The sequence below is a fragment of the Mesorhizobium sp. M1D.F.Ca.ET.043.01.1.1 genome (genome assembly GCF_003952385.1).
Classification (GTDB): Bacteria; Pseudomonadota; Alphaproteobacteria; order Rhizobiales; family Rhizobiaceae; genus Mesorhizobium.
In genome coordinates, this window is the sequence record NZ_CP034444.1 from 3895423 (window position 1) to 3953093 (window position 57671).

41 protein-coding genes and 5 pseudogenes (1 of these 46 running past the window's edge) are annotated in these 57671 nt (G+C 57.5%); 32 read left to right on the forward strand and 14 right to left on the reverse strand.

What is annotated here, in order from left to right:
- Both EJ067_RS19045 and EJ067_RS34640 read left to right on the forward strand, forming a co-directional pair.
- Nucleotides 1-412 (forward strand): annotated as a pseudogene (locus EJ067_RS19045) (transposase) (its annotated part extends 31 nt beyond the left edge of the window); the annotation flags it as partial.
- Nucleotides 407-797 (forward strand): annotated as a pseudogene (locus tag EJ067_RS34640) (ATP-binding protein); the annotation flags it as partial. The pseudogenes EJ067_RS19045 and EJ067_RS34640, both read left to right, overlap by 6 nt.
- Before the next feature lie 169 nt (nucleotides 798-966).
- On the opposite strand, the gene EJ067_RS19050 reads toward EJ067_RS34640, so the two are convergent.
- The 6 genes from EJ067_RS19050 to EJ067_RS19075 form a co-directional block, all read right to left on the reverse strand.
- Nucleotides 967-1518: an SET domain-containing protein-lysine N-methyltransferase gene (locus tag EJ067_RS19050; protein ID WP_126080611.1), complete on the reverse strand. Its 552-nt coding sequence runs from the start codon at nucleotides 1516-1518 to the stop codon at nucleotides 967-969.
- Between the two features lie 592 nt (nucleotides 1519-2110).
- Nucleotides 2111-3106, reverse strand: coding sequence for a 2-oxoglutarate and iron-dependent oxygenase domain-containing protein (locus EJ067_RS19055; protein WP_126080612.1), 996 nt, complete (start codon nucleotides 3104-3106; stop codon nucleotides 2111-2113).
- Between the two features lie 161 nt (nucleotides 3107-3267).
- Nucleotides 3268-3975 (reverse strand): class I SAM-dependent methyltransferase, encoded by a 708-nt coding sequence (locus EJ067_RS19060; protein ID WP_126080613.1) that lies wholly within the window; start codon nucleotides 3973-3975, stop codon nucleotides 3268-3270.
- A 702-nt stretch (nucleotides 3976-4677) separates the two neighbouring features.
- A complete protein-coding gene (locus tag EJ067_RS19065) occupies nucleotides 4678-5709 on the reverse strand; it encodes a GlxA family transcriptional regulator (RefSeq protein ID WP_164762826.1) in 1032 nt (343 codons plus the stop codon).
- 84 nt (nucleotides 5710-5793) lie between these two features.
- Nucleotides 5794-6486, reverse strand: a complete 693-nt coding sequence (locus EJ067_RS19070) for a B12-binding domain-containing protein (RefSeq protein ID WP_126080615.1) — start codon at nucleotides 6484-6486, stop codon at nucleotides 5794-5796.
- 381 nt (nucleotides 6487-6867) lie between these two features.
- Nucleotides 6868-7776, reverse strand: coding sequence for a LysR substrate-binding domain-containing protein (locus tag EJ067_RS19075; protein ID WP_126080616.1), 909 nt, complete (start codon nucleotides 7774-7776; stop codon nucleotides 6868-6870).
- A gap of 240 nt (nucleotides 7777-8016) precedes the next feature.
- On the opposite strand from EJ067_RS19075, the gene EJ067_RS19080 reads away from it, so the two are divergent.
- The 4 genes from EJ067_RS19080 to EJ067_RS19100 all read left to right on the forward strand — a co-directional run bounded on the left by EJ067_RS19080 (nucleotide 8017) and on the right by EJ067_RS19100 (nucleotide 13621).
- On the forward strand, nucleotides 8017-9261 hold the full coding sequence (locus EJ067_RS19080) for an FAD-binding oxidoreductase (RefSeq protein WP_245459658.1): 1245 nt from the start codon (nucleotides 8017-8019) through the stop codon (nucleotides 9259-9261).
- Nucleotides 9262-9278: 17 nt separating this feature from the next.
- A complete protein-coding gene (locus EJ067_RS19085) occupies nucleotides 9279-10160 on the forward strand; it encodes a dihydrodipicolinate synthase family protein (RefSeq protein WP_126080618.1) in 882 nt (293 codons plus the stop codon).
- A gap of 26 nt (nucleotides 10161-10186) precedes the next feature.
- On the forward strand, nucleotides 10187-10801 hold the full coding sequence (locus tag EJ067_RS19090) for a short chain dehydrogenase (protein ID WP_126080619.1): 615 nt from the start codon (nucleotides 10187-10189) through the stop codon (nucleotides 10799-10801).
- Nucleotides 10802-11170: 369 nt separating this feature from the next.
- On the forward strand, nucleotides 11171-13621 hold the full coding sequence (locus EJ067_RS19100) for an FAD-dependent oxidoreductase (protein WP_126080621.1): 2451 nt from the start codon (nucleotides 11171-11173) through the stop codon (nucleotides 13619-13621).
- A gap of 502 nt (nucleotides 13622-14123) precedes the next feature.
- On the opposite strand, the gene EJ067_RS19105 is transcribed toward EJ067_RS19100, so the two are convergent.
- The 5 genes from EJ067_RS19105 to EJ067_RS19125 all read right to left on the reverse strand — a co-directional run bounded on the left by EJ067_RS19105 (nucleotide 14124) and on the right by EJ067_RS19125 (nucleotide 20890).
- Nucleotides 14124-15317, reverse strand: a complete 1194-nt coding sequence (locus EJ067_RS19105) for a betaine/proline/choline family ABC transporter ATP-binding protein (protein WP_126087042.1) — start codon at nucleotides 15315-15317, stop codon at nucleotides 14124-14126.
- Nucleotides 15318-15403: 86 nt separating this feature from the next.
- The gene (proX, locus tag EJ067_RS19110) at nucleotides 15404-16375 is read right to left on the reverse strand and encodes a glycine betaine/L-proline ABC transporter substrate-binding protein ProX (protein ID WP_126080623.1); all 972 of its coding nucleotides are present in this window, start codon (nucleotides 16373-16375) and stop codon (nucleotides 15404-15406) included.
- A 27-nt stretch (nucleotides 16376-16402) separates the two neighbouring features.
- A complete protein-coding gene (locus tag EJ067_RS19115) occupies nucleotides 16403-17275 on the reverse strand; it encodes an ABC transporter permease subunit (RefSeq protein WP_245466464.1) in 873 nt (290 codons plus the stop codon).
- Between the two features lie 367 nt (nucleotides 17276-17642).
- On the reverse strand, nucleotides 17643-19292 hold the full coding sequence (locus EJ067_RS19120) for an ABC transporter substrate-binding protein (protein ID WP_126080625.1): 1650 nt from the start codon (nucleotides 19290-19292) through the stop codon (nucleotides 17643-17645).
- 59 nt (nucleotides 19293-19351) lie between these two features.
- Nucleotides 19352-20890: a trimethylamine methyltransferase family protein gene (locus EJ067_RS19125; RefSeq protein ID WP_126080626.1), complete on the reverse strand. Its 1539-nt coding sequence runs from the start codon at nucleotides 20888-20890 to the stop codon at nucleotides 19352-19354.
- A 293-nt stretch (nucleotides 20891-21183) separates the two neighbouring features.
- Here EJ067_RS19125 and EJ067_RS19130 point away from each other — a divergent pair.
- From EJ067_RS19130 to EJ067_RS19195, 13 genes and pseudogenes are all read left to right on the forward strand, one after another.
- Nucleotides 21184-22110 (forward strand): annotated as a pseudogene (locus tag EJ067_RS19130) (IS630 family transposase).
- Nucleotides 22111-23761: 1651 nt separating this feature from the next.
- Nucleotides 23762-24796: a thiamine pyrophosphate-dependent dehydrogenase E1 component subunit alpha gene (locus tag EJ067_RS19140; RefSeq protein ID WP_206516851.1), complete on the forward strand. Its 1035-nt coding sequence runs from the start codon at nucleotides 23762-23764 to the stop codon at nucleotides 24794-24796.
- Between the two features lie 23 nt (nucleotides 24797-24819).
- Nucleotides 24820-25776, forward strand: a complete 957-nt coding sequence (locus tag EJ067_RS19145; protein WP_206516850.1) for a transketolase C-terminal domain-containing protein — start codon at nucleotides 24820-24822, stop codon at nucleotides 25774-25776.
- Nucleotides 25769-26008, forward strand: a complete 240-nt coding sequence (locus tag EJ067_RS19150) for a biotin/lipoyl-containing protein (protein ID WP_164762741.1) — start codon at nucleotides 25769-25771, stop codon at nucleotides 26006-26008. The genes EJ067_RS19145 and EJ067_RS19150 overlap by 8 nt, the downstream gene beginning before the upstream one ends.
- 135 nt (nucleotides 26009-26143) lie before the next feature.
- Nucleotides 26144-26887 carry an SDR family oxidoreductase gene (locus EJ067_RS19155; protein ID WP_126080629.1) on the forward strand — a complete coding sequence of 248 codons (744 nt, stop codon included), beginning with the start codon at nucleotides 26144-26146 and terminating at the stop codon, nucleotides 26885-26887.
- 128 nt (nucleotides 26888-27015) lie between these two features.
- Nucleotides 27016-28086 carry a 2-oxo acid dehydrogenase subunit E2 gene (locus EJ067_RS19160; RefSeq protein ID WP_126080630.1) on the forward strand — a complete coding sequence of 357 codons (1071 nt, stop codon included), beginning with the start codon at nucleotides 27016-27018 and terminating at the stop codon, nucleotides 28084-28086.
- A gap of 391 nt (nucleotides 28087-28477) precedes the next feature.
- Nucleotides 28478-29251 carry an SDR family oxidoreductase gene (locus tag EJ067_RS19165; RefSeq protein WP_126080631.1) on the forward strand — a complete coding sequence of 258 codons (774 nt, stop codon included), beginning with the start codon at nucleotides 28478-28480 and terminating at the stop codon, nucleotides 29249-29251.
- Nucleotides 29252-30069: 818 nt separating this feature from the next.
- Nucleotides 30070-32097 carry a CocE/NonD family hydrolase gene (locus EJ067_RS19170; protein ID WP_126080632.1) on the forward strand — a complete coding sequence of 676 codons (2028 nt, stop codon included), beginning with the start codon at nucleotides 30070-30072 and terminating at the stop codon, nucleotides 32095-32097.
- Between the two features lie 306 nt (nucleotides 32098-32403).
- Nucleotides 32404-33987 (forward strand): ABC transporter substrate-binding protein, encoded by a 1584-nt coding sequence (locus EJ067_RS19175; RefSeq protein WP_126080633.1) that lies wholly within the window; start codon nucleotides 32404-32406, stop codon nucleotides 33985-33987.
- 15 nt (nucleotides 33988-34002) lie between these two features.
- Nucleotides 34003-34941: an ABC transporter permease gene (locus EJ067_RS19180; RefSeq protein ID WP_126080634.1), complete on the forward strand. Its 939-nt coding sequence runs from the start codon at nucleotides 34003-34005 to the stop codon at nucleotides 34939-34941.
- A 1-nt stretch (nucleotide 34942) separates the two neighbouring features.
- Complete coding sequence (locus EJ067_RS19185; RefSeq protein ID WP_126080635.1) at nucleotides 34943-35836, forward strand: ABC transporter permease; 894 nt, start codon at nucleotides 34943-34945, stop codon at nucleotides 35834-35836.
- Nucleotides 35833-36846 (forward strand): ABC transporter ATP-binding protein, encoded by a 1014-nt coding sequence (locus tag EJ067_RS19190; protein ID WP_126080636.1) that lies wholly within the window; start codon nucleotides 35833-35835, stop codon nucleotides 36844-36846. Before EJ067_RS19185 ends, EJ067_RS19190 begins: the two co-directional genes overlap by 4 nt.
- On the forward strand, nucleotides 36843-37847 hold the full coding sequence (locus tag EJ067_RS19195) for an ABC transporter ATP-binding protein (protein WP_126080637.1): 1005 nt from the start codon (nucleotides 36843-36845) through the stop codon (nucleotides 37845-37847). Before EJ067_RS19190 ends, EJ067_RS19195 begins: the two co-directional genes overlap by 4 nt.
- A gap of 1227 nt (nucleotides 37848-39074) precedes the next feature.
- On the opposite strand, the pseudogene EJ067_RS19200 reads toward EJ067_RS19195, so the two are convergent.
- A pseudogene (locus EJ067_RS19200) lies at nucleotides 39075-39686 on the reverse strand (hypothetical protein); the annotation flags it as partial.
- Between the two features lie 283 nt (nucleotides 39687-39969).
- Here EJ067_RS19200 and dddP point away from each other — a divergent pair.
- The 5 genes from dddP (at nucleotide 39970) to EJ067_RS19215 (ending at nucleotide 43628) form a co-directional block, all read left to right on the forward strand.
- Nucleotides 39970-41301: a dimethylsulfonioproprionate lyase DddP gene (gene dddP / locus EJ067_RS19205; RefSeq protein ID WP_126080638.1), complete on the forward strand. Its 1332-nt coding sequence runs from the start codon at nucleotides 39970-39972 to the stop codon at nucleotides 41299-41301.
- 1114 nt (nucleotides 41302-42415) lie between these two features.
- Nucleotides 42416-42619 carry a hypothetical protein gene (locus EJ067_RS35415; protein ID WP_245466463.1) on the forward strand — a complete coding sequence of 68 codons (204 nt, stop codon included), beginning with the start codon at nucleotides 42416-42418 and terminating at the stop codon, nucleotides 42617-42619.
- Nucleotides 42607-42804, forward strand: coding sequence for a hypothetical protein (locus EJ067_RS35420; protein WP_245466462.1), 198 nt, complete (start codon nucleotides 42607-42609; stop codon nucleotides 42802-42804). The genes EJ067_RS35415 and EJ067_RS35420 overlap by 13 nt, the downstream gene beginning before the upstream one ends.
- A 16-nt stretch (nucleotides 42805-42820) precedes the next feature.
- A complete protein-coding gene (locus EJ067_RS35425) occupies nucleotides 42821-43045 on the forward strand; it encodes a tyrosine-type recombinase/integrase (protein WP_245466461.1) in 225 nt (74 codons plus the stop codon).
- Between the two features lie 364 nt (nucleotides 43046-43409).
- Nucleotides 43410-43628, forward strand: a complete 219-nt coding sequence (locus EJ067_RS19215; RefSeq protein WP_245466460.1) for a transposase zinc-binding domain-containing protein — start codon at nucleotides 43410-43412, stop codon at nucleotides 43626-43628.
- A 154-nt stretch (nucleotides 43629-43782) separates the two neighbouring features.
- Here EJ067_RS19215 and EJ067_RS35430 read toward each other — a convergent pair.
- Nucleotides 43783-44410, reverse strand: a pseudogene (locus tag EJ067_RS35430) (transposase); the annotation flags it as partial.
- 224 nt (nucleotides 44411-44634) lie between these two features.
- Between EJ067_RS35430 and EJ067_RS34645 the strand changes: the two are divergent.
- From EJ067_RS34645 to EJ067_RS19245, 6 genes are all read left to right on the forward strand, one after another.
- Nucleotides 44635-44808: a hypothetical protein gene (locus EJ067_RS34645; RefSeq protein WP_189343319.1), complete on the forward strand. Its 174-nt coding sequence runs from the start codon at nucleotides 44635-44637 to the stop codon at nucleotides 44806-44808.
- Nucleotides 44799-45782, forward strand: coding sequence for a thiamine pyrophosphate-dependent dehydrogenase E1 component subunit alpha (locus EJ067_RS19225; RefSeq protein ID WP_126080640.1), 984 nt, complete (start codon nucleotides 44799-44801; stop codon nucleotides 45780-45782). The genes EJ067_RS34645 and EJ067_RS19225 overlap by 10 nt, the downstream gene beginning before the upstream one ends.
- 19 nt (nucleotides 45783-45801) lie before the next feature.
- Nucleotides 45802-46809, forward strand: a complete 1008-nt coding sequence (locus tag EJ067_RS19230; RefSeq protein WP_126080641.1) for a pyruvate dehydrogenase complex E1 component subunit beta — start codon at nucleotides 45802-45804, stop codon at nucleotides 46807-46809.
- Nucleotides 46810-46950: 141 nt separating this feature from the next.
- Complete coding sequence (locus EJ067_RS19235; protein WP_245466459.1) at nucleotides 46951-47712, forward strand: SDR family oxidoreductase; 762 nt, start codon at nucleotides 46951-46953, stop codon at nucleotides 47710-47712.
- A 591-nt stretch (nucleotides 47713-48303) separates the two neighbouring features.
- On the forward strand, nucleotides 48304-49512 hold the full coding sequence (locus EJ067_RS19240; protein WP_126080642.1) for an acetyl-CoA carboxylase biotin carboxylase subunit family protein: 1209 nt from the start codon (nucleotides 48304-48306) through the stop codon (nucleotides 49510-49512).
- 1604 nt (nucleotides 49513-51116) lie between these two features.
- Entirely contained in the window at nucleotides 51117-51824 is a 708-nt protein-coding gene (locus tag EJ067_RS19245; RefSeq protein WP_245468328.1) for an SDR family oxidoreductase, read from the forward strand.
- A 387-nt stretch (nucleotides 51825-52211) separates the two neighbouring features.
- Here the strand turns inward: EJ067_RS19245 and EJ067_RS19250 are convergent, their stop codons facing one another.
- A complete protein-coding gene (locus tag EJ067_RS19250; protein ID WP_126080644.1) occupies nucleotides 52212-54014 on the reverse strand; it encodes an ABC transporter ATP-binding protein in 1803 nt (600 codons plus the stop codon).
- Nucleotides 54015-54690: 676 nt separating this feature from the next.
- On the opposite strand from EJ067_RS19250, the gene EJ067_RS19255 reads away from it, so the two are divergent.
- Nucleotides 54691-55434: a LuxR family transcriptional regulator gene (locus EJ067_RS19255; RefSeq protein ID WP_126080645.1), complete on the forward strand. Its 744-nt coding sequence runs from the start codon at nucleotides 54691-54693 to the stop codon at nucleotides 55432-55434.
- 969 nt (nucleotides 55435-56403) lie between these two features.
- On the forward strand, nucleotides 56404-57285 hold the full coding sequence (locus EJ067_RS19260) for an SPASM domain-containing protein (protein WP_245466457.1): 882 nt from the start codon (nucleotides 56404-56406) through the stop codon (nucleotides 57283-57285).
- Nucleotides 57286-57671 lie beyond the last annotated feature (386 nt).

Consider the following 57671-nt stretch of genomic DNA (forward strand, 5'->3'; position numbering starts at 1 on the left):
TCATCGCGGTTATGCGCGAGCATGAAGAGGGTGCGAAGGCTGGCGATCTTGCCCGCAAGCACGGGATCTCCGAGGCGACGCTGTATAGCTGGAAGGCCAAGTATGGCGGGATGGACGTCTCCGACGCCAAGCGCCTGAGGCCTTGGAAGACGAGAACGCCAAGCTAAAGAAGCTGCTCGCCGACGCTCGAAGCCTCGGCAGTGCGCGAGCTTCTGTCGAAAAAAGTTAGGACCCGCCGCCAAGCGCGAATCCGTAGCGCATCTGCAGGCCGTCATGGGCCTATCGGAGCGTCGGGCCTGTCCTTCGTCGGCGCCGATCGCAAGATGATTGATACCAGTCTGGCCGACCGCCAGAGACACAGCTGCGTGGTCGGCTGCGCGACCTCACGCACGAGCGTCGACGCTTCGGTTACCTGCCCGTCGTCCACGGTGGCGGCAATCTGTTCTTCCAACTCGCAAACGCCCGCTACGAGAAGGGCGCAATGATTGTTACCTCAAATCGCGGCTTCGCCGAATGGGGCGAGGTCTTCGGCGACCCTCGTCGCAACCGCACTTCTCGATCGCCTGCTTCACCATGCGGTCGTCGTCCAGATCGAAGGATCGAGTTATCGGCTCCGCCAGCACGCCGAGCTCATGCCAGAACACTTGCGATCAAAAGCCTCCATCACATTGCCGACATTAAATTCACCATCGCGACCGCGCGGCCGGCCACCGAAAAATGGACACCCCCACCGGGACAGCCTGAGCGGCGAAACTGGGGAATTTTACTTCGGCACTTTTGGGGACGAGTGGCATTGACAGGTGACGCGCAGGGGATTGCACAGATTGTGCGCACACGTTGGTTCAAGGCAGTTCATCTGAAGTCCGCTACTGGCCAGAGGCCGCGCACGCTCACCGCGGCGCGCAACACTGTCAGGGCGGCACTGCCAACGAGCAGGTCATCCGACGCATGTTGCGTTCCCTGGGGCTAAGCAACCCTATCTCTCTCTTGGAAGGTGCCTTGGGTTTTCTTGAGGTACGGTGCGTAAAAACCCGATACGAGCAGAGGATGATCGCGAGGCAATGTGGAGAAGCCTCCGGCTGAGCCTCGGCAATTTCTAGACGAACAAAGACATACCGATACCCCAATGCACTCGAATTCCGATGTAGCGTAGTTCCACGTCACTTCGGCGCCAGAAGAGATATGCTGAATGGCGACGAAGTCGTAGGCCCCGAAGCGATTGGGCACAATCGCTAAGTTTGGATCACAACAATGATTCACAATGACAGCCGGCTTATGAAAGAGAGCATGGACATTCCAGTCCAGTTGAAAGGAGTTTGTCGTTCGAACCGTTTCCATACGGTCAATTAGCCCGATGACGACAATTTCCCCCGGCAGGAAGTCGCGAGCAGCGAATACCCCGCGCCCCCTTTCTCCTCCCGTGCTGAGGATTTTTACGTTGCGGGCATTGAGCTGCTTTGCGCACGCGACGTCATCCGTCAAAATAGACAGATCTTGGTTTATGTGAGTATCAGACATACTGTTTCTTTCGCCTGCTCGATTGAGGGATGAGTACTTTTCGCCAGAGGTCGCTTGGAATTTCGCTGTTTTCGGAACGTCCTCCTAAAATCCCGATGGTTCCAAGTAATTTACGAAGTTGGGGGCTTGTCCATGTTTTGCGCCTTAGGTCCCAGTCAGCGGCGCCTACTGTCTCTCCCAGGAAACACTCAAAAATCGTGCCGATTCACCCGCCCGGCAGCCGAGGATTTTGATTTCTCTCGGCTATTTGACTGAGGCTAACGAAGAGATTGCCTATCACGCGTGTGTAGCGAATCCGACAGACCAGCAGGCGAAGTGGTGACAACGCGTCTGCAAGCGAGCAGTTTATCCTGCTGCGGATGGTGCGCGTGACACGCCAGCCGGGGGTCCAGGTCTCGAAAGCGTTAGCATACCGCAGGAAGTGGCTGCAAAACCCCTGTTGCCGCCAGATGCCGCGCACATTGAGTTTCAAAGGCGCGGTCAAGGGACTAATGCGTGACAATACTGTCCCACCTATGGCGTTTTCTGAGTTCGACTGGGCCGCTTCGACCCCGCAGTGTATTGTCACGCGAGTAGGCGGCGGCCCGCTCTCTCATGCTTTGGCCAAATGAGCATAACTTGCTGCGAAACGCCCGAGTTTGTGTTCGCCGCAAGTCACCGGCCGGTAGCGCAGAGGGTTGCTGTCAGTGACACATGAGGCCAATGGCTCAATGATCGCATCGAAATCAGCATCGATAAAGAAGGGGATTGAGTATCGCTCACGCCCTGAGCTATTCACTACGCGATGTAGGTTGGCCAGATAGACACCGTTGGTGAGCCGCTGAAGCAGGTCCCCGACGTTGATTATGAAAGTACCGTGGATCGGCGTGCCTTGTACCCAATCGCCGTCTCGGTTCATGACCTGAAGACCGCCGACGTCGTCCTGTGCAAGGATGGTCAAATTGCCGTAGTCGGTGTGGGCGCCGATTCCGATCATGTCTTCGCTGATATAACCACTCTGCGGCGGGTAGTGAAGCAGCCGCTGAATGCTGATCGGGTTCCGCATGAGGTCCTCGAAATAGCTTTCCGCCAGGTCCAGACTGAGCGCAATTCCCTGCAAAAGTTTTTTCGATAGGCCCACCATCTCTTGATGGTATCTGTATGTCAGCTCCCGAAACTCGGGCCAACCTGAGGGCCACTGGTTAGGACCAAAAAAGGGACCTTCTAAGGTCGAACGTTCAGGTCCGAAGTCGAAGCACTCCTTGAGGTCTTTGGTCTTGCCCGGATCGGTGTTCTCGCCGAACAGCTCAATGTAACCGCGAAAGGCCGAATCGGAATTGCCAATATGCAGTGACGACTTCTGCGACAATGGCAAATTAAAAAACCTGCGGCTCACATCAAACACCGATTGTATGAAATCCTGCGGGACTCCGTGGTTCTTCACATACATGAATCCAGTATTGGAAAGCGCCCACCGTATCTCCCTGGCCACCACCTGTTTGTTCGTACCGTTGAGGAGCGGTCCGATGTCGACCACCGGTATTTTGTCAAAGCTTTCGCGTTTTGCGCGCAGCTTATCGTCTAGTCTGGCTACTAAACCTTTGGACATTAGTACACCTTTGTTTTGCCGATTGAAGCCGACGCATAGCTGCCGGCCATTTGGATTTATCGTGACGCGAAGTAGTACTGAAACGCGCCACCGTGCTGGAAATACCCCTACTCGTCTTTAGGTCATCCACAACAGGGTTTCGCTCCCGAGGCAGAGCATGATCACAACCCCTGTCGCTCTGCCGCGCTGACCTTCTCGGGCACTTGAAAGACCCAATAGTCCGCACGCTCCTCGGCCACGTATCTGCCGTTGCTTAGACACTGCGCCAGTAAAAGAACGCCCTCATCCTGCAGACGCCGCGCTTCGTCCTCGAAGAATGCGGCCTCGGCGTAGCTCTTGCGGATGCTTGTGATGATGAATCCTTTCGGGCGCGTGACGCGAGCCAGCTCGCGCAGCCCGTCTGGTCTAACGTGCCCAAGTGTAAAGACACCGCAGCAAACCGTGATATCATAGCCCGCGTCGGCGTACTCAGAGAGTACTCCGTTAAGGTCGACACAGTCTTGGACATGACGGTAGACTCGGGTTTGCCGCGCCTTTTCGGCCATCTCTTTGGAAAGATCGAACCCATCGATCAGCCCGAAGCCGAGGCGTTCCAGTTGCACGCCGACAAGGCCTGTTCCGCAGCCAGCATCCAGGATTGTGATGGCAGTTCGCTCGCTGCTCAAATAGGCTGCCTGCACGGTGCCCGCTAGTTCCGCCACGATCATCGGGCCGTAGTACCCCTCGGAGCCAACATCCACATCGTAGGCCCCAGCCCATCCCCGATAGAATTGGGTTAGGCGATCGGCGTCGCCCTCGAGTACGAGGGCGTCCCTGATGCGCTGTCGTGCGACTTGTTCCAGTGTCGTCTGCTGATCGACGGTATTCATGGCAACTCCTCTGATAGGCATAATCGGAAGCGGCTATTCGGCTCCTGATGCCAACTCTCAAATGTGAGAATCAAAGCTCGTGCCAATTGGCCAAAAGCCCGAAGAAAAGCAATTTTGATGAATTCTGCTATCAGGCTGAGGCACAACAACACAACATTGCTCCAACGAAGCCTGTCCGCAAACAACAAAGCCGACAAAGTGTCGGGTTGTGAACTTGCGACCCAGCGTACAGCACTGCCCGCGAACTCATGAAAATCCCGCGCGCCTCCTACGTTGTCAGCTCTATCAATTCCAGTGGCCTGCTATGTGGTGGGTCCGGAATGAGCTGGTACGGGTTGATCAGCCCGGTGCTCGATTGCCATTGGCAATGCAGATGCGGTCGAAGATTTGCGGCCGAAGGAGGCGTCCGCTGGGACTATCGCCGTTTTGGGGCAGGTCAGGATTGCCCTGGCGCTGGAGTCAGTGATGAGGCGCTAAGCTGGGCTTTGGATGGTGTCCTCTCGGACAGCCCAGGACGTCATCCAGCGGCAGACGACGATGGCTTCTTCGGTCGACGTCAGGCACGGTGCTCTTCGACGCCTCGGCTCCCATCGGAGCATCGGCCCGATCGCGTTGAGCGCGAAAGCCAGGCTGCCGAGGTGCTTGCCAATTGATGGCACGTGGGTTTTGCGGGGCTCGTAAGGGGGCGTCACCGAGTATGGGTCAGCCGCGACAGGTACTGGGGTTGGCGCCGAAGGCTTCGCGGAAGCACTTCGAAAAATGTGAGGCCGACACGAAACCACAGGCGACCGCGATCTCAATAATCGGCAACTCTGTTTGTGCAATGAGACGCTTCGCGCGGCTAAGTCTCAAATGCAGGTAAAAGCGCATGGGAGACAACGAAACCGATCGCTGGAAGAGCCGTTCAATCTGACGCTGTGAGCGGCCGACACATCTTGCGATGTCGCGTAAGGGCAGCGGGTCCTCAATATGCTCCTCCATAATGCGAATCACTTCGGCGACCGGCTTGCAGATGCCGGCTTCGCCGCCATTCATGGTCCATTGTCTATCAGAGGCAGGGCGCCAATACCCGGCAGTCGTATGTCGGCAGACGGTCAACGCAATGTCTCTGCCGAGGCGTTCGCTGATCAGCTCCATAACGAGGTCGAACGACGCAAATTCTCCTGCGCAAGTGAGGAGGTGACTATCACGAACGAATAGCCGGTCAGTGACCTGAAGCCGGCCAAATTTTTCAGAGAAAGCGGCTCTCTTGTCCCAATGGATTGTGCACGCGGTGCCGTCCAGCAACCCGCTGTCCGCCAACAGCCATGTCGCCGTACCCAACGCTGTGATTGGAACACCATGCCGCTTGCAAAGCCGAAGAATCTTGCTGAGAGCAGCAGACGTCTGCCTTTCGACCCGTTCGCCTGCACAGACAATGACCATGTTCGTACCTTTGCCAGCCGGAACGCATTCGCCGGTGCTAGCGAAGTCGCTGCCGACCGACAGGACGAACCCGCTGGCGCATTCAACCGGCTGGCCATCCAGGCTTGCAATCGTCCACTCGAAGAATGATCGACCGGACACAGAATTCGCGATGCGAAGGGGATCTACAAATGACGAAAGGCTGAGTAGCGAAAATCCGGGAAGTGCCAGGATAACCAGTCGGTATACGTCCTGCGTGTCGATCACCTGCCGGCTGGGGTTCCATCCCACGATCCGCGAATGATCTCCTGTTGAAAATGGCGCATTCATAAGGTCATACATCCTGGTTGATGGTGATCAACATCGAGCGGCCGCAAACGACACCGGCGCCTTCAGGGTTGGCACCGCAGCCATTCAACTACGGGTGTTATGCTTGCGCTTCATGAAGTCCTTGGCGGTCTCGACAGCCACCGCCGCGTCGCGGCAATAGGCATCGGCGCCGACGGCCTTGCCGAATTCCTCGTTCAGCGGCGCACCGCCGACCAGCACGACATAGTCGTCGCGAATGCCCTTTTCCTTCATCGTGTCGATGACGACCTTCATGTAGGGCATGGTGGTGGTCAGCAGCGCCGACATGCCGACAATATCAGGTTTATGCTCTTCAATCGCCGCCATATACTTCTCGACCGCATTGTTGATGCCGAGGTCGATGACGTCGAAGCCGGCGCCTTCCATCATCATGCCGACGAGGTTCTTGCCAATGTCGTGGATGTCGCCCTTGACGGTGCCGATCACCATCTTGCCCTGCTTTGGCGCGCCGGTGGCGATAAGCAGCGGGCGCAGGATGAACATGCCGGCCTTCATCGCATTGGCCGACAGCAGCACTTCCGGAACAAACAGGATACCGTCGCGAAAATCCTCGCCGACGATGCGCATGCCTTCGACCAGCGCCTCGGTGAGCACCTTGTAGGGCGCCCATCCGCGCTCCAGCAGGATGGCCGTGCCTTCCTCAATTTCTTCCTTCAGCCCGTCATAAAGGTCGTCGTGCATCTGCTGCACGAGTTCCTCGTCGGACAGCTCGGAAAGGATGATCTCTTCGTCAGCCATGTTGGTTCACCTGATGCTCAATTCAAAGGAGGTCGGCGCCCCATCTCGATGGGGCACCGATCAGGCTTCCGGTTCGAAGCCTTGGGAGTTGATTTTCAGGCTGCCAGCCACTATTCCCGCAGGTGAATCTGGGAACCGGAAGACTGGCCTGTGCGGCGCCGGATTGCGGGAATATCAGTGTCCATCATCGCGTCACCCTCAGCGGAATGACCCGCATCCCGCGTCAAACATCAGTGGCCCGGCCGTCCAATAGGGGCGGACCCTAGCTTAATCTCGCGCTGATGATAGGCGCCGGCAATTGTCCTGAGAATGCGCAAAAGCTTTCGCTTGTCTTAAATCCAGTTTATATCCAGAGGCGGATAGGGTGAGGGGCAATTCAGGTCACGGGCGGAGTTCTTCAGACTGGACGAGAAACCAGTCAACCAAAATCTTGCATCTCTTGTTCTTGCTGGCATCCTCGCTGGCCAACAGAAAGAAGGCCCTGTCGGTCTGGATTTGGGTTGGCAATGGCTTGACCAGGAGGCGGTTGTCGAGCAACTGCTGGGCGGTAAGGGACCACCCCAATGCTATTCCTTCACCAGCCAGAGCCGCTTGAAGCGTTAGCTGGTAGTCATTGAACACGATATTGGGCTTGATGTCGCTGGCATCGCCGCCTGCCAACTCGACCCATTCGGGCCAATCCAGGCGCTTGCGAAAAGCATCGGACGAATGAATCAGTTGATGGTGGATCAGATCTTCGACGGCTTGGGGAGCGGGGTGCGACAGAAGATATGCCGGTGAGCAGACGGGAAAGATGATCTCGTCGCAAACGAACCAGCTGTTGGCCCTTTCAAAATTCCGGGGCCGCACCCAAACCGTCACGTCGATCTCATGATCTGGCTCGACATCGCGGTCGGTGGCGACCACCTTGATCCTGACGTCCGGATGCTCTTCCTGGAAATGATAGAGTTGAGGCGCGAGCCAATGTGCCGCCAGAGATGTCGAAGCTGCGAAAGTTATGTACTTCGTTCCGCGATCAGTGATGGTCTCAAGCCGCTGTTCCAGACGGCGGAAGCTGTTGCGCACCTCATCGTAGAGCTGCCTGCCGGGCTCGGTCAGCTGCACTCCCCGATTGTCTCGGACAAAGAGTGCCGTCCCGCAATGCTTTTCGAACATTTTGATCGAATGCGAGATACTTGGCTGCGTCACGTTGAGTTCGCTGGCCGCGTTCTTGAAACTCAGCGTTCGGGCCGCCGCTTCGAAGACGAAAAGCGAATGCGTCGATGGGACAAGATTGCGAAGCTTGGACATGAAGCAGGTCTATATCAGACCGCATATTTTCCGTCTACGAGACGAACGACACATCGTTTATTCGAAACAGGAACAAGCCAGAGCGAGCGGTGCACTACCCACCGGCCGCCTTCACCGAGCGAGTTGGCAGTGAACTCTTTGAATCAAACAAAGACAAGAGAGCGTATTGTCGTCCAAGCACCGCATCCGGAGCCAACAGTCTCAGGGTGGTACCGCACGTCGGGACCGGAGCTACCCTTAGTGCCGCAGCAAGGCGATGTCACATGCGATTGCCTGGTCATTGGCGGCGGCTGGATGGGGCTTCACGCGGCCCGCCGATTTGCCGAACTCAACCCCCAGTCTTCGGTAATCCTCGTCGACGCCGGACGTATCGGGGACAATGCATCGGGGCGGTGCATGGGCTTCGTCATCGATCTCGCGCACAATCCCCGAAAACGCGACTTCGTTGAAGACATTAGGGGAAACAAGGAAGAGCTGTACGTCAACCTTGAGGGCATCGCCTACATTCGAACCGCCGTCGAGGAGCATGGGGTAGACTGTGATTGGGACCCGCAGGGGAAATACCACAGCGCGGCCACGTCTCACGGCGTTGCCGATCTACACCGCTTTTCGGAGGCGCTCGATAAGCTTGGACAGAAGTACAGCTGGGTTGAAGCCCCTGAAATTCAGTCGATCACCGGCAGTAAGCACTACGTCAAAGCTTTGCATCACCCTGGCACGATTCTGGTCCAGCCTGCGAAGTATCTCAAGAACGCCGTAAACAGCCTCCCCGAGAACGTTACCATCCATGAAAACACCGCCATTGTGGCGGTCCAGTTCGGTGCGCCGAAGCACATCTGCGAGACGCCTGCTGGAACAATCAGGGCTTCGAAGGTCATCATCTGCGCATCGGGTTATCTGACGAGATTTGGCTTCTTCGAAAACCGAGCCATACCACTCTACACGTTCGCGAGCATGACCAGACAGCTCACTGAGAGCGAGCTTTCCAACGTGGGCAACAAGCGAACATATGGGCTTATTCCGGCCGATAGCTTTGGGACGACGGTGCGACGTACTATAGACAACCGTCTTTTCCTTAGAAACGTTTACTCGTATGCGACTAATTTCAAAACAACCAAACAAGATGTCCTTAGGGCGCGGACCCAGCAGCAGGTAGCATTTGACCGCCGATGGCCCGGGCTTTCGTCAATCGGCTTTGAGGCCAGCTGGGGTGGTCTGCTTACGCTCGCGCAAAATGGCGGCATGGTCTTCGGCGAGTTGGCGCACGACGTCTATGGTGCCGCCTTCTGTAATGGAACCGGCGTCGCTCGAGGGGCTGCCTTTGGCAAGGCTGTCGCCGAACTGGCCACGGGGCAATCTTCGGCTGTGATCGATATCCTGAAGACGCGGGCCGCTCCGAGCAGGACTTATCCGAGACTTGTCACATCAATGGGCGTCCGGTTCGTGACCGCTCTTCGTTTCAGGCAGGCAGGCGCGGAAGTCTAGCAATAAGAGGAACGGCAATGGCGGACCTGAAGGGCATCAATCTTGCAATGCAGACACCGTTCGAACCTACCGGTGCGATCGATTACGGCCTCTTCGAAGAGTTGATCGAAAAATACGTATCGGCGGGAGTTCACGGCTTGGTTCTTGGGGCAGGTACAGGCCAGCACCCTTACCTGACCGAGTCCGAATGCAATCGGCTCTACGAGCTCGGGGCGAAGCGCATCGCAGGACGCTGCAACGTTGTCTGCCAGACCTCGGCCCTGAATATGGACGAAGTCATACGGCGGTCACAGCAAGCTGAATCGGTCGGCGCGGACGCGCTGATGATTTTGCCGCCGTATCTCGAAGGTCCGTCAGACGAGGATGGAATTTTCAATTTCTACAGGGAAATCGACGCGGCGGTTGGCGTGGATATTGTGGGCTACAACATCCCGCAGGCTACCGGGATCGCGGTTTCGCCACGCCTTTTTGATCGACTGAGCGGTCTCAAGCATTTCAATTACATCAAAGATAGTGCCGGCGACTTCACCGTGCATCAGGAGTATCTGCAGACGGGAGGCAAGGTGCTAAATGGTTGCGATACAACAACCCTCTATGCGCTGATGGCAGGCGCGCGCGGTGTTATCTGGGGCGCAGCAAACTACATGCCTCTTGAGGCTGTCGAATTGTACAACCTTGTGGCAGCGAAGGATTTGGAGAGGGCTCTGGCACTTTGGCAGCGGATGCTGCCCTCGTTGCTTTTTATCTGGCGGGCACCATATACGCCTTCTGTTCTGAGAGCCGCGCAACTGCGCGGCCTCGGAACCGGGAATGTCCGCAAGCCATTGGCAAAACTCTCGGCGGACCAGGACATGGCGCTTCGCGCCGCACTTGCCCCGCTGTTTGAGGTCGCCTCCTAGCCGTCAGGATATCCAGGGGAGTCCCTATGCGAATTGTCCTGGTTGGTTCGACTGGGATTGTCGGGTCGGCCGTAGCGGCCGAACTTGGCAAGCGGCACAACATTATAGGAGTCGGGCGAACTAGCGGCTTATTCAACGTCGACATCGCCGAGCCGAACTCTATCGACCAATTATTCGACAAGATCGGTGCATTTGACGCGTTGATCTGCACAGCAGGGGCCGTGCACTACGCCCCGCTGAACCAATTCACGAATGAACAGTTCGAAATCGGGCTGCGCAGTAAGTTGATGGGGCAGGTCAATCTCGTAGCGAAGGGTCTCAAGCGTATCCGCGACCACGGATCATTTACCTTGACCTCGGGTCTAACCAACGAAGATCCCATCCGGCAGGGAAGCTCGTCCGCCCTGGTCAATGGCGCGTTAGACGGTTTTGTACGCAGCGCGGCAATCGAGCTTGGGCGGGGGCTGCGGATCAATCTGGTCAGTCCGACTCTCGTACAGGAGTCGGTTCAGCTCTACGGCGACTTCTTTCCTGGCACCGCGGCGGTGCCGGCGAGCGAGGTGGCGCTCGGCTACGTCAAGAGCGCAGAGGGCAGTCAAACGGGTCGAGTTTATCGCATGGGTTGGGTCAGAGACGCCTAATCTGACCAACAATGAACGTCGCGCTAACGGAGGACAAGCATGCCCAGGCAACTCTGCATCGGAGGTAGGTGGGAACTCGGTGGTAGAGCGGCCCAATTTCGATGTGACAAACCCTGCGCATCGTTCTGCGGAGGGGGCATCAACTTGTGGATGTCGCTCCATGAATAGGCAGCGGGTGGTCGGCTTAGAAAATGCCCATCAAGGCGCACTATCGTCGTTGCAGGCGACAGGTGAATGTGACGCAGGGCGCCACTTCACCCCCGTGCCAGAAGGCCATATCCGCATCAGCCTCTGCCAGCCCGAACCTATGCTGCAAGAAGCAGCGCTCCGGCTGCGCCGTTTCGCTTCCAGCTACCGCCGCGAGGCCGCATGACCGCCAAAGCCATTCCCGCCAAAGCAAGAGCGGTCATCATCGGTGGCGGCGTTTCCGGCTGCTCCGTCGCCTATCACCTGGCCAAACTCGGCTGGACCGACATCGTGCTTCTGGAGCGCAAGCAGCTGACGTCAGGCACGACATGGCATGCCGCCGGCCTGATCGGCCAGTTGCGCGGCTCGCAGAACATGACCCGGCTGGCGAAATATTCCGCCGACCTCTACGTCAAGCTGGAAGCCGAGACCGAGGTCGGCACCGGCATGCGCCAGGTCGGTTCGATCACCGTGGCGCTGACCGAGGAGCGCAAGCACGAGATCTACAGGCAAGCATCGCTGGCGCGTGCCTTCGATGTCGATGTCCGCGAGATTTCTCCCAATGAAGTCAAGCAGATGTATCCGCATCTGAATGTCTCGGACGTCGTCGGCGCCGTGCATCTGCCGCTCGACGGCCAGTGCGACCCCGCAAACATCGCCATGGCGCTGGCCAAGGGCGCGCGCCAGCGCGGCGCCACCATCGTCGAGAACGTAAAGGTCACCAAGGTCCATACCAGGGCCGGCCGCGTCACCGGCGTGTCCTGGGCGCAAGGCGAAGAGCAAGGCACGATCGAGGCCGACATCGTCGTCAATTGCGCCGGCATGTGGGCGCGCGAACTGGGAGCGCAGAACGGCGTCACCATCCCGCTACACGCCTGCGAGCATTTTTATCTCGTCACCGAGCCGATCCCCGGCCTCACCCGTCTGCCGGTGCTGCGGGTGCCGGACGAGTGCGCCTACTACAAGGAAGACGCCGGCAAGATGATGCTGGGCGCCTTCGAGCCGGTGGCCAAGCCGTGGGGCATGGACGGCATAAGCGAGGATTTCTGCTTCGACCAACTGCCTGAGGACATGGAGCATTTCGAGCCGATCCTCGAAATGGGCGTCAACCGCATGCCGATGCTGGCGACCGCCGGCATCCACACCTTCTTCAACGGTCCGGAGAGTTTTACGCCCGATGACCGCTACTATCTCGGTGAGGCGCCGGAGCTGTCCGGCTACTGGATGGCGACCGGCTACAATTCGATCGGCATCGTCTCCTCCGGCGGCGCCGGCATGGCGCTGGCGCAGTGGATCAATGACGGCGAAGCGCCCTTCGACCTGTGGGAGGTCGACATCCGCCGCGCCCAGCCATTCCAGAAGAACCGACGCTATCTCAAGGAGCGCGTCTCCGAGACGCTCGGCCTGCTCTATGCCGACCATTTCCCCTATCGGCAGATGGCGACCTCGAGGAATGTCCGCCGCTCGCCCCTGCATGAGCATCTGAAGGCGCGCGGCGCGGTGTTCGGCGAAGTCGCCGGCTGGGAGCGCGCCAACTGGTTCGCACGCGAGGGCCAGGAGCGCGAATACCGCTATTCCTGGAAGCGGCAGAACTGGTTCGACAACCAGCGCGAGGAACACCTCGCGGTCCGAAACAAGGTCGGCCTGTTCGACATGACCTCGTTCGGCAAGATCCGTGTCGAAGGCCGCGACGCCTGTGCCTTCCTCCAGAAGCTCTGCGCCAACGACATGGACGTCGCGCCGGGCAAGATCGTCTACACCCAGATGCTCAACCAACGCGGCGGCATCGAGAGCGACCTGACGGTCTCGCGCCTGTCGGAGACGGCGTTCTTCCTCGTCGTCCCAGGCGCCACGCTGCAGCGTGACCTCGCCTGGCTGCGCCGCCATGTCGGCGGGCAGTTCGTTGTCGTCACCGACGTAACGGCGGCCGAAAGCGTGCTCTGTCTCATGGGTCCGGATGCGCGAAAGCTGATCCAGAAGGTCAGCCCGAACGATTTCTCCAATGAGAAAAATCCGTTCGGCACATTCCAGGAGATCGAGATCGGCATGGGCCTGGCCCGCGCCCACCGCGTCACCTATGTCGGCGAGCTCGGCTGGGAACTCTATGTCTCGACCGACCAGGCAGCACACGTTTTCGAAGCGATCGACGAGGCCGGTGCCGATGTCGGCCTGAAACTCTGCGGCCTGCACACGCTGGATTCCTGCCGCATCGAAAAGGCTTTCCGGCATTTCGGCCACGACATCACCGACGAGGACAATGTGCTGGAGGCCGGCCTCGGCTTCGCGGTGAAGACCGCCAAGGGCGACTTCATCGGCCGCGATGCCGTGCTGCGCAAAAAGGAAGCCGGCCTGTCACGCCGGCTCGTCCAGTTCCGGCTTAAGGATCCAGAGCCCCTGCTCTTCCATAACGAGGCGATCCTGCGCGACGGCAAGATCGTCGGTCCGATCACATCAGGCAATTACGGCCATCACCTCGGCGGCGCGGTAGGGCTGGGTTATGTGCCATGCCGGGGCGAGAGCGAGGCCGATGTGCTGGCTTCATCCTACGAGATCGAAATCGCCGGCGAACGCTTCGCGGCGGAAGCATCGTTGAAGCCGATGTACGATCCGAAGGCTGAAAAAGTGCGGGCCTGAGTTACAAACACCTATAGGAATGAGTGGATAGCTGCGCAACGCGTCTTCGCAAGGGATGCAGCTTCGATACGTAACGCGAGCAATTATACGTCAAGCGTCTAGGTGTCCGTATCCCCAATGCCGTCTCTTGTTGGGAGACCTTGAAAGTAGTGATGCTGGCCAAGGCCCGAGAGATATCAGCCCTAACCGCGGTGGAGCGGCTCAAGGCCTTGTAGGCAGACGTCCTCAGTACCGGTCCCTACGATCGACCACAGCCGTGGGTGGGTGGCAAGTCTTCAATAGGACCAATTTAAATGTGTCAGATCGGCGGTGGTAAAATGGGCGTGCGGATTTAAAGCCCGTTGCGTCCACCGCGCGTGGATCGCCCGGGCGGAACGTAAGTCATCGCCGCGAAAGGGCGACGGCGGGGTCCTTCACGAAAGTAGTTTCAGACTGTTCAGCATGCAGGGCGCCGGGGCACTGCGCGAGCACTTCTACTAAGCACGGGACAAGGTCGGTTCGCTCATTTCTTGCCTTCGTCGCTGTGAGCAGAGAGCGCAGCTGTGTCCATATCGATTGATCTTCCAGAGCTTGTTGGGCGGATTGAGGGGGCAGAGCTGCCCCCGTACCGGCAAATTTTTCCCGATTTCAAACCACTCACGGCCTTGGGGCTCGATATCACGCCTTGAATTCCTGAAAACAGGGCGCGCCGGGTGACGACGCCCGCCGGCTCGCTGCCGTCATAGACTGCGATCAGATCGCCGCCATCCGCAGCGGTGCTGATCACAGCGGAGAGCTTGTCAGTGGTTTGCACGCGGGGGAGCGCTTGGAATTTCTTTTCAGAAAGCGTCGCTATGCTGTCCCGCGGCTGCATGATCTTCCTGGCAGTGACGAGATTGAGCAGCGAAATGCCTGAGACGAAATCAGCGACATAGCGGTCCTTGGGCGCGGTTACGATGTCTTCCGGCGTTCCCACTTGAACGAACTTACCATCCTTCATGATCGCAATACGATCGCCCAGGCGAATGGCTTCGTCGAGGTCGTGTGTGATAAACACCGTTGTTTTCTGGACGACCTTCGCGAGGTCTAGGAACTGCTGTTGGAGTTGGCGGCGGATCAACGGGTCGAGCGCTGAGAACGGCTCGTCCAGTAACAGGATCTGCGGGTCTGCCGCCATGGCACGGGCAAGCCCCACCCGCTGCTTCATCCCGCCCGAGAGCTCGTCCGGGTAACGCTCGCCCCAACCGCTCAAGTCAACGAGCTTGAGGTTTTCTTCCGCCACGCGGCGGCACTCCTTGCGTGATTTGCCTCGGAGTTCGAGACTGAGGGAAACATTGTCGTAGACGGTGCGGTGCGGCAGCAGCGCCATGTGCTGGAAGACCATGCCGACCGTCTCTGAGCGAAGGGTCCGGAGTTCAGACGGCGAAAGTTTGTTGATGGCATTTCCGCCGATCCGAACCTCGCCTGCGGTTGGTTCGATCAGCCGATTGAGATGGCGGACAAGCGTCGATTTCCCTGAGCCGGACAGCCCCATGATGCAAAAGATCTCGCCGGGCTCGACCGAGAAGGACACATCGGCCACACCCAGAACGCAATCGAATTCTTCAAGGACTTGCCTCTTGCTGAACCCGCGATCGCGGGCCGCCGCGAGGGCTTTCCCTTTGCGCGTCCCGAAAATTTTCCACAAGCCGGAACAGACGATGGCGGGTATAGTCATGTGCGGAACTCTCGATAGTGTGTTGTGCCTATCTTCAGACCGTAATCGGCCGGCGGATGCCGCCGGCCGATTTAAACCTCAGAGCCTCACTTGGCGGCCTTGGCTTCAGCGATCCACTTTTCCCAATCAGCGTGGTGAGCGGCGATCCAGTCGGTTGCGTGTTTCATGATCTGCTCGTTGCTCTTTTCACCATTGGCAACCTTTTGATTTTCCGCGTTGACGTCCGCAATCGGGATCTGCACGAGCTCAAAGAATTTCTTGGCTTTCGGGTTGGCTTTCAGCCAAGTCGTATTGGCGATGATCTTCTGGTCGTTCACGGCGAAGCCAAGATTCCCGAGGCCTTCAACAACTGTGTTGCCGGTCTCCGCGTCAGGAAGAGAGGTGTTCTTGACGTTGAGCCAGACAACCTCCTTGCCTGGGCGGAGAATGGCAGATACCCACAGCGGCGTCCAAGTGTAGTACAGTGTCGGCTTGCCAGCCTTGATGCGTTCGATCGCGTCAGGAATGATGGCGAAATAGCCGCCTTGCTTTTCCTCGACGGTATCACGCAGGCCATAGGCGTCGAGCTGATGCTCGATCACGCGTTCGCAGCCCCACCCCGGTTCGCAACCGTAGAGGTCTGCCTTTCCATTCCCGTCGATGTCGAAAAGCTTGGCCTTCTCGGGATCCTTGAGGTCCTCAAGATACTTGATGCCAGTGGCGTCGGCCGTTTTCTTATCGATCAGATAGCCCTGCAGGCTGTTCTTGATTAGGGTGCCGACGCTCATCAGCTTTTCATCGCCGCCTGATGCTTTCCAGAAAGTGTCGTGAAGCGGAACCCAGTGCACCGCATAAAAGGTGAGATCGCCGTTAGCTACAGCGGTATGCGCCAGCTGAACTTGAACCTGGGTCAGGTCAGCTATGTTATAGCCGAGCTCCTTGAGACCCTCATCCACGACAAATGTCTGGAACAGCTCTTCTGTCGCTCCGCTCCAGGCCGGCATGACCTGATCTGCCATTGCCGGCACCGCATAGCCAGCCATCACGGCCATGGCCAGCGCCACACATTTTATCTTCATCGTTTCCTCCCTGTGTGAGCAAATTGCTCAGCTTCTGTGACTAGTTGTTAAGGTGACGGCCCTGAAAAGTCCCACCGGACCTTGATGCCAGAGCTCGCCCGGCCTTCGCTTCTGTGTCGACAGCGAATGCGTGAAGCGATCCAGCACGATGGCCAGCGCGACGATGCCCAGGCCCCCGACTGTCGCCAAACCCACATCAAGACGGCCTATGCCGCGCAGCACCGTCTGGCCCAGTCCACCAACAGCGATCATCGAACCGATGACCACCATCGATAGCGACATCATCAGCGTCTGGTTGATGCCGGCCATGACGGTGGGTAGCGCAAGCGGCAGCTGAGCCTTCCACAGAAGCTGACGCTCCGTAGCGCCGAAGGCGCGCATGGCTTCGATCACCTCTTCCGGTACCTGCCGTATGCCGAGGTTCGTAAGGCGGATCAGCGGCGCAACCGCAAAAATTACCGTAACGATCACGCCCGGCACGTTGCCGATACCGAAGAGCATCACAATGGGAACCAGGTAGACGAACGCTGGAATGGTCTGCATCCCGTCAAGGATCGGACGCATCACCACAAATACTCGCTCGCTCCGCGCCGCCCAGATACCGAGCGGAATGCCAAGCATCACCGCTACGACGAGCGAAGTCAGCACAATTGAAAGCGTCGTCATGGCGTCCTGCCAGACGCCGATGAGACCCATAAAGATGAGAGCGCCGACGATAACCCCGGCGACCTTCCGTCCGCCGAACTGCCAAGCCGCCAGGCCCGCAACGATGATCATCACGACCGGAGGAACCGAATGGAGCGCTATGCCGAACCACTGCAGTAGAAGGTCGAAGGGCGCCTTGACCGATTGAAAGAACGGCCTGTAGTGATCAACAACCCAGCGCAGCCCGATAGTCATCCAATCAGCGAGAGGGATTACCCCGCACTCAAAAGGATCTAGTATTCCGCACTTACCCATGTTGCTGTTCTCCAGAAGCTTTCTCGCTCGAAAACTTGCTACGCCACCAGGGTCCAGGGGAATATCGCGGCGTCGCGCTAAAGTTAGTTGTGTGCAATAGGTGCTCCGGATTCCGCAAGGCCCTACGGCAGGTAGAGCTACTCTTCTATTCCTGAGCAGGTCGCACCGTTACCGACAGATGCGCAGTTCTCCCTGCTTCATGGTGCCATCGTCCAGACTTCACCGTCCTGTTCACCCGACGACGTCCATCTGGACACCACGCTCCGGACCAGGCCTGCCCTCCAGTCGGCGTGCTCGACTGGAGCCTTCAGGCGGCGAGCCAGACGTTCTGCAGATCCATTTGAAACGTCGGGTGAATTACGTAGTTCTGGACCTTTTTGTTCATGTGACCGAAGAGGCTTTGCCAGAACGGCTGGATGATCACTCCGGAGTCCTGCAACACGTCCTCGATGTTCTTCATAAACTCTTTGCGCTCGGCAGCGTCACTCACGGAGAAGGCCTTCTTGAGCTTGGCGTCAAACTCGGGGTTTGAATAAGCGGTCTCATTCCAGGCTTCGCCAGTGCGATAGGCCAATGCAAGAACCTGAACGCCGAGGGGGCGCATGTACCAGACGGTCAGCGAATATGGGTACTTTGACCAGTCATTCCAGAATGTCGAACCCGGAAGCACAGTACGTTTGACCTTGAAACCGGCCTCGCGCAGCTGGGCCGCGATGGCGTCCCCGGTGTTTTTCTGCCAATCCTCGTCGATCGAGATCAACTCATGCTCGAAGTCTGTATGTCCGGATTGAGCAATGAGTTTCCTCGCGCCCTCTACGTTCCGGCTCTTTTTGGGCAGAGCATAATATTCCGGATGAATTGGGCTGACGTGATGGTTTTCGCCGACCGTTCCCCGCCCTGCATAGCCGAGTTGAAGGACAGCGTTGTTATCGACCGCCATCTGCAGCGCGTTTCGGACCTTCTTGTCGTCATATGGTTTGTGGGCGGTGTTGGTGCGGCACACGAGCGTCGTTGCCGTTGCGACTTCCGATTTTACCAGGTCCATCTTGTCCAGAATGTCGATGAAGTCAGCCGGAGTCTCCAGATTGAGATCGACCTCCCCGGACTCGAAAGCAGCCACCGTCGCCTGGAAGTCGGTCCCATAATCGACGAACTGCACGCCATCGAGCAACGCCTCGCCGCCCCACCACTTGCCATCCTGCCGGCGTTTGACTTCAGCCTTGCTGCCGACCAAGTAGGATACCAGTTCAAATGGACCCGTCCCAATCGGCTTCGTGACTGGGTCGGCGCCGCCGGCATCGAAACTGGGGTGGACGATCAGCCCGGGATAGTCGGTGAAATTCGCGATTATGGCGATGTCGGGGTCGCTTAGCTCGAGTTTGACGGTATAATCATCGACCTTGACGATCGCTCCATCTCTCGCCTTGCCGTTCTTGGCATCGATAAGCCCCCCGACACGAGCGGCCATCGAGTTGCCCGAGACGCCCTTCTCGCACCACCGGGTTATGTTGAAGATTACGTCATCGGCGTCGAATGTATCGCCGTTGTTCCAGGTGACGCTCTTCCGGACGTGGAAGACATACTCCGTCGCGTCCTCATTGATCTCCCAGCTTTCCAGCAGAACAGGTTCGAACGTGAACTCATGTGTGTAACGGACGAGCGGCTCCAGCCAGCAACGAGAGATGTTGGCAAGTTCCACCCAGTCATAGGTACGCGGGTCTTTCTGCGCCTTGACGGGCATTGAGACGCGCAGAATTCCGCCCTTCTTCTGTTCAGCGGCGCGCACCGATTGGGGAAATGCCACGCCGATCAGGCTATAGGCCATCGCACCCGAGGCGCCGAATGTACTTGCAAGCGCAAGGAACTCACGCCGGTCCATCGTGCCTGCTTTGACCTCGCTCGCCATCTTATCGATGGAAGCTGGAACGCGATCCCCATTGCTTCTGAAAAACGCCATGTTTCTTCTCCCTAATTTTATTGTTCCCGGTCCATTTATTCATGGGCGCCTGGCTGGACTTAGGCGAGGCTCGGGGAAATATCCTCCTGGCGTTTCGCCACAAACGCATCGAGTTCCTCGCGGACGGCAGGGTCCATCGGCGGCTGCTCGTAGCTCGCGATGATTGCTGTCGCCTTCTCCCTGCAGCGCTGTGCCATGTCCTTGGAACCTTTGACCTTCCACTGCTCGTAGCTTAGGTAGTCGAGGATCTCCGGCGCGATGAACGCGTCCTTGAAGCGCTTGAGCGTGAAGGAATCTCCGAGATAGTGGCCGCCGGGTCCGATGCGGCGGACGGCTTCGAGCGCATCCTCGAAATATTCGAATGATATGCCCCGCGCGTATTTCTCGATGAGCAGGTTCTGTTCAGCATCGGCGATGAACTTCGCCATGCAGCACACCAGACCGGCTTCATCCCAGCCGCCGGCATGCATCATAAGGTTGGAGCAGGCGCTGGCGCCGGACATGTAGGCGATGGCTGATTCATAACCGGACTGGGCATCGAAGGTTTTGGCGGAGGATTGAGACGCAGTGGTTCGCCACGGCACGTTATAGCGCCTTGCCAGTTGTCCGATGACGGCGTTGATCAGAGTAACTTCCGGCATGCCGGACATGGGGGCGCCGCTGCGCATCGACACCGAGACGGAATATTGACCGTAGATCATCTTGGCGCCTGGCGCGGCAAGCTGAGTATAGGCCAGCGCGGCGAGCGCCTCCGCATTCAACTGGGCGATCGTGGCGGGGATGTCGGCGGGAGTGTTGGCGGCGCCGAGCACGAATGGAGACAGCAGCACGACCTGGTTCGCGTCGGCGAAGGCGCGAAGCCCTTCCAGCATGGTCGAATCCCAGACAAGCGGCGAGTTGCCCGACACGTGACCGATCATCACCGCGTTCTGATCCATGAATGCCTTGCCATGCACGATCTGGCCCATCGCGATCGAGTCGTCGGCACGTTGCTTTCCGGTCGTCAGACCGAAGAAAGGCATGTTGGTTTCCACCAGGCTCGAATGATTGATGTGCAGATGGCGCCATGGCACGGCGATGTCGGTCGGCTCGCAGGTGAACCCGCCCGCGATATGGAAACCGGGCAGCATCTGGGTCAGCCGGTTCATGTTCCGGAGATCCTCGATCGTGGATGCGCGCCGCACGCCCTGAAGATCGCGGATGTTTGGCGCACCCTGCATGACGCCGAAAGTCATTGTATCTGGCGCGATCTCGAAACGCTGTGACGGATCGCGAGACGTCATTTCAAAACGGGAAGGGGCCTTGGAGATGAGATCCATGACCATGTCGGCCTCGAGGCGAACGCGGTGTTCACGGACATCCGCCCCCGCCTCTTTCCACTGCCTGATCGCTGTCTCATCTCTGAATTCGATCCCGATCTCGCGTAGGATCGCCAGCGAAGCCTGATGAATGCGCTCAAGCTGTTCGGCGTTGACGGCCTCCACAGGTCGAATTCCGTACTTGATAGTCGAGACACGCGGCCTTCTTTCAGCCTCCCGTGCCGCAACCACCGAAGACCGGCCTCCGCGGCGTCGGTTTGCGGGAACGTCAGTGTCCATTCAGAGCCTCGCCCGCGATAGCGGAACGACCGGCGTCCCGCATTAAAACACTCGTGGCCCCGCCGTCTAAGAAGGCGTGCCGGATTTGTATCTTGCTGATGATAGGCGCGGGCAATAGCCTTGAGAATGCGCAAAAGGTTTCGCTAGTCTTAAACCCACTTTATGTCCAAGTCCCTCGGGCGAAAGCTTTTTGCGATCCCATCACACCACTAGAGCAGTTCGCGTTTTATCTGATTCGGGATTCCCAAGGATGAGCAAATCAGATTTGATGTTCTGACCGTTGGAGGTCGGGACTGACGAAGGCTTATTCGATGGATCTTCGGGAGCGAGCACTGGCCCGACTTGAAGAGGGCGAGACGAGCCGTGAGGTAGCTGCGGCTCTGAGGGTGGCGGTGTCGAGCGTGATCAAGTGGGCGGCGCGCAAGCGTCGCCTTGGCAGTGCGGCACCTGGCAAGATGGGCGGTCACCGGCCCTATCTGATCGATGGGAGCATCGTGCTTTCGTCCTGGGCTAGGTCGAGCGAGATGCCAACGTGACGCTTCATCAGTTGACGGCGGCACTGGCTGAACGTGGTCTCATCATCCACCCTGCGAGCGTCGGTCACTTCCTGCATCGCGAGGGCAAGAGTTTTAAAAAACCCATTCTGCCGGCCGAGCAGTTCAAGCCCAAGCTGATGCGCCGGCGAGCGCAATGGATGCGCTACCAGACCCGCATTGACCCTACGCGCTTGGTCTTCCTGGATGAACCATGGGTCAAGACAAACATGGCGCCATTGCGCGGCTGGGGTGTGCGCGGCAAGCGGCTGATGGCCCACGCACCATATGGCCATTGGAAGACCATGACCTTCATCGCCGCGCTACGCCATGATCGGGTTGGAGGCGCCTTGGGTCATTGACGGCCCTATCAATGCGCAGGCCCTCCGTGCCTATGTCGCAACCGAGCTCATCAAAGCCCTGAAGCCGGGGGACATCGTCATTCTCGACAATCTCGGTTCCCACAAAGGCCAAGCCGTCCGCGATATCGTCAGAGCTGCTGGGGCGCGGCTCTTCTTCCTGCCGCCCTACAGTCCAGATCTCAATCCAATCGAGAAGCTGTTTGCTAAGCTCAAGCACTGCATCCGACCGTGCCGCCAAACGATCACAACGCCATCGCCCACACCCCAGGTCAGCCCAAACGAATGCAACAACTACATGGAAAGCGCAGGCTATAAGTCAACCTAAATGCGAACTGCTCTAGGACTGCAGAACCTGTGGACGTCGTTCCGCTATTCCTCTCGTGCCGTTCGGACTAATGCTGCCCGGGCCGGCCGCGTACGGTCGTTAGGCTCCCCCTTTCCAGGCGCGTATGGGATGGACTTTCGCGATCCCTCGCTGCGGGCATCGTGTCAGCGCAAAAATTGAATGCTCCTACGAGCGGCTTTAAGCTTGTCATGAAGATGGTCTATGTCGGGCAGCAATCTTTCGCCTGTCAAAGCACTAGCGTCTGGAATAAAGAGCGGCTGATTGCAGTAGAGTTCTTCGAACAGGCCTGAGAATTGAACCATCTGACCAGGAAGTGGCATTCAAATCGCGATTGCGGCGTGGTTGCTTGCGCATTCCGTGCCCTCATTGGCAAATAGCCGTTTGGACGGACAATTGAAGGTGCGCCCATGCATCGGCACGATCGACCTCGGAGCGTTTCTATCACGACTCGCGGCTGTTTGAAGATGTCCTTGGGTAAATTATGAACAAGGGGAAAGGTTCTCGACATGACGTTGCCCGATCAGTTCAAGCGCACTGTAGTCATTGCGGTGGATTTACATGACTGCATCGAAGCGGATGGGGCATGGTCGATCTACAATCGAGAAGAGCTGCTGCGGAGTGCCAAGACAGCTCTCCGATGCATGCCGTGCAGCGGGGCTGCCTATTGTCTATACACAGAATTGGTATGATCCAAGAGGAGTAGACGCGCTACGTCACGAGGCTTTGAACGGCGGACGCCCATCACATAGCGTCGGGCAGGCTGCCGAGATTCATCGTGGACCTGAAACCGGAAGCTAGCCTTGTACGAAAGCAGCGTCCCAGCGCGTTCTACAACACGAATTTGGAGATTTTGCTGCGCCGATTGAATGCGGACCATCTTATAATGTTCGGAGCTTAAGCGAGGTTTGTTTGGAAACGACAGTGTGAGACGCGATTTCGCGCGACTACCGCATCAGGATTTTCAAGGATGCCTGCGGCACCGCGACTGAACTGATGCATATGACGCCATGCTTGACTTGGCCAACTGGCTTTACGCAGGCTCGGTGATCACCGCGGACAACCTAAAGAGGGCTCTGGAGGGTATGCCAACAAGGATTGGCGCTTCGATAGGCCCACTGCATTTGCTTACACACTGGAAAACGTTAAATCCTCTCTACAGCTCCCTTTGAGAGAGACGGCCTCTCAATTGGAAGCCTTTTAAGCAGGCCTATCGCGAAGCCAACCGCCGGCGCGTCAGCCGATCCGGGCAGTAAAAGTTGGGTGGACAGAACTGGGCGGTCAGTTCACGCCGCTGCTGCATAGGGAGGAACCCGGTTCGCGGCACTGCTACAGTTGCCTTTCAGGTTCTGTCATGTGCGGATCTTAACGCGTCACGTTGAGTTCGCTGGCCGCGTTCTCGTACTTCATGCGCGGCCACCGGTCCACGGCGAGAAGCGATTACCTCGGGTGAAGATTGTGAGGCTTGATATCAATCAGGTCTATACCCGACGCCATCCTTTCAGTCTACGAGACGCCCGGAATATGGTTTATTCGAAAAGAGTTATTCTGGGCTTGCGTGCCGCGACAATCTTGGTCGGCGATAGGTATCGAGTAGCCACATCGACAACGGGTTTGACCGGAGTAGATCAACTTGGAACACAAAATAGAGGCGTCGACGTCTAACATTATGCCTGCTCAATTCGCGAGAAGCTTGTATTACGACATGGCGCGTATCAGGCAGTTTGAGAACCGGGTCGTCACCCTAGTCGATGACAACGAGATCGCCGGCGTATGTCACGAGTACAGCGGGCAAGAGGCGGTTGCGGTTGGTATTTGCGGCGCACTCACGACTTCAGACATCGTCACAAGTACCCATCGAGGGCATGGCCACACACTGGCGAAGGGCGGCGACGTTGGCAGAATGTTTGCTGAGCTGCTCGCGCGAACGGGCGGATACAATAAGGGTCGCGGCGGATCCATGCACATTGCTGACGTCGGGATTGGAATATTTGGGGCGAATGGTATCGTCGGCGCTGGAGCCCCTATAGCCTGTGGTGCGGCTCACAAATTCAAAGCTGCTCGCGAAAACCGCGTTGCTGTTTCATTCTTCGGCGACGGAGCAATCAACCAAGGGGTCCTCCACGAGGCGATGAACCTCGCGGCGATTTGGGATCTTCCTGTCATTTTCGTCTGCGAGAACAATCAGTACGCGATCTCGACGCCTCTCAAAGAAGTCACGATCCTAGACCCTTACGTTCGCGCCCAATCCTACGGAATGCCTGGTGTGTGCGTCGATGGCATGGACGTCGAGGCCGTTTATCACGCTGCTCTCACTGCTACGGAACGCGCTCGGACCGGCAAAGGCCCAACGTTCATTGAGTGTCAAACCTATCGCTACTTTGGGCATTATACAGGCGAGCGTCACATGAAGATGAACTATCGATCTCAAGAGGAAGTCGATCGCTGGAAGTTGCGGGACCCTATCAAGATCTGGGCGGCGCGTATGATGGAAAGTGGCTTGTGCGCTCAAGAAGACATTGAAGCTATCGATGCCGAGGTCAACATTGAGATCGATCGGGGCGTCGAGTTCGCTAGGAGCAGCCCCCCGCCGAACCCGGCCGAGGCTCTCGATTGCATGTATGCCGTGCCGTATCCGAACACTCCGGCATGGGGAGTAGAGCCGTGAGACAGCTGAGATTTCTTCAGGCCATGAACGAAGCCTACCATCAGGCCATGGGGGCAGATGAGAGTGTCATGATTATCGGGGAGGACATTCGAGGTGGAATTCGCGGTGAGACGAAAGGCCTCCATGGCGCTTTCGGCGATCTCCGCGTACTCGACACACCCATTTCCGAGGCAGCGTTCACCGGCTTCGCTACGGGGGCGGCTTTGGCCGGTTTGCGCCCAATCGTTCAGTTTCAAGTTCCCTCACTGATTTACGTCGCATTCGACCAGCTAGTCAATCAAGCGGCGAAGATGCGATTGATGTTAGGAGGTCAAGCAAATCTTCCAATCACTTACACGCTTATGGTGTCTGGATCGCGGGGTGGAAACGCGGGCCAGCACTCAGACAATCCCTATCCGTACCTCCTACACGCTGGCTTCAAGGTTGTTTGCCCTTCGAATGCCTACGACGCCAAGGGCCTCATGATCCAGGCGATCCGCGAAGACGACCCCGTCGTTTTCATAGCATCAGCCATGTCGCTTCCGCAAAAGGGTCCGGTGCCGGAGGAAATCTATGCCGTCCCTTTCGGTTGCGGTGACGTTAAGCGTGAAGGATCCGATGTCACAGTCATTGCTATCGGGCATTTAGTGCCCGAGGCTCTAGCTGTCGCTGAGCGCCTCGCCCAGGAGAAAAACATCAGCGTCGAAGTGTGGGATCCTCGGTCTCTCTTGCCGCTTGACAGGGAAGGGCTGTTGAAGTCCGTCAAGAAAACTGGCCGCGTCGTAATCTACGACGACACGAACCGTACTTGTGGGTTCGCCGCCGAATTGAGCGCAATAATAGGGGAGCTGGCGTTTTCATCTCTCAAGGCCCCGATCAAGCGTGTCACGCGAGCTGACGTTCCTATGCCGTTCAATCTTGCGCTCGAAGCTGCTGTTCTGCCGAAGCCGCAGCAACTGGAAGACGCGATCTTAGCCGTAAGGAGCTATGCTCATGTTTGAAGTTCGTATCCCGAAGATGGGTGCATCGACGGTCGAGGTTGATCTTACGAAGTGGTATGTTTCGGTCGGCACCTCGGTCGTTCCGGGTCAGATTCTAGCCGAAGTGGAGTCGGAAAAAACTAACATTGAGATAGAGGCGGAGACCGCAGGCGTGGTTGCCGAAATCCTTGTTGATGAAGGGTCAGCGACGGAAGTCGGAATCGTCATCTGTCGCATCAACACCGGGCAGTAGAAAAGAATCACGGTTCGTTACTTATCTGACTAAACTTCAGAACCTCCGGCGATTTAAGTGCCACTCCTGGCTGCTTACGTCTGCATACCCATTGGTTAGTATTCGGAGTCAACTGCTCGTTGCTGTAGGACTACCATGACGCGGGACAAACGCTTCGAAGGCAAGACGGTTTTGATTACTGGTGGAGCTCGAGGTCAAGGTGCGGCGGAAGCCGTCCAAATCGCAACGGAGGGAGGGCGGGTTGTCATCGGCGACCTCCTAGACGAGCAGGGCGAACAACTTGCAGCGACTATTGGTGAAAAAGCGTCATACGTGCATCTCGACGTCACTAGCGAGCAAGACTGGCGAAGCCTGATCCGCTGTCTGGAGGGGGAGGGGACGGGACTTCATGGTCTGGTCAACAACGCGGCGATTTATGAACCCGTGCCAATGAGGGATTCGAGCGTCGCGCTCTTCGAAAAGCACTTCCGTGTGAATCAGTTGGGTTGCTTCCTCGGTATGCGGGAAGTCTCACCTCTGATCGAGGCATCCGGCGGTGGCGCAATAGTAAACATCTCGTCTGTCGCCGGGATGCGCGGAAGTCGAACTTGTATGGCCTACTCCGCGACGAAATGGGCCCTTCGAGGCATGACAAAATGCGCGGCCCTAGAGCTTGCGCCAGCAGGAATCCGCGTCAATTCTATCCACCCCGGGTGGGTGGAAACCGACATGCTGCTCGCCGAGGATCCGTCCGACAGAGAGCGCCAGTACGCGCTCATTCCGCTCAAGCGGGCCGGGACGGTCGACGAGGTGGCCGACCTCGTTCTCTTCCTGCTCTCGAACGAGAGCCGCTACATTACCGGGGCGGAGATCGCGATCGACGGAGGACTGTTGCTGTGAGCATTTGAGCCTTCTTAGCCCCAACATCCGTTCAGCTCGAAGATTTTTCCGCTTCGTACCCCAAGCAGAGCAGCCCGAACCCGCAAACCGCTAGCCCGCTAGATACCTCAAAAGCCACAGTAGAGCCGATGCCTATCAACGTCAGAATGCCGGCCTTCGTTTCCGATATGGGAGCAGCCACCATTGTAAAATGGATGTTCAACGAGGGGGACGACATAAAGGCCGGAGATGTTTTGGCTCAAGTATCAAGCGGTAGCGATACAGGTGAGATCAAGGCCGCTGCCGGCGGTACTCTGGAAAGGATTGTCGTTCCGGAAGGCGCTAACGGTCTAAAAGTCAGGGACCTGGTCGCCGTTCTTGCCATAAAGACTGAAGCTGGTTCGGTTGCCGCAGCCCCTGGACAACGGTCCGACGCGCCTGGAGGCCCTGCTCCTGCAGCGTCGTCTGGAAGCAAAGGTGCCAAGGACGACGCTGTTCTTAAGCTGTTTGAGGGCGGATCATATGAACGCATACCTAACGACGGGATGCGAAGGACGATTGCACGTCGTCTGCTGACCTCGAAGCAAACCATTCCGCATTTCTATGTCGCAGTGGATTGCGAGATCGATCAGCTTCTAGGACTGCGCTCCCGACTCAACGGTGCGGCGCCTAGGGCCGCGGACGGACTGCCGGTCTACAAGTTGTCCGTCAATGACATGGTGATAAGGGCCTTGGCGCTTGCGCTGCGTGACGTTCCGGACGCGAATGTCTCCTGGACCGAGGGCGCTATTCTTAAACACCAGCACGTCGACATAGGGGTAGCTGTCTCGATCGCAGGCGGTCTGATCACGCCGATCATACGCAAGGCTGAACAGAAAACACTTCAAGTCATTTCCGCCGAGATGAAGGACCTCGGCAAACGCGCGAGAGATCGCAAGCTAAAGCCTGAAGAATATGAAGGCGGCACGACATCGATCTCGAACATGGGCATGATGGGGGTCAAAGAGTTCGCTGCCGTGATCAATCCCCCCCACGCTACGATTCTGGCAGTCGGTGCGGGCAGACAGCATGTAGTCGTCAAGAGCGGTTCAATGGCCATCGCAACGGTGATGAGTGTTACCCTTTCCATCGACCATCGCTGTGTGGACGGCGTGCTCGGAGCAAAGTTGCTGCAGATATTTAAGAGCTATATTGAAAATCCTATGAGCATGGTCGCCTGAGCATGAGGTCCAAGTTTGGCAACTAGACGCTTGCGTTATGGCCGGCGAAGGTAGCGTATTCGCGATCTTGCGCATGAGCGGCTGGACATAAGCTGGGTTTACGGCCAGCGAATCCTTTTGCGCATTCTCAGGACAATTGCTGGCGCCTATCATTGCAAGCCAATTGGCCAGGCTGCCTATACGGGTTGTTTCTGCGGCAGAATGTTGATCCCTGTCGGACGGTGCTGGACAATGTCATTCCGTATCCGTGTCGCGGGGCCGTTTTAGTGATGATAGCCGGCAGAGTGGCACAGACCCGCAAAAGCAACAACGGGCGCCACCCGTATCGGGATCATGATCCCGGTCAATTTATTGGGGCGAGGCCAACATACAAACTTGGATCAAAGGCAGCATGGATTATCTGAAGAAATTCGACCTGTCCGGCAAGCGTGCAATTGTAACCGGAGGGGGGCGCGGTATCGGGCTTGAAATCGCTCACGCTCTCGGCCAAGCGGGCGCGTCAATTGTCATCGCGGACTTGGACGCGAATAGCGCTGCTGCCGCTGCGGCCAAACTCGCATCATGCGGTATCGCGGCAAGTCATCGCGGCATCGATGTGGCAAAGCCGGATGCGGTTACGGCGCTCGCCGACGAACTGAATGCCGAACAGCCGATCGACGTCCTTATTAACAATGCCGGTATAGCCCGGATAACCGAGGCCCTCGACACTTCCGACGCGGACTGGCTGGCAACGATGCGGGTCAATTCGGATGCTGCATTTTGGTGTGCGAGGGCCTTTGGCCGGCACATGATCGCCCGTCGCTGGGGCAACATCGTGAACATCGGATCCATGTGCGGCATGATAGTGACGCAGCCACAGAACAACACCGCCTATATTACCAGTAAGGGCGCCATTCACATGATGACGAAGTCGCTGGCCTGTGCCTGGGCAAAGCATAATGTGCGAGTAAATGCGGTAGCTCCAGGATATGTTACAACAGAGATGACAATTTCCCCGAGGAATGAAAGCTCATTTCAGTATGATCGATGGTTAGAGCAGACTCCGCTGGGAAGAATGGGCGAGTCCCATGAAGTTGCATCCGCGGTGCTGTTTCTTGCCAGCCCTGCATCAAGCTATTGCACGGGAGCCATCCTGTCCGTTGATGGCGGCTATACATGTATGTGAGCGACGGATAATTCATTGGAAGTGACTAACTGCCGCGTCAGTAAGATGTCACTTCAGAATCAATATAAGCGTATCGATTTGGGGGAGTGGAATGTTGGTGCAGGTGCGTCGGGTGCGGAGCCACCTAAGAGCTTAAAATCGTGGCGTGAAGGATAACTTGGACGTTCGGGTTTTAGAGAGAGATCTCGTTGGGGAAAACGGGCCATGGCCTGCTATTTGGCGCATTAACCGCCGCTGATCCGCCTGCATCCGCCGGCCGGTCGCGGTTGCGGGAAGAACATCCGCTGGCTGGCCGGAGTCAAATAAAGTCGTATAGCCGGACGATGCGTGACGATCCTGCGCAACCGCGGAATACGGATCTCCATTGCGAGATTTGTCGGGCTATCACTAAAGGCTGAGAGGTGCCCCAGATAGGCTGATGGGAAGTTGATGGCAAACTAGGCTCGGTGAGGCGACCGGTCTCACGCCACCATGACATCCCGCCGCTCGGGTGTTGGGCCGAGCCTTGACGCGCTCCATGCGAGAGCCAAGTTGACCTAAGTCTGCGCGAAACCTGTCACTCGGGACTAAGGCTAGCGAGCGCAACGTTTGATATGAATCGGCTTTATGCCAGTCGCGAGCTTTTCAGTCTGCGACTCTTCAGCCTCGTCGTCTATTCGAGGTGAGGACGAGGACGGCGCTCGCAACTTGGTCGCCGGTCCCCCTTCGACGAACACGGGTATCCCTGCCACCGCTTTTGTTCCAGCAGGTTACCCGCCGCCTTCTTGCTGAACCTCAAGGGCAGTTCGGCAAGCGCGAACGCATATGAGGATTGGACCATGGATGACATCCGCGTTGTTACCGACTTCCCCCGCAAAGTGCGCGAGATCGAGAATGTCTGGATCCCGATGCCGGACGGGGTAAAGCTCGCTGCCCGCCTCTGGTTGCCGGAGGACGCCGAGGCGGACCCGGTCCCCGCCATCCTCGAATACCTGCCCTATCGAAAGAGGGATGGGACTGTGGAGCGCGACCAACTCACCCATCCATACTTCGCCGGGCATGGCTATGCAGGTGTGCGCGTGGACATGCGCGGTTCGGGTGATAGCGAAGGGGTCTGCAGGGGCGAATATCTCAAACAAGAGCAGGACGACTGTCTTGCCGTGATCGAATGGTTGGCGAAGCAATTATGGTGCTCAGGCAGTGTCGGTATGATTGGCATCTCCTGGGGCGGGTTCAACAGCCTTCAGGTTGCTGCCCGCCGTCCGCCAGCCCTCAAGGCGATAATCTCGCTGTGTTCGACCGACGATCGATACCGGGATGAATGTCACTATTTCGGCGGCGCGCTTATGTGCGAAAATTTGATGTGGGGGGCAGCGGCTTGGGCGATTGCCATGACCCCGCCCGATCCAGCTCTTGTGGGAGAACGCTGGCGTGAGATTTGGGAAGAGCGGCTCAACGGCAACGGGATCTGGCTGCAAGACTGGTTCGCGCACCAGCGTCGGGACGATTTCTACAAGCATGGTTCTATCTGCGAGGACTATTCCAACATCGAGATTCCTGTCTACGCGGTGGGTGGCTGGGCGGACGCCTATCCCAACGCCATCTTGCGCATGCTCGAGAACCTGCCGGGACCTCGCAAAGGCCTGATCGGCCCTTGGGCTCATAAGTATCCTCACATCGCCATGCCCGGGCCTCGCATCGGCTTTCTCCAGGAATGCTTGCGCTGGTGGGACCAGCATCTTAAAGCCATCCACACCGGCGTTGAGGACGAGCCGATGTTGCGCGCGTGGATTCAGGATCCTTTGCCCCCCGCCGCCATCTACGACGAGCGGCCAGGCCGTTGGATCGCTGAGCCTTCCTGGCCGACGGCGAGCATTGTCGAAAGACGGCTGTCGCTCTCACCGGGACTTCTTGCCGAAGGAGATGGCAGTGATGCTGTTCTTACGATCTGTTCACCGTCCACTTCGGGGCTATCATCCGGTGTTTGGTGCGCGTATGGCGCAGTGCCGGACCAGCCCATCGACCAGCGCATGGAAGCCGGAAACGCCTTGGTATTCGAAACCGAGCCTCTTCTGGAGGAGGTAGACCTTCTCGGCTTCCCCGAGCTTGAGGTAACCCTCTCTTCCGACAAAGCAGTGGCAATCCTATCGGCCACGCTTTCGCTCGTGTTTAAGGACGGCTCGGCCACCCGTGTGAGCTATGGCATTCTGAATTTGACCCATCGCCACGACGACCTCGATTTGAAGCCAATGACGCCCGGTAAGGCTGAAGCAATACGCCTGAAGCTGCGGTCTTGCGGGCAACGCTTTGAAAAAGGGCAACGCATAAGGCTCGCCATCGCCACCAGCCATTGGCCTATTGTCTTTCCTAGTCCAGAGAGGGCAAGTCTATCAATACATTGTGCGGCCAGCAGGCTTATCTTGCCGGTGCGCAAAGCGAATGCCGTAGACTCCAAACTTGTACCGTTTCTGAAGCCAGAGAGTGCTCGGCCGATGGCAACAGAGACTATTAAGCCTGGTAAACCTTTCTGTCGCGAGGTAATCACCAACCAAGCCACGGGCGAGACAACTTTCCGGATGGCGAGCGACGCGGGGACCGTGGTGCATCCGCACACCGGAATGGTCATTTCGGCTAAGCACAGTGACACACTTACCATGCATCCCGACGATCCGAGCTCGGCGCGCGGAACCTCCAACTGGGAAAAGTCGTACGCCCGCGGTAACTGGAACGTGCATATTGCGCTCTCGGCCACTGTCCGCGCGCTGCGCGACGTATGGCGCATCGAGACACATATCGTGGCGAAGGAAGGCGACAAGCTTTTACTTGAACGAGACGACGTCAAGGAGTTCGCTCGGGACTTAAACTGACCGGTACTGGTCCCGCTCGGCCGGGGTTCAAATGTCGCTTTTTACAACGAGATAGTAGGTATTGACGCGTTCCAACCAGCAGTGAGGTTCACGCCATCTCCGCAACTTCTGAAGGAAAGAGTGCTGCGTCGGCAACTAGGCCGAGAGCTCATGACATAAACAGAATTTATGCCTGACGGTATCTTTTCCGCCTGCGGCTTGGCTGCCCCATAGTATATTCCAAAGAGAAACACACCCGAGCAAGGAACGCGGGCGCCGCGGCCACGGCAAGACGCCTCGGCAAGTCGCTCGGCAAGGGGAACAGCCATGGAGGACATGATGCAAAGTGTAAGCCGCCGCACCTTTCTTAGGGCAGGAGCCGCGCTAAGCGGTGGCATAATCTCTGCTGGCATGCCCTTGTCTCAAGTCATCTGGGCGGCCGAAGGCAAGGTGCTCGAGGTGCGTTCCAGTGGAGACCTGGTCACGCTGGATCCCGCTTTCCTCGGGCAGGCGGCGGAAGTAGACCTAACAAACTGTATCTATTCAAAGCTCACGCGATATAAGCCCGGCACCGAATGGGGCTGGGAGTTAGAGGCTGCAGACAAGATCGAGCAGGTTGATCCCACGCATATCCGATTTCGCCTCAAGAAAGGCATAAAATTTAGTGGCGATTACGGCGAGCTGACGGCCAAGGATGTTAAGTTCTCTTTCGAGCGCGTCATCAAGCTCAATTCACCCATCAAGCCCCAATGGGGCTCGTTAAATCACGTCGAGGTGGAGGACGACTACAGTGGTGTTATCGTGTTCAACGCGCCATTTGCGGCTGTTTGGCTTGTTCCGCTGCCTTATGCCGTCGGCCAAATCGTTTCTGAGGCTGCGGTAAGGAAAGCCACCAAGGACGGCGGTAATTTCGGTGTGAAGCCGCCAGCATTCTCAGGTCCCTACGTGCTGGCTGACTGGAAGCCCAACCAGTACGCACTTCTCACGAGAAATCCGGACTGGTCAGGCCCCAAGCCGGGCTTCGACGAAATCCGTATCCTGCCTATTCCGGACGCTAAGGCAGCGGAACGTGCTTATCAGGCGGGCGACGTCGATTTCACCGTAGTCGGTTTGGACTCTCTCGCGGCGTTCAAGAGCAATCCGCCCGCCAACACGGAGATCGCGGAAAGGGCATCGACCCGTTATACATGGATCGGCATGAACATGGATCATCCCAAACTGAAGGACATAAATGTCCGCAGGGCGATCCAATGGGCGATCAATGTACCACAGGTTTTAGATACCGCGTATGACGGTCAGTCAATTGCGGCCACGGGTATTATTCCTCCAGGTATCGTTGGGCATCGCGCAAAGACTCTGGTTCCGCCGGAAGGTGATCTCTCAAAAGCCAAAGAGCTTCTCGAGAAGGCTGGGGTAAATGGTTTGACATTGAGCCTCGACTGTACAAACGACAGCCAGACTTCAGCCATAGCTCAGACGGTGCAGGCACAATTGTCCCAAGTCGGAATTTCTCTGGTGGTTAATGCCCGAGATCCCGGGACATTCTGGTCACTCGGCGTGGAGTCTGAGGGAGACAGCTGGAAGGACGTGCAGCTCTTTATTATGACCTTCTCCGGACTGCCGGATCCGTACGACTACGTGACTTGGTTCGTGCAAGATCAAGTGGGTATATGGAACTGGCAACGCTTCCGCAGCCAACGCTTTGACGAGCTAAACGCTAAGGGACTGTCCATTAACGATCCCAACGAGCGGGCAAAGGTTTACGAGGACATGCAGGACTTGATGGAAGATTCTGGCGCATTTCGGTTCCTGACCAATGAGACCAATCCAATCCTATATCGGAAGACGCGAATGAAAGCGGCGATGCGCCCAGATGGAACCCCATTATATATCGATTTCCAGCCGGCTTAAGCTTGAGCGTGAACTGTGTGGATCTATCTACTGAAACGCGTTTTCCTCGCGGTCGCCATTACGGTGATCGCGGTGACCCTTGTGTTCATGATGATCCATGCGGTGCCTGGCGACCCAGCCGTTGCTCTGCTAGGTCCCCGCGCCACGCCTGAAATGATAGCGCACCTTCATCGGGAGATGGGGCTGGATAAGCCGCTTGCCGTGCAGATCGTCATTTTCTTCGAAGGGCTGCTGCAAGGCAATCTTGGTTTTGATGTGTTGAGCCAACGTCCGGTTGCGGACATAATATTCGAGCAACTTCCTTATACTATCGAACTAATCTTCGTCTCGATTTTGTGGGCGGTGGCGATTGCGGTGCCGCTCGGTTGTTATTCGGCCATGAGGCGTAATTCTGTCATCGACCAGATCGTCGCGATCATGGCAGTCGCCACGATCGCGATTCCTTCGTTCGTCATGGCTGTCTACGCACTCCTGATCTTCGCTGTCACGCTCCATTGGTTACCAGCAGTCGGAGCCGGACAGGGTTTTTTGGACGGCCTTGTTCATCTCATTCTGCCAGCCTTCGCCGTCGGGATCGGCTGGGTTGGATACATCTCCCGGCTGGTACGGGCATCCATGATGGAGATCCTGGGTGAAAACCATGTGCGAATGGCCCGTTCCTTCGGCATTTCCGAATGGCGCATTGTTTTGCATTACGCGCTGCCGCTTGCGATCCTGCCGACAGTGACGATCCTCGGCGTGGGCATAGCGTGGTTGCTTTCGTCAGCTGTCTTTATCGAGGTCGTTTTCGCAAGACCAGGTATCGGTGCCTTGATTGTACAGGCGGTCAACACGCGCAACTATGCAGTCGTAATAGGGGCCGTGCTAGTCACCACTGTTGTTACTGTCTTGGCGACGACGGCGTCCGATCTGATCGCTGCCTCTCTTGATCCTCGAACCCGCGAGAAACTTTAGCATGGCGAGCCTTGAAGCGCTCCGCGGCGAAACTGGCCCAGAGCTAGCACCCGGCAGCTTCCGTAAGACGGTGCGGCAACTGCGCAAGAACCGTCTTGGCGTCCTTGGAGCCGCGCTGGTCGCGATCGTTTTCGCAAGCGCGATCTTCGCCCCGATCATCATTACACATGATCCGACCCGCATCATGGTGGGGCCGCGCTTGGCGGACCCGTCACTACTTTTTCTTCTGGGCACCGATCAACTGGGCCGCGACACATTCTCGCGCGTCATGATGGGCGGCCGCGTCCCGCTGCTTGTCGCCTTCGCCTCGCTAGGCAGTTCGCTGGCAGCCGGCCTCGTGCTTGGTCTGATCGCAGGCTTCGGACCGAGGTGGCTGGACAATTTGCTCCTTCTTTTATTCGATACGATCCGCTCCTTTCCGGGCATCATCTTCGCGTTGGCGATTATCGGCTTACTTGGACCCAGCCTGGCCAGCATGATTTTTGTTATCGCAATCACCTCTATGCCCATTTATGCACGGGTCGTGAGGACCCAGACAGAGGCGCTACGCAACAGTGAATACATCGCCGCAGAACGCACTCTGGGCGCTGGCACGATGCGCATCCTGGCAGTGCACGTACTGCCTAATGTTATCGGCCCGCTTCTCATCCTCGTGAGCATGGACGTGCCCGCGGTAATCGCGGTGGAGGCCGGTCTCAGCTTCCTTGGTTTGGGCGTACGTCCACCCACGCCCGATTGGGGAGCAATCCTCAACGACGGCTATAATTACATCCAGCAGACGCCGTGGCTTGTGGTTGGCGGTGGTATTCCAATCGTCCTCGCAACGCTGGGCTTCACATTCCTGGGTGAGGCGCTACGCGACATGTTCGATCCAAAGCTGCGGAAAGATCTATGATACCACACGATCGGTCATCGCAATCGACCACACCCCTCCTGGAGATACGTCACCTCCATCTTGATTTCGGGACACCAGAGGGGCGCATTCATGCACTGCGAAACGTGTCGCTTAATGTCGCAGCCGCAGAGGTGGTCGGCGTTGTCGGCGAAAGCGGATCTGGAAAGTCGACGCTTGCGTATACGGTGATGGGTCTGCTTTCGGAAAATGCCGATGTCACAGGTGGCGAGATCCTGTTTGAAGGGCGAGACCTGCTGAAGATGCCGGCTCAGTCGCAGCGTAGCCTGCTTGGCGATCGACTTTCCATGGTTTTTCAAGATCCAATGACTGCGCTTAATCCTGTGCGCACCGTTGAGAACCAGATGATCGACATCCAGCACCACCAGCAAAAAAGCCGGAGTGAAAAGCGTGCTCGTGCCATCGACATGCTACACCGGGTCGGAATTCCGGATCCGCAAAACCGGATCGGGGCCTATCCGCACCACTTTTCCGGCGGCATGCGTCAGCGGATATGTATAGCCATGGCGCTGCTTGTAAAACCCGTGCTCCTCATCGCCGACGAGCCGACGACTGCGCTCGATGCGACACTTGAAGTCCAGATCATCCATCTGCTCAAAAATCTCCAAAGGGAGATCGGTTGCTCCGTCCTCTTCGTATCCCATCATCTTGGAGCTGTGGCTGAGTTGTGCGACCGGGTCGTCGTCATGTATGCCGGCGAAGTGGTCGAACAAGGCGATGTGCGCAGCATATTCCGCAATCCCGCTCATCCCTACACCCGCGCCCTGCTTGAGTGCGACCCGGGGCGGCTTAAACGAACCACACGCACATTGCCGACCATTTCCGGCGAGGTGCCCAGCCTCCTGGGCTTGAAGAAGGGGTGCATCTTCAGCGCGCGATGCCCGCAGGCATATGATCGCTGTCTCGAGGAACAGCCAGTCGATCGCCCGATCAGCCCAGGGCAGACGGCACGATGCCATCTGCTCGAAGAAAATCGACTAGTTTCGGCATGAGTGCCCTTGTCAGTGTTCGGGACCTCTGCGTCCGCTTCCGCACGATGGGGCCGCTTAAAGCGCTCGCGACCGGGACAAATGCGCCTTTCATCGACGCGGTATGCAGTGTTTCTTTTGAAATTCACAAGGGTGAGACGCTGGCCCTTGTCGGCGAGAGCGGCTCCGGAAAATCCACCGTCGCTCGCACGATGATTGGCCTGCAGCGGGCGGTGAGCGGCAGCATCAGCTTCGATGGGCAGGAACTCACGGACCTCAGTGCGGTAGAACGCAAGCCCTACTTGCGACGCATGGCGATGACGTTTCAGGATCCGATCGGTTCACTTTCGCCCAGGCTGACGGTGCGATCGATCTTGACCGAGCCTTTCCGCATCCATGGGCTGAAGGATCGCGATTTAGGAGCTGAAGCGACGCGCCTCCTGCGGATGGTGGGCTTGCCGGCCGATTTTGTTGGCCGCTATCCTCATCAACTCTCCGGTGGTCAAGCCAGGCGCGTCAGCGTGGCGCGCGCCCTAGCGCTCAATCCGGACTTGATCATCGCCGATGAGCCGACCGCGGGCTTGGATGTCTCGGTGCAAGGCGAGGTGCTAAATCTTCTCACTCGCCTGCAGGACGAACTAGGCATCGCGATCCTGATAATCACGCACAACCTCAATGTAGTGCGCCACATAACTGACCGCATGGCAATCATGTATCTCGGCCGCTTCATTGAAGTCGGCACGACGCAGAGTATTTTCCATCAGCCAAGCCATCCCTATACCGAAGCGCTGCTTGCGGCCAATCCCGAACCGGACCCAGACGCAGTGCTCAACAGGATTGAGCTCAAGGGCGAAGTGCCAAGCGTGATGTACCGGCCATCCGGCTGCGAGTTCCACACCCGGTGTCGTTACGCTCAAGATCGCATCTGTGGCCGCGTCGCTCCCCCATCCTCAGTGAGCCTGCAGGACCCGGAGCACAGCTTTAGATGCCATTTCCCGTTAAGCTCCAAATCGTTGACCTGCTGAACGTTCATCCCTCGCGGAAACTGGGGGCCGATTTGTTTAAAATCTTGGCTGGGCTTAGGCAATTTGTCAGGCGCGAAGCCTTTCATCAGCGCAACAGACCGCGGGTCTGGCGTAATGCATTGGCATTCCATGGCGAGCAATTGGGGTGTTCCGGCCGAACAGCCGAACCCGGCGATTGCGACGGCGTAACATAAAAACGGGGTGGCCTCGAGGGCTTCGCAACTGGGGAACTGCGGTTGGTGGGCACCCTCGGCAGGCGTCCATGGTTCAGCTGTGCCGCACAAGCAGTGCCCGGTTCGCGCGCCCTATGAGGGTACGGCTTATGGGGGTAAGGCGGAGGCGCCCACTGTTCCCGCCGGCGCGCTAATAACGAATGGGGCATCAACATCATGCTGCGCATCAAATTCAATGATTGAATCTGGCATCCAGGGACCGATAACCTCGGGCAACCGGTGTCCGTGTCCGCTATGTAGTAAGCGCCTATGAAGTGGCGGCGCTCCTCTACACGTATTTCGCGAGCGCCGAATCGTTCTGGCTTAGAATAGCGGTCCTGGAACGCTTCTTGTTGGGACGAAAGCCACAGATGTCGCTCAGCCCGAAACTGGCTTGCAATCGAGATATAGTGGGGTTCCATCTGGGCGCATTGCCGCCTGCACCTTCGTTGTGCGATACACGACGGGAGTGGCCCCGTGGGTCAGGAATCGGAAATTCCCCGGATTCTTCCATGAGGTCCAGCATCTCCTCGTAGAGCTTTCCACGCTCATTAGGTCAGCGATGGAGAGTCCCTTGACGTTCAGTTCGTCATAACGTTTCGCTCCGGAAGCGTTGCCAATTCCAAACGCCAACTTGAGCCTGCGTGGTACGCATCCGGTGAAGACCGCAGACGTGCGTATCTGGTGGCCAGAGAACCTGAGCACCGGAGTGCTGGGGTCAAGCTTTCGATGGGGAGACGCGATGATGTTCTTCGAGGAGGAGTTTGACCTCCTCGAAGCCTTCATCGGTGAAGATCCCGTCGTCATCATTGGCGCCGTAGACCCAGATGACGCCGTCCTAATCCGGGACACAAAGGGGGTGAACTCCCGTCTCGACGGCGCGGGCGTCGCCGCCGTTGCAAAGGCGGTCGTCGCCATCCGCTCGTACCATGCCGCAGCGAGTCAAAGCGGCCCGCATCTGACCCTGCCTCTGTCAACCAAGGACAGCCGTGCGGTGCTCGTGACGCTTAAGGTGGAAGCGGAAGGTGAGGCGCTGATGGCGGCCGAGCAGGCACGCGCCTTGGGGTGCTTGTGAGCGGCGTAGTTGTCAAGAACGACGTGGATGGCCCTGCTGGCCGCCACCTCGGCATCGACAGCGTTGAGTGAGGCGGATGAATTCCTGGTGACGATGGCGCTGCATGTTCCTGCCGATAACGGTGCCATCGAGCACGGTAAGGGCGGCAAACAGGGTGGTCGTGCCGTTGCACTTGTAGTCGTGGTCGTGGTGCCGAGCCTACCCTTCATGGGCAGGCCGGGCTGGGTGCGGTCGAGCGCCTGGATCTGGGCTCTTCTCGTCGACCGACAACAGGATAGCGTGAGCCGGTGGATCAACTAGTGGCATGGCCGACGACGTTGCGCAGTTTGTCGACGAACTGCGGATCGTTGCAGAGCTTGCACTGGCGCGCCACACGCAAGTCTTGAACTTACCAGATTGCCGCATGATCTCGAGGGTGCCCACGCCGTCGCTGCTCAACAGAATGATCTCTGCGCGCCAAACGTGCTTCTGCAGCGCACTGCGATGGGCGCGCTGATCAGAGAGAGGCTGACGATCAATCGAAGAAACGGTGAGGTATATTCCTGTGCGCATGTACCAGACTCGCATGCGCACTCACAAAAGGGAATCCTCAGCCGAACTCTTATGTCAGGCGTAAACCACTAGCACGACAGGGCTCCCGGCAAAGCTCTGGGATCGACAGATTGCCCATTGCGGCGCGCTGGAAGGCTACCTGGTTCCAGTTGTGGTCGCAGGCACCCCAGAGCACGAATGCAGATGAATTGACTTTATATCGAGCAATATTTTTTCCGCCTTTAGCATCCAAGAAATCCGGTCTTAGATCCACGTAAGAGTGAGCCACTAGGGCGGCCTTAACATGTCCTCGTTTTCGATTGTGAACCACAAAATTGATCCCACGCGAGTGGCAAAAGCACTTAAGCCGGATGGGAGCATGGATGACAACGATCGGGTTGAAATTGGGCCGACGGACGTCGCCTTTGCGGAGTGGGCAGCCTTGGGCCTGACCACGCCCAACCTAGATCGTATGCGCAAGACCCGTCTTGATCGGATTGTTCTGCAACTCCGCCAAAGAGACTATGCGGGCGTGCTCTGCTTCGACCCGCTGAACATACGATACGCTTCAGATTCCTCGAACATGCACATATGGATCATGCACAATCCGTCACGAGCTGTGTTCGTATCGGCCGACGGCTATGTCGTTCTCTGGGATTTCCATCGTTGCAGCCACCTGTCAACCTATCTGCCGCTCATCAACGAAACCCGGGATGGCGGGGCCGGCTTTTACTATTTCGTTGCCGGCGACCAAGAAGAAGCAGTCGCCAAGGACTTTGCCGGACAAATTGACGAACTGTTGCGCCGCTCTGGTGGCAAAAACCGTCGTCTTGCCGTCGACAAGATCGAAATCCCCGGCCTTCGTGCGCTAGATGCAGTTGGCATCGAGGTTTGCAACGGCATGCAGCTCATGGAGCACGCCAGGGCCATTAAGGGAATCGACGAGATCAACGCCATGCGCTGCTCTCTCGCGACCTGCGAGATTGCCGTTGCCAAAATGCGAGAACGTTTGCAGCCCGGCATAGCCGAAACGGAACTTTGGTCGGTTCTTCATGCCGAAAACATCGCACGTGGTGGCGAGTGGATCGAAACGCGCATTTTAACTTCCGGCCCGCGCACGAACCCCTGGATGCAGGAGGCCGGCCCCCGTCGCATTGTCTCAGGAGACCTCGTCGCCTTCGACACCGATATGGTGGGCCCGTACGGCATGTGTGCCGACTTCTCCCGCACTTGGCACTGCGGTGACGGCCGACCCACCGAAGCACAGCGAAGGCTGCACGACATAGCCTACGAGCACGTAGCTGCAAACATGGCTATGCTAAAGCCGGGCGTCTCTTTCACCGAACTCACTCAGCGCAGCCACAAGCTTCCCGCGGATTTCGTCAAGCAGCGATATGGCGTCATGATGCATGGCATTGGTCTTTGCGACGAATATCCCGCGATTCTCTATCCTGAAGACTTCATCCCGGGAGCATTCGACTATGTTCTCGAGCCCGGAATGACCCTGTGCGTCGAGGCTTATATCGGTGCCGTCGGTGGGCGGGAAGGCGTAAAACTGGAAGAGCAGGTGCTCGTGACCGAGAGCGGAGTTGAAAATCTCACGAGATGCCCGTTTGATGAGGCTTTGGTGGCCTAGGGATTTCGGCCGAGTCTCTTCAAATTGTCCAATTCTTGAGAGATCCGCGGAAAAGCTGTTTGTTGCGCATCTGGCTCAGCACTTTTGCGGAAGTTGGCTTTTCGTTGGTCCAACTCGCCCGCCTACATTCGTAGAAAGGGGGGTGGAGGCATCCAAGTCCATGGTCGACGCCCTGACCCGCGAGTGCTGTCGATACTCTGACCAGCAGTCGGGCAGTGGCAGCTGTGGCGTCAGATTTGCAGCAAGTCCGCTGTTAGCCTCCGAACACACGGTCTCTGTTGGGGGTGGCGCATGTGGCCATTCCGCCAAGGATATTGGTCGAATTGCAGGCAATAGCCGGTCAGTGTCAGGTCACACTGGGTTGGCGCTTCGTGACGACGATTTTCGTGTAGCAGACATTTCGCTGAGTGGTTTGCATGCTCTCGATCTTGGCTGGGGACACAACAATGTGGAGCTTCGGTGTATGGAGCGCGGATCGGTCGTCATCGTTCGGCGTGTTCGGTGCTCCATGGGGCGGTCAATTCATCTGCTTACGTCACAGCCGGGACCTGCTTGACAAGAAACCTGAGGCAGCGCGATACTATGAGAAGTCCCTCCTGTCGTGACGGAACGCTATCTCGGAGGATAAATATGCACTATTCCCTAGATATACATGCCGAGGCTGGGCGTTTGTTGGAAGAGAAATGCTGTGCGATTTCCGCCCTACTGATCACGACTCCCCTGGTCGGCTTGCTTTTCGCATTTGCGTCACAGGGGACAAATCTTTTTGACTCTACTAACCCGGAGAGGGCCTTCCTCCAGAGTTCTTCGATCGTGCTGCCGCCGCGCTGAGCAAGTCCAATAAGTCTGCCACGGATGTAGCTAAGCTGAGCGTCCGACGGAAACGCCCCAGTGTTGATTTTTCGAGCTTTCTCTGACTTGCCTGTCGGAGTCCACCAGAGGCGATCCGTCGCGACGCAGCCTAGTGCTACTTTGGCAGATTTTTGGCGATGTGGGCATTTTGAGGATTGAACGAAGCCGCTAACGCGGCATTTGGCGGATCGGTTTGCAGGAACGCTTCTGTTTTGAAGGATCGCGGCTGTTGAAGCGCAATCTGAGAACAGGAGCTACAGAAATGGCCAAGTTGACCCCAGTTCCCCGGCGCATGATCGAGGATATGACGATCCGTAATCTGCCGCCGGCCACGCAGCGATCCCCACGTGCATGCCGCGGCGAAGTTTTCGCGCTACTTGGCCGTTCGCCGGACCGGCTCGGTCTGGAGGACGTGCGCGCCTTCCAAGTTCATTTGATGTCGACCGGAATCTCGTGGCTGCGCTGAACCAGACGGTGTGCGCGCTGCGGTTCCTCTACGGCGTGACGCTGGGCCATGCCGAGAGTCCGGAGCGGATCGTCTATGCTCGCTCGCTACGCACGCTGCCGGTGGTATTGAGCGCCGACGAAGTCGTGGCCTTCCTAGAGGCGGTGCCGAGCCTGAAGTGCCGTACGGCCCTGACGACGGCCTAAGAGCAGGTCTCAGTGCTTGGAGACTGTCGGGCTGAAGGTCGGCGACATCGACAGCGGTCGCGGGGTGATCCGTGTTGAGCACGGCAAGGGCGACAAGGACCGCACCGTGATGCTGTCGGCGCAGCTTCTGCGCATCTGCGAGTCTACTGGCGGCTTGGCGAAGCCGCGGGACTGGCTGTTTCCCGCGCGCGGGTGTTATTTGGGCTTGTCGTTCGGCGCGTGCGGCCGCCTAAGCGGGTGACGGTCCACACGCTCAGGCACAGCTTCGCCACGCATCTTCAGAACGCACCGACATCCGCACCATCCAGGTTCTACTCGGCCACAACAATCTGTCCGGCGGCGCGCTACGCTAAGGTCTCGAACAGCCTCATCCGACGCACGACAAGCCCGGCTGAACATCGAGGTGCCGCCAGGGTGAGTGGTACCGCCATGTCGGCGAGACTGAAGGTGGCGGATATCTTCCGCCGCCATGGCGAAGTATATAGACAGGTTCATGACGGCTATCTAGGCTCGCATCGAGCGGCGTGTGATGAGCGCGATCGAGCTCTGCCGGACCGCCGAACTGGGCGGCCAGTCTACGGCTGCCGCTCCTGCGGTCGATCCGCGTGGCCTACAATTCCTGTCGCAGCCGGCACAGTCCCAAATGCCAGGGTCAGGCCTGCCGGGACTGGCTTGCCGCACGCCAGAATGAACTGCTGCCGGTGCTCTATCACGCAGTGTTCATGCTGCCGGCTGAGGTTGCTGCGATCCCTTTCACAAGGCGGCACCTTATACGCGGCCGAAACGCCTGCGCGCGAAGCCAATCTCAGGCATTTGGGAGCTGAGATCGGCCTCATCGCGGCGCTGCATAGCTCTCATCTACCATCCCGCCTGATTGTATCGTACCGGGTGGTGGTGTCTCGCCCGACGGCACACGCTGGATCTCGTGCAGGCCGGGCTCTTTTTACTCGTGCGCGTGCTGTCGCGCCTGTTTCGCTGGCGCATGACACGGAAGACGCGCTTGTGATTGACGGCCGGTTCGCCGTCTTTCGCGTTCCCTGTTCGTCAGGGCTGTGATGCGACGATCGCCATAGGTCGGGCGTTCGTCGATCAGGCGGCGACCAGCTCCAAGAGCCCATCGTCATCGGGGTTGCGATAAGGCCCGCGCGGCTTCACCAGGCGATGCAACTCATGGAGATGGGAACGCGCCGCCCCGAGGGTCTCGGCAACGGCCTTCATCGGGAACCGTCCCTCGGCTGCGACAAGAGCCGCAAGTTCGGTTTTTTGACTCCGACCTGGCCAGCGCGTCTTTGAGGATCTCCACTTCCATGGTCTTGCGGCCGAGAAGCCGCTCGAGGTCGCGAAGGCGCTCTTCAAGCCGCCGCACTTCCGAACTCCCGACCACAGATTCGTCCGATCCCACCGCAGCCGTTCCGCCTTCCTTCAATAAACGGCGCCAACGATACAAGAGATTTGGCGCCACGCCTCATCGTGCGGCGACAGAGGACACGGTCTCACCCGGAAGGAAACTCTCCTCGATAATCTGCAGCTTCTGTTCGGTCGTCGTCCAGTGTCGGCGCCGTACCTCCCCGGTGATCAGTTCAATCCGTCGACAGTCGTCAGCCATAAGCCTGTGCTTGAGGATATCCCCAAGCCTCCCGCGTTAGGCCGACTGTCCGGCCGAAATGGGGGCCAGTTCAGGATCCGACATTGTTGGCGAACTTCGAACAAAGGAGGTCTGTGCAGTTCTTTCACGACGCCTTTCTTCGATGAAGAACAGTGTAATGCGAGCCTTCAGGTCAAATGGCATGACGCATGCACAGGGTTGTGCGAGCCGGAAGGAACAAGGCCATGCTGACAGAGAACCAGATGAAAGTGCCTGCCGAGATCGTGCCTCGCCAGGAGAATGCCGAAGAGACCCGCCACGTACCTTCGGAGCTCGAGCACGAGGATTTAGCCGATGCGCGCTGTTGGAATGCAGGCGATCGCCCCTTGCTGACGGGCAGGGTTGGGTCATGCAGTTGAAGGGCGATCGTAGGCTAGAGGCTTTTCGACGGATGCTTCGCATCCGCCGATTCGAAGAAGAAGGTAGGCGCCTGTTCAACGGTGGTCAGATCCCTGGTTGGTTTCACACGACCGTGGGTCAGGAAGGCGCTATCGTCGGAGCAAGCCTCGCCCTCCGGGACGATGACGCCATGACCGGAACACACCGTTCGCATGGCCATCCGATTGCGAAGGGCGCGCATTTGCAGGCGCTTATGGCAGAACTGATGGGTAAGGAGGGCGGCGTTTGTAAGGGGCGTGGCGGTTCGATGCATTTTGCGGACAGTTCAGTGGGGATTATCAGTGAATCGGGAATCGTCGGAGGGGGCATTCCTCTTGCCACAGGATGCGCATTTAGCGCCAAGGTGCGCGGCGTCGATCAGGTTACCCTTTGCTTTTTCGGCGACGGAGCAGTGAACCAGGGCACTTTTCACGAGAGCCTCAACATGGCCTCGTTGTGGAGGCTTCCCGTCATTTATCTTTGCGAGAACAATGGCTATGCAATGACCACCTCCGTAGCAACAAGCCACGGACAGCCGGACATTGCCCTACGAGCGGCAGGTTACGGAATTCCAGGAGAAATAGTAGACGGACAGGACGTCAGTGCCGTCTATCAATCTGCGGCATATGCGGTCACGCGAGCACGCGCGGGGCAGGGACCCACTCTCATAGTGGCCAACACTTATCGGTTCGATGAACACAATATAGGCTTGGCCGTTTCTGGGGAGCCTTATCGACAGGTCGCAGAAGTCGAGGCACACAAACGCGACCGGGACCCAATTTTGCTATATCGCACTGTGCTGCTCGAAGAGGGTGTAAATGAAGAGACTCTAGCAACCATCGAGCATGAAGTGGCCCAAGCCGTCACACAGGCCGTACAGTTTGCTTTGGCTAGCCCCATGCCCCGGCCCGAAACGTTGCCCGACTATATGTTCGTGTCGACCATTGCCCGCTAAGGGTGGGCTGGAGGGATTAATGGATGTGAAAGACGATACCCACAGAGACGCAGCCACGCCCGGTCCCCATATTCAGATGACCTATTTTGAGGCAATCGTGCAGGCCCAGCTAGAGGAAATGCATCGGGATGAGCGCGTTGTATTGTTGGGAGAGGACGTCTCAGTTCATGGCGGCGGCAAGCTTATCGAATGCTTCGGCAAGAACCGGGTTTGGAACATGCCAATTTCAGAAGGCAGTTTTACGGGACTTGGCATCGGGGCTGCCATCAATGGTTTGCGACCGATTGTAGACATTTCAACTGCCAGTTTCATCTATCTCGCTTGTGACCAGATTGTAAACCAGGCCTCAAAATTGCGGTATATGACTGGGGGCCAGATAGACATCCCAATCGTCTTTCGCTGCTGTATGTTCTCGACGGGCTCCGAAGCGGCACAGCATGCCGACCGGCCTTACCCGCTTTTTATGAACGTGCCGGGCCTTAAGATTATCAGCCCGACCAGCGCTGCCGATATCAAAGGCCTCATGAAATCCGCCATTCGCGACGGCGATCCTGTGCTCGTCTTCGAGGACACCCGCCTCTGGCCTCTCAAAGGCGACGTCCCCACGGATCCGGACCATTTAATCCCAATTGGCAAAGCGGACGTGAAGCGCGAGGGGGAGCACGTTACCGTCGTTGCCATCGCCGGTGCTATCAGGCCGACCATGGAAGCTGCCAACTACCTCATCGAGGAAGGCATTTCGGTCGAAGTGATCGATCCACGTACATTGAAGCCGCTCGATTATGAGGCAATCAAGATGTCAATCGAGAAGACCGGACGGCTGATTATTGTCGAGAACGGACACCGTATCTGCAACGTCGGAAGTGAAATCGCAGCGGTGATGGCGGAAGAGTCCTTCGATCTTTTGAAGCGACCTATCTTGCGGCTGAGTGCTCCAGATATTCATGTCCCATTCAGTCCGGCTCTTGAGAAGGACTTTTTTCCAACACGGGACAGCATTGTTGGCGCCATACGACAGTTACTCTGAGTTCCCAAAAAACGCATGAATGGAAGTAACACAGCAACTGCCGTTATCGTCGCAGTAGGAGGTGATAAGACGCGCTTAGAAAAAGAAGGCAGGCCATCAGACGATAGGCGGGAAACATTCCAGAAGGGATAGGGCTTATACATGAGTAAATCATTCATCGATGGCAGATTCGGTCTGAGTGGGAAGACCGCTTTGGTGACCGGCGGAGCACGCGGCATCGGATTGCAAGTCGCGCTTACATTACAAGAAGCTGGCGCCGATATAATTCTCACTGGAAGGGATCGGGTTCGCGTGGCCGCGGCGGCAGATCAGTTTCCAGTCAAGCCTAAAGTCTATCAGCTCGATGTTAGGGACTCGCAGGCGGTACGCGATCTCGCCGATGGCATCGCCGTTTGCCCTGACATCCTTATTAACAATGCCGGGGTGTCCCGCGCGGCGCCGACGAAATATACCACCGACGAGGATTGGCGAGCTGTCCTTTCAGTCAACTTGGACGGCCTGTTCTACTGCAGTCGCACCTTCGGCTCTCTCATGGCGGAGCGCGGTTCCGGCGTGATTGTAAATATCAGTTCGATATGTGGAGATGTTGTCACCCGACAGGAATCCGTAGTCACGGCTTACAATGCGAGCAAGGCGGGGGTAACTATGGTAACCAAAACCCTTGCTTGCGAATGGGCAAGATCTGGGGTTCGGGTGAACGCAGTGGCGCCTGGATTCGTACAGTCAGAGATGACCGACCAGTATCCTGTAGAAGTGGTCAGGGCATGGTCTGATCGGACGCCAATGGGCCGCTTCGGCCAACCTCATGAGATTGCATCTGCCGTCCAATTTCTTGCTAGCGACGCGTCAACCTATATCACGGGAACGGTATTGTTGGTGGATGGTGGCTACACTTGCTGGTGAGATTTTCTATTGGTTAATTCTGGTGGGCCATCCTGCTGCCTGGGGTGACAAAGCAAGATGATCTACCCATCGAAGTTTCTGTGCGTCGCACTACTTGATCCATAGTTTCGTAGTCAAAAGCACGGTGAACGTCAACCGAATCGATGAAGCTATCCAGCAGTTTGGCGGTGCGTTCTTGAGGCCGCTGTAGGTTAGGTGTAAGGCCGTTCACCAAGCTCGTTTGAATGACAGTTCGCGCGACGAGCAGAAGCTCGTGCATCGTACCTTCTCCCAGACGCTCCCCAGCCAGCTGAGTGATGTAGACACCGGTCATCACCCGTTGCCATGGGATCTCTGGTCCTTCACCAGGATCGGTGCGGCGGTAACGGATCCCATCATCGCGCCTCTCATTCCCCAGCCGACTTGCGCGAGAAGAATAGGCCTATATTGCGGCAACCAAGACACTCTTTTTGGTGGTCATGACGTCACATCCTGCAACAGATAAATACAACTACTTCACAAGAATTTACCAATCGCAAACCACGAGCAGTGGTATGTTGGACGAACTCACGCGCGGAAAAAAACCAGACAAGCTATTCGGAGTCGACAAACATGAAAAGAAGAGCGCTTATCCTGATCGAGGGTACAAGGAACAATGGTCCTCTATATGTCCAAGCGGCCCGAAGTCTTGGCCTGCACTCGATTACCCTGGCGGCTGATCCACTTAGGCACTACTATCATGCCGCAGAAGACAGTGAGGTAATCTGTGTGGACACATCCAATCTCGATGCGCTGATTTGCGAGTGTGTTCGGCTGCATGCGACCTATGATATTGCTGGGATTACGAGCTCGGAGGAAGCTGCATATGCGACAGTCGGCATGCTCTGTCGACATTTCAATCTGCCAGGTCCGAACGCCGAATCGGTTGAACGATGCTGCGATAAATTCACTCAACGTCAGCTGCTTGGGCAAGCCGACATTCCAATTCCTGCCTACGCGTTGGCAACGAATGCGAGCGAGGTTGTAAGCTCTGCCGCTAAAATCGGCTTTCCTGTAATTGTAAAACCAGCCACGGACACCGGCGGCAGCGAGGGGGTCCGATTGTGCGGCAGTAGCGAGGAGCTAATCCAGCATACTGCTTATCTATCAAGCAGGTGGAGTACATGGCAGTCCCCAGCAAGAATATTAGTGGAACAATTTGTGAAAGGCTTTCATTATTGGGTGGAGATGATGGGAGATGACGTCATTGGAATCGCCTCTCTCGAATTCGGTCCCTCGCCGCATTTCGTATATAATAGATGCGCCTATCCGGCCTTGCTTACCAATGAAGAGGATGAGCGCATCGCCGATGTTTCACTGAGGTGTTTACAGGCTCTCGACCTTCACTGGGGTCCGACCAACGTTGAACTCAGGTGGACGGCACATGGGCCGGTCGTCATTGAAGTAAATCCGCGTATGTCGGGCTCGCCCGGTGTTGAGCTAGTTGAGCTAGCTTGCGGTATCAATCTTATCCGAGAGCACATTAAACTCGTGATCGGCGATGAGGGCGATTTGCGCGGAACCCGTTCAGAAACTGCTGCTGCGCAATTCCTAGTTCCTGAACGGGACGGCGTTCTCGATTGGATCGATGGCGTCAGCCGGGCGGCTGCTGTACCTGGCGTCGCCAAAGTGAAGCTTTACCTTGAACCAAACACCACGATCAAAAGGAGAGGCGATCACCGAGACTTAATCGGATATGTGACCGCCAGCTCGCCTGACATCGCTCGGACGGAGGCGATACTTCAGCGGGCCGTCGGCTTAATTGAGTGGTCGGTTACATAGGTTCGATTTCCCTTGCTACCTGGCGGAGCGGCGCTTGTGTCCACCGTGTGGTGTTGCCGGGTTCAAGCGCCAGCCGCTGAAGATGATGAAGCCGACGTGCATCATTGTTGAAGCTGCTGAAGCGCTAGCGCAGCGAAGAAGAACCGCCAGGGAGCCATACGATCAGCGGATGGCGCACAGGATCGCTGGTCCTCGACGCACCCGTTTCCGGTTAACCTCCGAGCCAGCGACTGTCGGCCCTCCAACAGGGAAACCGGCAGTCCCGCGCGCGTCCGCAACAGCGGACGGTTGTCGTGCGTAGGACGGAGGAAATTCGCCCCTGCCTCGGGCGGTGAACGGGACAGCCGTAGGAGCGTCAGCAAAGCGCAGGCCGCAGGACGGGACGCGGGACGACTTTCCCCGTCCGCGGCGATCCGCATGTGTTTGCGTCAGGAGAAAGGCTGACCGGACGAAAGGCGCACTGCCGCTTCTCGAAAGTCCGGTCGCTGATCAGCGACGTGCGGTAGGATCGGCCATAGCAGGGCCGAGTTCCCCCTGGAAGAAAAAACAGGTGTTGCACCCGTCGGGTCCCCCTCAATTGCTGGGCAGCCTGTTAACTTCCAGCCTGGCATACTCGCTCTCCAGGTCGTCTTGCGCGGGTTCGGCAATTCCTCGAGCGTCAGCTCCACGGCCAAGATCGCCCGCTCAACGATCTCACCCGCGTCGAGCTCGGCCAGGCCCGAATCAATACCGGCCCAGCTGGTTGGCTGCCAGTCGCAGGAGACTGAGATTCTGCATGGCAGAGTTTACTCGGCAAGCGCCAGCCAGCGCTCTCGGTGGGCCGCATTCATACCCCAACAGAGCGCGTTCAAAGCTGAGGTTGCCGCCAAGGCGCTGTCAAGCAGAGGCTTATCGCGAAATAGAGACGTACGGGCTGCGATCGTTCGAAGGTCGTCGAACGATCGACCTGATTGCAGACCGCGCATACGCCTACGAGGCCCGGGGGTACGTCCTGGGATGTTTTAGAACAGCCATGCCCGCATTACTCCAGGAGCTTGGCGCAAGGCAACGGAGGCCTACGAGTTCTGCTGCACCCGGACAAGGAGCCCGTGTGCCGGTACTCACCAAACCGCCAGCTGGTTCCGAAATAAGGCGATGTCGCAGGTCCGAACAGCTTGCGCACGACTGCGCGAGGCATAAACTGGTTTTAACCCTAGCGAAACCTTTTGTGCATTCTCAGGGCAGTTGCTGGTGCTTACGATTAGAATGACACAAGCAAGGCTCGGCTTGCCGGATCCTGAGTATGTAATACTCCGCTTCCGCCGCTGCAGAAGCCAGTCGTCGGGGGGAACTTCGGCGGGGGGAAGGAAGCCGCGGGTCTCGATCAGCGGGATGGCATCTGGGTTTGAGGTAGCAGAACCGGGGAAGCGTCTTCACCGCTTCCCCGTCGATCCTGCGGATAGGGGCAGAGCTTGGCAAGCTAGTCCGCTCGGCAGATCGCAGAGGCGGTGGCATCGCCCAGACCATCGTGCCTCACGCGATGTCCCGCTGCCTATGCATGTCGCTCGTCGAAGTGAAGGGTGGAAAGGCAGTTGGATAAAAGGTTTGCAGGTAAGGTGGCTCTCGTGACGGGCGGGCGTAGCGGCATCGGTCTTGCGACTGCGCGACGTCTAAGGGACGAGGGCGCTCGCGTGTTCACCGCTCAACGTGGTGAGGACCGGGAATTCGAGGCCATTTCGGTCGACTTCACAGCTCCGACCAAGGCGGCTCATGCTATCAAAGCGGTTGTCGAACGGGCGGGACGGCTCGATGTCCTGGTAAACAACGCCGGGGTCATGCAGGAGGCGCTCGTCGAAGATATGAGCCTAGCAGATTGGGAGAGGACGATCGCCATAAATCTGACCACCCCATTCGTGCTGATAAAGGCGGCGATGCCTCACCTGCGGTCCACTGGCGGCGCGATCGTGAATGTCGGATCGATCGAGGGGCTGGGATCCAACCCGAAACACGCGGCCTATTGCGCCTCCAAGGCTGGTCTCCACGGTCTCACCCGCGCGGTTGCGATCGACCACGGCGCCGAAGGTGTGCGCTGCAACGCTGTCGCGCCTGGCTGGATCGACACCGACCTGAACTTGGATTTCATCGAGAGCATGCCGGACCCCAAGCGCTTTCGCCAGCAGATCGGTAATATCCATCCAATTGGGCGAACGGGGAAGCCGGAGGAGGTCGCGAACCTCGTAGTCTGGCTGGCTTCGCCAGAATCCTCGTTTATCACCGGTCAGGTGTGGACGATCGATGGAGGCCGAATGGCGAAGCTCAGTCTGCCACAGTAGAACCTGCGCAGGTTTGCCAAGCCGGACTTCATTGGACACCGCTCTCTTAAAAGGTGTTTGACAGCTTAGGTTGCAACCTGAGCGAAACGTTTGCGTTGTGCCCGGTATGAAAGAGGTCTAGGATTTCGGAGGATCTCTTGCAGTATAGTTCTAGAATTTTCTAAGCGAAAATTAACGAGCTTAAGTTCTGCGCAATGCAAGCGAAACAGGAGTATGATGGACGGTACCTTATGTTTTTTTGGATGGGAGTCGGTTTCAGCGGACACCTCCATGTGCTTCCCAATATACGTCGACCGGGCTAGATTTGGGATGTCGTGAGACGGCGATACATTTTGTACCGGGAATGGGCGCTCTCGCGGTCGGGCACTCGATCCTGATACTTGGCGCTCAGGCCAGGCCCATCGCTAGTTCCAACGCCTGCCGTTCGAAGAGGCGGCGGTAAATGCCACCATCGAGATCGATCAGCGCGGCATGATCGCCGTCCTCCATGATGCGGCCACGGTCGAAGACGAGCAGCCGATCGAGCGAGCGGACCGTCGACAGCCGGTGTGCGATGACGAGTGTGGTTCGACCCACCATCAACCGATCCACCGCTTGTTGAATGAGCACCTCGGATTCCGAATCGAGGCTCGATGTGGCCTCGTCAAGAATAAGGATCGGCGCGTTCGCCAGGAAGGCGCGCGCGATCGCCACGCGCTGGCGCTCGCCGCCGGAGAGCTTCAAACCTCTTTCGCCGACCAATGTCCCATAGCCCTTCGGCAGGGGCGCGATGAAGTCATGCGCACTGGCCAGCCGTGCCGCTTGCTCGATTTCGGCCTGGCTCGCGCCAGGCCGGCCATAGGCGATGTTCTCGGCAAGCGACCTGTGAAACAGGATAGGCTCCTGCTGCACGATCGCGATCTGCGAACGGAGCGACTCTTGGGTCACCTCGGAGACGTCCTGGCCGTCTATCAGGATCCGGCCGCCGCTCAGGTCGTAGAGTCTCTGGATGAGCTTCACGAATGTTGACTTGCCGGAACCGGAAGGTCCAACCAACCCAACCCTTTCGCCAGCCTCAATCGACAGCGAACATTGGCTATAGATCGGCAGGGGATGGTTGGCGTAACGGAAGTGGACGTTCTCGAAATCGATGCGGCCCGTCGTGATCCGGATCGGCTTGGCCTCTGGACGATCCGCAACATCCAGCTGCTGATTGTGGATGGCCACCAGTTCTTCCATATCATTAACCGAGCGTTGCACGGTGCGGACATGCATGCCGGCATCACGCAGATAGCCCTTCAGGACGATGAAGGACGTGAGAACATAGGCTATCTCGCCCGGCGTTGCCTGTCCATGCGACCACAGAAGCAGGGCATATCCGACCACCGCCACCCTGAGCGCAACCAAAGTGACGCCTTGGGTTGAGTCGACGATCGTTCCGCGCACCCAACTCCGGCGCGCGCGGTGCCGCCATTTGGTCATGATATTTTCAAGCCGCTGGTCTTCGCGAACCTCGGCGCCGAAGCCTTTGACCACAGCGTTGCAACTGACCGCGTCCGCAAGCGCGCCGCCGAGCTTTGTGTCCCATTGGTTGGCAAGGCTCGCCGCCGGCGCGACATAGCTGAGCGACAGCGAAATCGAAAACGCTAGATAGATCAGAGAGCCGCAAGCAAAGATCACGCCCATGACCGGCCAGTGCCAGCCGAGCAGCGCCGTCGAACCTACCAAGATGATAAAGGACGGGAACAGCGCGACCAATATTGTGCTGTTTAGAGGGTCGAGCGCCCACATGCCGCGCGTTATCTTGCGCACTGTCGAGCCGGCGAAGCTGTTCGCATGCCAGTCTGTCGAAAAGCGCTGGACATGATAGAACGCTTCGTTCGCGACATCGGACATCATCTTCAGCAAAAGATCGTTCAGGCCAATGACGGCGATGTGGCGCATGGCGATGGCAACGAGCGCAAGCGCAATCGGTACAGAGAAGGCTGCAAGGGCCGAATGCCAGGCTGGTGCTGCCACAGCAGCGCCGCCTGCAACAGCATCGATGAGACGACCTGAATAGACCGGCATCAGCACGTCAGCCAGCGTGGAGGCAAGCATCGCAGCCGTGATGATCGCGAGCCGCACCGGCTGCCGGCTCCAGTGGCGGACAGTGAAGGCGAGTACGTGGCGACCAGTGGCGCCGCGTCCATGGACGGGGAAACGTTTCATAGTTTCCAAGCGGGCGCATCAACACGCTCGGTCCCAAAGACGTTAAAAGACAAAACTAGAATTTTCGACCTCCCCCATAACAGCATCAATTTTGGCGGGCAGCTCCTGCCGCCTCACGACGGTGATGTTCAAAAGTCGTGCCAACTGAGCGGGAACATCCGAAGGACAAATTCAGCAGGTTACCGAGCCTGGAGAAAGTCAGCCGCGATCCAGTCGAATACTTTTGCTACGGCTGCCCAGCTCGGGAGATTGGAAAAGAAGGTCGACGTATCGATTGAATTGTGAACTTGTTCTTTCTCCATCCGATAAGCGGAGTGAGTGCATCACGTTGCCTCGATCAAATAAGTACAGTTGCCATGCAGCTTTCTCAGGCCCGGGACTTAGGTGCTGATTTCAAAAGCGCGCCGCGAATACGTTCCTGCCCATATTCCGTCAATCGAATGCTCGACTGTCGGATTGTGCGCTCCCCGACACAGTGCTGTTCGGTTCGCCTCCTGGGTACCTCCCCCAGTCGATTGACGACCTGAAGAAGAAGCTTCGCTCGCAAGCTGGCACGACTCTTGAGGGTACTCCAGGTGGCGAAAGGAACTCCGGCTCGAGTCCCGTTGACTTCGGATGTTGCGAGGCTGGGCTGGAGCAAACTTTGCACCGATGAGAACGCAATGAAGGAGGCATCATGGAACTCCCGCAGGTGGAGTTAGACCTATTCCTCGAGATGACTGATGATATCGCTCAATCCGAACAGTTGTTCGAACGGATGTCTGCGTTTGCGCTGAAGTTCGATTGCCCGTGGATTGCCTATGGCCCGCTCGCATCAAAACAGGGGGTTTTCAAGCCGAACCGAGAGGGTTCTGTGGTGATGTGGAATTATCCTGCTGAATGGCAGGAGCGCTACTCGAGAATGGGCTATGCCAAAATAGACCCACTCATCAAGAAAGGTCGAAAGGAGGCGGGGCCCTTTCGATGGAGCGAGGTGTATACCGATGAAAGCATAACTGAAGATGGACGCCGCGTCTTGGACGAAGCAGCAACATTCGGCTTGAGGTCAGGCGTTACCGTCCCATTACATGGCCCTGGTGACAGCTTTAGGTTTGTGAGTTTTGCTCAATCCTCGGACTGCGAATTGCAGAATAGAACGATCACCTACCTGCAAATGGCCGCGCTGCGGTTTCATCGGATGGTTACGAAGTTCGACACTACGACTGCGTCGGAACGAGTACATAACCTGTCTCCGAGAGAAATACATTGCATTGATTGGGTGTCGAAAGGAAAATCGTCATGGGAAATAGGAACTATTTTAGGCAGATCACGAAATACGATAGATTTCCATTTAAAAAATGTAATGCGGAAGTTGGATGCGACCAGCAGAACGGTAGCTGTTGTAAAAGCTTTGAAACTTGGGATTATCGAACCGCCGTAGGTGCGCAGCTAGTTCTCCGCCCGTAGTAGCGCGCGTGATAGCCGAGAGCTCCGGCGTGCGCTCGCTCTTCGAAGCCCCAGCGCCTCGTCCATCTCGGCCTCGAGCACCTCCTGCATCACCCACCTCGTTCGATCTATCCGGGTTTCAAAGCAGAATGTCTTTGACGGCAGCGCTGGCGGTCTTACTTTCCGTCTTGATCATGGCGGCGTTCCTTCCAGGGAATCGGTGACGTTGAGCACCACCCTGTCATGACCGCCCGCTCTCAGCGAATTTGCAGAACTCAGCACGCCATTCTGTCTTAAGCGACTGACGCATGAGTGATGTGTGTCCAAAATCTGACAGCCGTCAGAAAACATGTCGGGTTCAAAACAGCGGAGCGTCTTGGGCCTGTCGGGCTTTTCGAAGCCTATCACGCAGTAACTGCGCGCCAAGGGCACTGGCACGGCCTTTGCTGGTCGAGGTGCGGCAATATAGTGTGAGGGTTAAGCCGCATGAGAACACGGAACTCGCTCGACGTAAGGGATGATCGACCTCATCCAGAAAGCTTCTCTCCGGCGGGTTCGAGGGTGCTGCGCGCGCATCTCGGCGACGGGCCAGCGATCGACGATTGAGGCTACATCTCCGGAGCGAGTGATGCCTCGAAAATTGCAATGCTGTCTCTGGTCCGACGCGCTGGAAGTTTGTGAAGAGTCGGCCCGGCAAATCGGCGAACCGGTCGGCTTAGGCTGCGAAAAAGGGTAGATGGCCGCGTTGCCGCGGTGGATCAACAGGCGGTGTCAGAAAGCCAAAGGCACACGTACACTATCGTGGCGCTTCGCAGGAGGTAGATGGGAGTAATCACCAGTGATTTTACCGGAACTTCGCTCAGCAAACACAGCCGGCAGGGTTTTGGAGATAACGACGACCACGGGATGTGTCGTAGGATGTTCATATTGTCCCCAGGACAAGTTCGCGGTCCGGCAAAGAAAAGTGTCTCATGCGAGTCATCTGGGTCTTGAAGATTTCAAGCGGTGTCTGGCCCGCGTACCGACTTCCGTCGACATTGGTTTTGCGGGATACTCCGAACCTTGGCTCAATCCGGACTGCACCGAAATGGTGGAGCACGCCTTCGCCAAAGGCCATGGCATCAGGATTTTTACGACGCTGGTGGGAATGAACGGGCAGGACCTGCAGCGATTGCAAGCCTTGCGCTTGGGCGTATTCGTGGTCCATGTTTTCGATGACGGCACCTACATGAACAGCCGCCTGGTCGGAGACAAGTATCGCGATCTGGTTCGTCAACTCGTCGACGCGGACATCCCCTTGATCCGATTCGTGGCCTTGGGCGAGCCCCACCCAGATATAGCCGACATTATTCCTACCGAAGCACTGATAAAAGCGCGGCCGGTGAGCAGTAGGGGTGGAAGCGTCGACCCTAAGATCGTTGCACCACGTCAGCCAGTGCTCGGAGCCCTAACCTGCGTGGACGAACGACAGTATCGGAATGTTCTTCTTCCAAACGGCGACGTCACCCTGTGCTCCATGGATTTTGAACGGAGTCACGTATTGGGCAACCTTCTATATGAGGGTTACTCCGATCTGTTTGAAAAGCCAGTTTTTCGCGAAATCGTCGACCGCATGAATGGAGCGGATGGTTTTCTGCTTTGCAGAATGTGTGAATTCGCCGATCCAAACGACCGGACCTGGGCGGATGCCGGCCGAGAGGGCGTGCCTGGCAATGCGGATGGCCCCACGACAAATGCACCTGCTCGCGACGCCATCGTGTTTTCGCGTGAGGCGCGGCAGTGGGCCTCGACCACATCGAAAGGGGTCTTCGGCTTCCAACCGAGCTTGTCGGCCTGCCTGCCTTGAGGTAACGCCGATCACAGGTCAACCTCGGTCGGACGGAAACAGCGTTCGTCGATCCCGATCAGCGCTTGATTACTTACTCACGGCCCACCTCGTCAACGCCTTCAGCCTCCCAGACGATCTCCTGTTCGACTCGCCTGAAGGCAGCAGCCCCAGCTGCGGCCGGGGATGGTTGCCGTCGCGGTAGTTGACGCTCTCGAAACCGATGCGGCCCTTCGCCAGCGCGTCTCCCGGTTGCTTCCGCCTGGCCTACGAACGGGCTTTCCGTCAAGGGGGTCCACGGCGGCCCCGCCCTTTTGATCCGGCGGCTCGGGCCAGTTATCGCGCAAGAGATCGGAATCCGCATTCTTCTCAAAGAGAGCGTGGCTTTCGCTGTGTCATCGGTCATC

Excerpts from the sequence above, each read along its gene's own strand:
- EJ067_RS19050 (WP_126080611.1), bottom strand. The coding sequence starts at position 1,518 with ATGTCTGATACTCACATAAACCAAGATCTGTCTATTTTGACGGATGAC.
- EJ067_RS19055 (WP_126080612.1), bottom strand. The coding sequence starts at position 3,106 with ATGTCCAAAGGTTTAGTAGCCAGACTAGACGATAAGCTGCGCGCAAAA.
- EJ067_RS19060 (WP_126080613.1), bottom strand. The coding sequence starts at position 3,975 with ATGAATACCGTCGATCAGCAGACGACACTGGAACAAGTCGCACGACAG.
- EJ067_RS19065 (WP_164762826.1), bottom strand. The coding sequence starts at position 5,709 with ATGAATGCGCCATTTTCAACAGGAGATCATTCGCGGATCGTGGGATGG.
- EJ067_RS19070 (WP_126080615.1), bottom strand. The coding sequence starts at position 6,486 with ATGGCTGACGAAGAGATCATCCTTTCCGAGCTGTCCGACGAGGAACTC.
- EJ067_RS19075 (WP_126080616.1), bottom strand. The coding sequence starts at position 7,776 with ATGTCCAAGCTTCGCAATCTTGTCCCATCGACGCATTCGCTTTTCGTC.
- EJ067_RS19085 (WP_126080618.1), top strand. The coding sequence starts at position 9,279 with ATGGCGGACCTGAAGGGCATCAATCTTGCAATGCAGACACCGTTCGAA.
- EJ067_RS19090 (WP_126080619.1), top strand. The coding sequence starts at position 10,187 with ATGCGAATTGTCCTGGTTGGTTCGACTGGGATTGTCGGGTCGGCCGTA.
- EJ067_RS19100 (WP_126080621.1), top strand. The coding sequence starts at position 11,171 with ATGACCGCCAAAGCCATTCCCGCCAAAGCAAGAGCGGTCATCATCGGT.
- EJ067_RS19105 (WP_126087042.1), bottom strand. The coding sequence starts at position 15,317 with ATGACTATACCCGCCATCGTCTGTTCCGGCTTGTGGAAAATTTTCGGG.
- proX (WP_126080623.1), bottom strand. The coding sequence starts at position 16,375 with ATGAAGATAAAATGTGTGGCGCTGGCCATGGCCGTGATGGCTGGCTAT.
- EJ067_RS19115 (WP_245466464.1), bottom strand. The coding sequence starts at position 17,275 with ATGACTATCGGGCTGCGCTGGGTTGTTGATCACTACAGGCCGTTCTTT.
- EJ067_RS19120 (WP_126080625.1), bottom strand. The coding sequence starts at position 19,292 with ATGGCGTTTTTCAGAAGCAATGGGGATCGCGTTCCAGCTTCCATCGAT.
- EJ067_RS19125 (WP_126080626.1), bottom strand. The coding sequence starts at position 20,890 with ATGGACACTGACGTTCCCGCAAACCGACGCCGCGGAGGCCGGTCTTCG.
- EJ067_RS19145 (WP_206516850.1), top strand. The coding sequence starts at position 24,820 with ATGAACGAAGCCTACCATCAGGCCATGGGGGCAGATGAGAGTGTCATG.
- EJ067_RS19150 (WP_164762741.1), top strand. The coding sequence starts at position 25,769 with ATGTTTGAAGTTCGTATCCCGAAGATGGGTGCATCGACGGTCGAGGTT.
- EJ067_RS19155 (WP_126080629.1), top strand. The coding sequence starts at position 26,144 with ATGACGCGGGACAAACGCTTCGAAGGCAAGACGGTTTTGATTACTGGT.
- EJ067_RS19160 (WP_126080630.1), top strand. The coding sequence starts at position 27,016 with ATGCCTATCAACGTCAGAATGCCGGCCTTCGTTTCCGATATGGGAGCA.
- EJ067_RS19165 (WP_126080631.1), top strand. The coding sequence starts at position 28,478 with ATGGATTATCTGAAGAAATTCGACCTGTCCGGCAAGCGTGCAATTGTA.
- EJ067_RS19170 (WP_126080632.1), top strand. The coding sequence starts at position 30,070 with ATGGATGACATCCGCGTTGTTACCGACTTCCCCCGCAAAGTGCGCGAG.
- EJ067_RS19175 (WP_126080633.1), top strand. The coding sequence starts at position 32,404 with ATGGAGGACATGATGCAAAGTGTAAGCCGCCGCACCTTTCTTAGGGCA.
- EJ067_RS19185 (WP_126080635.1), top strand. The coding sequence starts at position 34,943 with ATGGCGAGCCTTGAAGCGCTCCGCGGCGAAACTGGCCCAGAGCTAGCA.
- EJ067_RS19190 (WP_126080636.1), top strand. The coding sequence starts at position 35,833 with ATGATACCACACGATCGGTCATCGCAATCGACCACACCCCTCCTGGAG.
- EJ067_RS19195 (WP_126080637.1), top strand. The coding sequence starts at position 36,843 with ATGAGTGCCCTTGTCAGTGTTCGGGACCTCTGCGTCCGCTTCCGCACG.
- dddP (WP_126080638.1), top strand. The coding sequence starts at position 39,970 with ATGTCCTCGTTTTCGATTGTGAACCACAAAATTGATCCCACGCGAGTG.
- EJ067_RS35415 (WP_245466463.1), top strand. The coding sequence starts at position 42,416 with ATGGCCAAGTTGACCCCAGTTCCCCGGCGCATGATCGAGGATATGACG.
- EJ067_RS34645 (WP_189343319.1), top strand. The coding sequence starts at position 44,635 with ATGCTGACAGAGAACCAGATGAAAGTGCCTGCCGAGATCGTGCCTCGC.
- EJ067_RS19225 (WP_126080640.1), top strand. The coding sequence starts at position 44,799 with ATGCAGTTGAAGGGCGATCGTAGGCTAGAGGCTTTTCGACGGATGCTT.
- EJ067_RS19230 (WP_126080641.1), top strand. The coding sequence starts at position 45,802 with ATGGATGTGAAAGACGATACCCACAGAGACGCAGCCACGCCCGGTCCC.
- EJ067_RS19235 (WP_245466459.1), top strand. The coding sequence starts at position 46,951 with ATGAGTAAATCATTCATCGATGGCAGATTCGGTCTGAGTGGGAAGACC.
- EJ067_RS19240 (WP_126080642.1), top strand. The coding sequence starts at position 48,304 with ATGAAAAGAAGAGCGCTTATCCTGATCGAGGGTACAAGGAACAATGGT.
- EJ067_RS19250 (WP_126080644.1), bottom strand. The coding sequence starts at position 54,014 with ATGAAACGTTTCCCCGTCCATGGACGCGGCGCCACTGGTCGCCACGTA.
- EJ067_RS19255 (WP_126080645.1), top strand. The coding sequence starts at position 54,691 with ATGGAACTCCCGCAGGTGGAGTTAGACCTATTCCTCGAGATGACTGAT.